Below are 45378 nucleotides of genomic sequence, written 5' to 3' on the forward strand. Positions count from 1 at the left end.
GGTTCCCGTCCGGGCGGGCAGGGTTCGATCTCGCTGCCGTCGACGGGGTTGACGGTGAGGAGGAGCTCGCCGGAGACGACCTGGACGACGCGGGCACGCGCGGGCGTGGACGCGGGTGCGGGCACGGCGCGGCCCTGGCGGGCCTCCTCGCCCTCGGTGTCGTGACCGTACTCCTCCGACCCAGGGTTGATCGGGTCCATGGTCCTTGCCCCCAAGAAGCGGTGTGCGGGCCCGCCGGGTGGGTCGCGTCCCTGTGCGGACGGCCAAAGTGCGGGCGACCGAACCCTAGACCGTGGCCGGGCGGCCGGGAACAGTCGGGGTGCTCCCGAGACCAAGACGTCACGGTCTTGTGAGGATTGGGCGCGACCGACTGGTTCGCACCCGCCGGTCCGCACCGGTGGTCCCCCCCGGGGGCGGGGCTCAGACCCGGGGCAGCGACTCCAGGGCGAGGCCGCCCTCGATGGCGAGGATGCGGTGCAGCCGGGTGGCGACGAGGAGGCGCTGCATCTGGGGCGGCACCCCGCGCAGGACCAGGCGCCGGCCGCAGCGGCCGGCCCTCCGGTGGGCGCCCATGATGACGCCGAGCCCGGTGGCGTCCCAGGAGTCGAGCCCTGTCAGGTCGAGCACCAGGTCGCCGACTCCGTCGTCGACGGCCGAGTGGAGGACCGTACGGGCGTCCGCCGCGCTGCGGACGTCGAGGCGGCCCCCGACGACCAGCTCGACGTGGTCGCCCCTGATGTGCATATGCGCTCCCCGAGAGTGCTCCGTCTTCGCAACAACTGACTGCCGCACCGGCAGAAGCGTTGCGCCTTGTCAGCGATCCGGTACCGAAATTCACCCCACGGAGTGAGGTGGGGTGGGCGGGCCGGGAACGGTGCTCGTTCCGCGGGCCCGCGTGTCCGTACGGGCGGGGCCCCGACAGCCCCGGTCCGCTCAGTACGTGTAGTAGCCCTGCCCGCTCTTGCGGCCGATGTCACCCGCGTCCACCATCCGGCGCATCAGCTCCGGCGGCGCGAACTTCTCGTCCTGGGACTCGGTGTAGATGTTGCCGGCCGCGTTCACCAGGATGTCGATGCCGGTGAGGTCGGCGGTGGCGAGCGGGCCCATGGCGTGGCCGAAGCCGAGCTTGCAGGCGGTGTCGATGTCCTCGGCGGTGGCGACGCCCGACTCCTGGAGCTTGGCGGCCTCGACGACGAGGGCGGCGATGAGCCGGGTGGTGACGAAGCCGGCGACGTCGCGGTTGACGACGATGCAGGTCTTGCCGACGGACTCGGCGAACTCGCGGGCGGTGGCGAGGGTGGCGTCGCTGGTCTTGTAGCCGCGCACCAGCTCGCAGAGCTGCATCATCGGGACCGGGGAGAAGAAGTGCGTGCCGACGACGGCCTCGGGGCGTCCGGTCACCGCGGCGATCTTGGTGATCGGGATCGCGGAGGTGTTGGAGGCGAGGACGGCGCCGTCCTTGGCGACCTTGTCGAGCGAGCGGAAGATCTCGTGCTTGACGTCGAGGTCCTCGAAGACGGCCTCGACGATCACGTCGGCGTCCGCGACGGCTTCGAGCTCGGTGGTGGCGGTGATCCGCCCGAGCGCGGCCTCCGCGTCGGCGGCGTCCAGCTTCCCCTTGGCGACGAAGCGGTCGTACGACGCCTTGACGCCGTCGGTGCCGCGGGTCAGGGCGGCGTCGGTGACGTCACGCAGGACGACGTCCCAGCCCGCCTGTGCCGAGACCTGCGCGATCCCGGACCCCATGAGTCCGGCCCCGATGACGGCGAGCTTCCTGGCCACGATGTTCCACCCCTCCACGCCTGTTCACTTCTGGCTCTCCGGCGGAGATTAGCGGTCCGGGGCCGCCATGTGACCGCTAAGTAATGCGCGTCACGCCCTCTTTGACGGACGTCACACTCGCGACAGGCGGCGGGCGGCGATCAAAATTCCGCAGAGGGAAGGGAGCACGCCCCGCCGAACTGGCGACGCGTATGCGAAGACCTCCGGTCACTCGGTGCGGGGCGACACGTGCGGTCGATCGAAGAGCGCTCAGGAGCGGCAGCACATCCCACCACCGGGGCGCCCGTGGGGAGGAACCTCCCGAAGGCAGACCGTCACACACCACTGACCAGGTCCGGGGTGATGGCGGTCGCGCACGCGCCCCGGCCCGCAACCTCACACCCGGCGAGCGCGGCTCCGCGCCCGTGGGATGTCGAAGGTGACGAACGATCGAAGAACCGCGCCCCGGCCACATGGAGTGTGCCGAATGTCCGATCGGCGTCCGAATGCGCTTCATCGCGTCCCGCAGGACGTCTTGCCGGCCCGGTCGCGCGAGGGCCCGCCCACCGTTGTGCACGGCGGACGGGCCCTCCGTCCCTCAGGCCGGACCGGGATCGAAGATCTCGTGTCCACCGACCCGTCGCCAGATGACGTGCGGCTCACCCGCGCGGATTTCATCCGCGTACTGCCAGGTCGCACGCCCGTCGGGCGCCCAGGTCATCTCCATGACAGGACGCGCGCCTGCAGGAAGGGGCACTCCCTGGACGGGCTTGACCCGGAGGCCGGGCCGAAACCGCCCGCTGGCCACATCCGGTACGAACTTGTCCCGGACTGCCTCCTGAAACCGCGCCTTCTCCTCCGGAAGGAGCTTCTTGAAGTCGCGGTCGAAGCGAGCGGTCGTTTCGAAAGTCGGCAATAGGGCCTCCCAGAGCTCGGGGTCAGTTCTCCTTGCCGAGGTGCGCGAACATCTCATCCACGTCCTCGTGACGGGTCGTACGACCGGCCGCGACATCCTCGCTCGCTTCCCGCTCGCCCGCCTGCCACCGCTCCGTCCAGAACCACGCCTGGTCGGTGCGGATCTTCCTCAGTCCGTGGACCTCGACAACGCCGGTGTCGCTGATCTCGAACTCAAGCTCGTCACCTGGGGAGACTCCCAGCGCCTCGCGAACCCCCGCAGGCAACGTCAGCTGCCCCTTGTCGCGCACGCTGGCGTGAAATGTGGCCGCAGCCATGGGTGACCTCCCTCGTACTTCCCGTGCCTTCTACGCCTTCCAGACTACTCAGAGCTTCAAGAAAATGCGACTCTCCGAGCTTCCGACTTTCTTACACTCCACCATCGATTGAGGGGCACCCCGGCGCTCCCGCGCTCAGGTCAGGGTGTTGGGCAGATGGGGGCCGAGGTAGCCGACGTACACTAGGCCGGACCGGGGGCCGTCCTCGTAGAAGTGCAGTCGGGGTGCGACGGTGTTGCCCGAACCGATCTTCAGGTGCGCCTGCATGAAAACCACGCTGTCCGGGTGCACCTCCTTCGGTACCGGCAGCATCCGCTTCCGCGACAGCTTCTCGTCACGGGCGACGGCATCCGACTCGCGCATCGCCACCTTCGCCGCCGGGAACGGATGGCTCCGGGATCGCTCTCCCTTGCACCAGCTGAGGAAGTCACCGCCCGCACTCTCTTCGGCCGACGCCTCAGCGAAGTGGTTGAGGGCAAGGAGCCCGTCCCAGGCCACGTAGAGCCAGTTGTCCACGGACTGGCTGTCGAGATCGCGGGTGACCTTCACCTTGCCGGTGAACCGGAGGAAAGGAAGTTCGTCGAATCGGTGGAGGAGGTCGGCGAACGTCTCGGGATAGGCGATGCCCGGCGCCTCGGGGACGGCGTATGCGGCTTCGTACTGCCCTGCATCGGCCAACCTGTCCTGAAGGAAACGGACCTGCCTCTGGACAGACTGGAACTGGTCGTACAGCTCCTCGTGCTCGCCCCTGAGCTGGTCCCTCGCGAGGTCGGCCGTACCGAGGGCGGCGTTGAGATCGCTGATCTTCTTCGCCTGCACCGCCTCGGTCACCTCGGCCTCGTCGAGCATCGTCTGCAGTGTCGAGTTCTCGCCCTTCAGCTTCTCGACGTCCGAGCCGTGCGTCTGCGGGCGCGGCCGGGTGCGCAGAACGGGGAGGGACTCCAGCGCGTCCGGCAACGGCTGGCGCAGAGCCTGCTGCTGGGGAAGTGCTGCAAGGATCTTCGCCGCCCGGTGGACGCCTGCCTCGATCGTCCTGCGGGACATCACGGGGTGTCGTTGCGCATCGGGTTTCCAGGCGGGATCCATGCCCGGAAGGTACGTACGGATGCCGCCGCCGAATACGGGGTGGAACTCCAGAGCGTCGTTAAAGGCGATCAGGGCCTCGGGCGCGAGGACGTACAGCGTGGCGAGGCCGGGAAGGAACTTGAACGCCTGTTCCACGGTCGTCTCGGCCCAGCTGTCCGCATCCGTGTTGTGGGGCACACTGGCGACGACGACCGGCAGCCGCCGCTCGGTGTCGCACAGTTCCTCGATGACCTCCGGCACATCCTCCGGCTCGATGAACGTCGACTTGGCCCTCACCTCCGCAAGGCCGTCCCGGGCGTCGATCGCTTCCAGGAGGAGGCGTGCGATGCCGGGCGTGTTCGCGGCCATGGGGAACTTCCCCGGCACGGAAGGGCGGTTCTCGATGTCGACCTGGATCCAGGTGCGGCGCTGGTCGTCCCGCGGATCGGCCCGGACGACGAGGGTGGACTGCCAGGTCCCGATCTCCGGCGTCGGTGTCTCACGCATCCGCCAACGCGTGTAAGCGCCGTACCGACCGGAGGAAGACTCCTGGTCCAGGGTCACATGGGGCGCGATGTCGTTGCGGCCCTCCGCGAGCGCCGACGTGTCGTAGCGCTTCCCCTCAAGCCAGGTGTACAGCTGACGCTCGGCATGGGCGGACGTGGTGACGAAATCCTGCCGGGTCGATATCACCATGCGGTAACCGCGAGGCTCCATGGATGATCCTTTCGAAGTGGCCGATCGACGCTGATCGGCCACCTGGACGGTGCTGAACTGACCTGTGGATCGCGACGGCGCACGCGATCCGCTCCACCTGGGACGGGAAGACCACCGGCCTCGACGCGGCTGGGTAGCTGGGTGCGCACGAGCGTAGTGAGTTTCTTGCGCCCAGGGCCGTGCCTTCGACAAGAACGACACAATGCGGCCGGACCGTCCCCGACCGCTCTCGACCGTGACGGTCGGCACACGCGTGTTCCGGAGCGCGGGCGGCTGACTACGCTGGCGCCATGGTCAATCTGACGCGCATCTACACCCGTACCGGCGACAAGGGCACCACGGCGCTCGGCGACATGAGCCGGACCGCCAAGACGGATCTGCGGATCTCGGCCTACGCCGACGCCAACGAGGCGAACGCCGTGATCGGTACGGCGATCGCCCTCGGGCAGCTCGACGAGGAGGTCGTGAAGGTCCTGGTCCGCGTCCAGAACGACCTCTTCGACGTCGGCGCGGACCTCTCCACCCCGGTCGTGGAGGACCCGGCGTACCCGCCGCTGCGGGTCGAGCAGTCCTACGTCGACAAGCTGGAGGCCGACTGCGACCGCTTCCTGGCGGAGCTGGAGAAGCTGCGCTCCTTCATCCTGCCGGGCGGCACGCCCGGGGCGGCGCTGCTGCACCAGGCGTGCACGGTGGTCCGGCGGGCGGAGCGCTCCACCTGGGCGGCCCTGGAGGCGCACGGCGAGACGATGAACGCGCTGACCGCCACGTACCTCAACCGGCTCTCAGACCTGCTCTTCATCCTTGCGCGCACGGCCAACAAGGAGGTCGGGGACGTCCTGTGGGTGCCGGGCGGGGACCGCTGAGGCCTGCTCGGGGGCCTTCTCCGGAGCCTTCCCGGGCGCTTTCTTCGGCCAGATCGCGTAGCTGAGCGCGATCAGGCCGTGGATGCCGGCCGCCCGCCAGGCGACGAGGATCCAGCTCCGCAGGCCGTCGGTGTTCCCGTCGTCGCCGACGTACCGGGCCGCCAGGAGCAGCAGGCCCGAGGCGACGGCGGCGGCGGTCACCGAACCGAGCCAGACCGCGCCCTCGTGGCGGGCGCGGGCCATGCCGTACCGCGGGGGCTTCACGGGCGGCGGGGCGCCGCCGAAGCGGTGGGCGGCGTGGCCGTCGAGCCACTTCACGGTGCGGTGGCCGTGGCCGACGGTGTAGCCGATGTACAGGGCGGCGAGGCCGTGCTTCCAGCTGGGGTCGGCGCCGTTCTTGAGGTCGATCGCGGTGACGACGAGGAGCAGGACCTCCAGGAGCGGCTCGCACAGGAGCAGGGCCAGGCCCGTCCGGGGCATCTTCAGCAGGTAGCGGACGGCGAGGCCGGCGGCCAGCAGGACCCAGAAGCCGACCTCGCAGACGACGATCAGCGTGACGATCACGAGGGTTCCCCTTTCGGTTCCCCCTCAGCGTCCCGCCGGTCCGGGCCGGTTTCGTCGTCGCGGGTGACGAAACCCGTCTACATCCTTCGACGGAGGGGCGGATCGGCCCGGACGAGGAGGCCCGGGCGGGTGCGGCCGTGTTGGATGAGTACGTGACGCTCCCCCGCCCGCTGAGGCTCCCCCGTCCGGCGAGGATCCCCCGCCCGGCGAGGATCCCCCGCCCGGTGAGGATCCCCCGTCCGCACCGCTTCGACCTCCTCATGGGCTTCCTCGGGTTCTCCTGCGGACTGCTCCTGTGGTCCTTCGGGCTCCACACGACGGGCGACCGCCTCTTCGACCAGCGGTGGGCGACGCTGATCCCGCTCGCGGTGACGGCCTCGGCGGAGGCCGTGCGCCGGACGATGCCGCAGACGGCGATCACCGCCGGCACGCTCGCGCTCGTCGGCGACCAGTTCACCCACGGGAACCTGGTCACCGTCCTGATGTTCACGGACGTGGTCTACGCGGCCGTCGTGTACGGGAACCCCGCCACCGCCCGCCGGGTCCCCTACACGACCGGGCTGGTCACGGTGGCGGTGACGGTCGGCTTCCTCGTCTGGTGGCAGAACGCGATCGCCCTGCTCGTCGGGGTCGTCACGGGCATGATCTCCTTCATGCCCGCGATGACCGGCGCCGTCGTGCGCAACCACCGGGAGGCGGCGGACGCCGCGCGGCTGCGGGCCGAACAGACCGCGCTGCTCGCCGAGATGGACCGCACGCAGGCCGTGGTCGCCGAGCGGGCGCGGATGGCGCGCGAGCTGCACGACATGGTGGCGAACCACCTCTCGGCGATCGCGATCCACTCCACGGCGGCGCTCTCCCTCGACGAACCGGCCACCACCCGGCAGGCGCTCACCGTGATCCGGGAGAACAGCGTGGCGGGCCTGTCGGAGATGCGGCGGCTCATCGGCATCCTGCGGGACGGCAGCGGGGACGCCGAGCCGGCCGCCGCCCCCACGCTCGCCGGCCTGGACGCCCTGGTCGACCAGGCGCGGGCGAACGCCCGGCCGAGCGGTCTCGTCCTCGTCCTGGAGGACACCCGGGAGAGCGCGGCGGGACTGCCCGCGCCGGTGGAGCTGGCGGCGTACCGGATCGTGCAGGAGTCGCTGACGAACGCGCTGAAGCACGCGGCGCCCGGCGACGTCCGGGTGGCCCTCGCCCGGGACCGGCGCGCCCTCGCGGTCGAGGTGACCAGCCCGTACGGGGAGCGGCCGGGGCCGACCGCACCCGGCTCGGGGGCGGGTCTGGTGGGGATGCGGGAGCGGACGGCCCTGCTCGGCGGGGTCTTCGAGGCGGGTCCGGTGACGGACGGCGGGGGACGGAAACGGTGGCGGGTGCGGGCGGAGCTGCCCGTGGACCCGAGCGACGAGGAGCGGGCATGACGGTGCGGGTGGTGGTCGCCGAGGACCAGAGCGCGGTGCGGGCGGGCCTGGTGCTGATCCTGGGCAGCGCGCCGGACGTGGAGGTCGTCGGGGAGGCGGCCGACGGGGAGCGGGCGGTGGAGCTGGCGCGCGAGCTGCGTCCCGACCTGGTCCTGATGGACGTGCAGATGCCCCGGATGGACGGGGTGACGGCGACCGGGATCGTGGTGTCGGAGGGCCTCGCGGACGTGCTCGTGCTGACCACCTTCGACCTGGACGCGTACGTCTTCGGGGCGCTGCGGGCGGGGGCGGCGGGCTTCCTCCTGAAGAACGCGGAGGCCCGGGAGCTGATCGAGGCGGTACGGACGGTGGCGCGCGGCGAGGGGCTGATCGCCCCGGCGGTGACGCGACGGCTGATCGCGGAGTTCGCCGCGTCCGGGCGGCCCTCCCCGTCGTCGCGGGGGACGGACCCCGCCGTCCTGGACGCGCTGACGCCCCGGGAGCGGGAGGTGCTCTCGGCGCTCGGCGGGGGGCTGTCGAACGCGGAGATCGCGGTACGGCTCGACATGGCGGAGGCGACGGTGAAGACGCACGTCAGCAAGGTACTGGGGAAGCTGGAGCTGCGGAGCCGGGTCCAAGCGGCCGTTCTCGCAAGGGAGTTGGGGGTGTAGGGGAGGGTACCGACTTTGGTCTGGACCTCTTGACGATTGGTCCAGACCTTCCTACGCTCGCGGGGCGCGCGCATCTCCACGGACCACCCCCACCCCGTCCGCAACTTGAGGAGCACCGTTGAGCACTCAAGCACCGACGCGCAGAGCAGGGTTCAGACACCGGGCCGCTGCCGGTCTGACCGCCCTCGTCCTGCCCCTGGCCGCCATGGTCGGCCTCGCCACCCCCGCCGAAGCGGCCACCTCGGCCACGGCCACCTACACCAAGACCCAGGACTGGGGCTCCGGCTTCGGCGCCAACTGGACCGTCAAGAACACCGGCACCACCACCCTGACCTCCTGGACCGTCGAGTGGGACTACCCCGCCGGCACCTCGGTCACCTCCGCGTGGGACGCCTCCGTCACCAGCTCCGGCACCCACTGGACCGCCAAGAACGTCGGCTGGAACGGCACCCTCGCCCCCGGCGCCTCCGTCTCCTTCGGCTACAACGGCGCGGGTCCCGGCGCGCCCACCGGCTGTAAGATCAACGGCGCTCCGTGCGACGGCTCCACCCAGCCGGGCGACAACCCGCCCTCCGCCCCCGGCACCCCGGTCGCCTCGAACGTCACGAACACCTCGGCCAAGCTCACCTGGACCGCGGCCACCGACGACAAGGGCGTCAAGAACTACGACGTGCTGCGCGACGGCACGAAGGTCACCACCACCACGGCCCTCACCTACACGGACACGGGCCTGACCGCCGGCACCGACTACGGCTACACGGTCGTCGCCCGCGACACCATCGACCAGACCGGCCCCGCCGCCGGACCCGTCGCGGTGCGCACCACCGGCGGCCCGGACGTCCCGCCGCCGCCGAACGCGGTCAAGCTGGGCTACTTCACCAACTGGGGCGTCTACGGGCGCAACTACCACGTGAAGAACATCGTGACCTCGGGCTCCGCGTCCAAGATCACGCACATCAACTACGCCTTCGGCAACGTCCAGGGCGGCAAGTGCACCATCGGCGACTCCTACGCCGACTACGACAAGGCCTACACCGCCGACCAGTCGGTCGACGGCGTCGCCGACACCTGGGACCAGCCGCTGCGCGGCAACTTCAATCAGCTGCGCAAGCTGAAGAAGGCGTACCCGAACATCAAGGTCCTCTGGTCCTTCGGCGGCTGGACCTGGTCCGGCGGCTTCGGCCAGGCCGTGCAGAACCCGACCGCCTTCGCCCAGTCCTGCTACGACCTGGTCGAGGACCCGCGCTGGGCCGACGTCTTCGACGGCATCGACCTGGACTGGGAGTACCCCAACGCCTGCGGGACACCAGCGGCCCGGCCTCCTTCAAGAACATGATGCAGGCCATGCGCGCCAAGTTCGGCGCCAACAACCTGGTGACCGCGGCCGTCACGGCCGACGGCTCCGCCGGCGGCAAGATCGACGCCGCCGACTACGCCGGCGCCGCCCCGTACTACGACTGGCTCAACGTCATGACGTACGACTTCTTCGGCGCCTGGGACGCCAAGGGCCCGACCGCCCCGCACTCCCCGCTGACCTCGTACGCCGGCATCCCGCAGGCGGGCTTCAACTCCGCCGACGCGATCGCCAAGTTCAAGGCGAAGGGCGTCCCGGCCAAGAAGCTGCTGCTCGGCATCGGCTTCTACGGACGCGGCTGGACCGGCGTCACCCAGTCCGCCCCCGGCGGCACGGCGACGGGCGCGGCGCCCGGCACGTACGAGGCGGGCATCGAGGACTACAAGGTCCTCAAGAACACCTGCCCGTCCACCGGCACCGTCGCCGGCACGGCCTACGCCCACTGCGGCACCAACTGGTGGAGCTACGACACCCCGGCCACGGTCACGTCCAAGATGGGCTGGGCCAAGGGCCAGGGCCTGGGCGGAGCCTTCTTCTGGGAGTTCAGCGGTGACACCACCAACGGCGAGCTGGTCGGCGCGATCAACAGCGGCCTGAGCTAGCCCGTACGACGACGAAGGGCGGGGGACGGCGCAGCACGCCGTCCCCCGCCCCTCTCGTCCTAGGCCACGTTGACCCTCTGCCCGGGAGGCGCCGCCTCCAGCCAGGCCATGAAGCCCGTCCGGGCGTCCTCGCTCATCGCGAGCTCCAGGCGGACGCCCTCGTACATACAGGGCTGGATCACCGCGTCCGAGAGCAGCGCGAGCTCCTCCTCGCCCTCCGGGGTCCGGCGCTCCAGGGCCACGATGGAGGAGCGCTCCAGGACCCGGCGCGGACGGGGCGCGTACGAGAAGACGCGGAACCAGGCGATCTCGTCACCGCTGTAGCGGGCGACGCCGTACACCCAGCCCTTGCCGGCCGGATCCGGCTCGTCGGGAACGTTCCAGCGCAGCGAACAGTCGAACGTCCCGCCGGCCTTCTGGATCAGTCTCCGGCGCAATCCGAAGACGAAGAGCCCGATCACCACCAGTGCGACGACCAGGCCGCACACGAGCAGAGCGAGGAACATCTTCACCGACCTCCTCGCTGCGTCCCGTAGCCGGGCCAGCCGGCAGAACCGAATACAACCTGCACCTGCATCGCCTCAGCCGCGGCACGGTCTGGAAAATTCCAGCCGTGCCGCGGCTGAGGGCACTACTCCGCGCGGACCGTCAGCGGACCGCTACCGCGCGCAGCCGGACATCGGCGCGCCGCTCGGCGGCGGCGTCGGAGTCCGACTTCGCGCGCTCCAGCGCGCGCTCGGCGCGCTGGGCGTCGATCTCGTCCGCCAGCTCGCAGACCTCCGCGAGCAGGGACAGCTTGTCGTCGGCGAACGAGATGAATCCACCGTGGACGGCGGCGACGACGGTCGCGCCCTCGCTCGTACGGATGGTCACCGGGCCCGACTCCAGCACACCGAGCAGCGGCTGGTGGCCGGGCATGACGCCGATGTCGCCGGAGGTGGTACGCGCGATGACCAGGGTGGCCTCGCCGGACCAGACACTCCGGTCCGCGGCGACCAGCTCGACGTGCAGCTCAGCAGCCAAGGGTGGCTCCTCGGGTCACCACCCGGCGGTCGTGCCGGGTGTTGGGGTCAATTCTAGGGGGCGTGGAGAGGGGGGCGGGACGGATCCCGCCCCCCTCGGGCGAGCACGGGGCTCAGGAGACGCCGAGCTCCTTGGCGTTCTTCTTGAGGTCCTCGACGCCACCGCACATGAAGAAGGCCTGCTCGGGGAAGTGGTCGTACTCCCCGTCGCAGATCGCGTTGAACGCGGCGATCGACTCGTCGAGCGGAACGTCCGAACCGTCCACACCGGTGAACTGCTTGGCGGCGTGGGTGTTCTGCGACAGGAAGCGCTCGACGCGGCGCGCGCGGTGGACGACGAGCTTGTCCTCCTCGCTGAGCTCGTCGATGCCGAGGATCGCGATGATGTCCTGGAGGTCCTTGTACTTCTGCAGGATTCCCTTGACGCGCGTGGCGGCGTCGTAGTGGTCCTGCGCGATGTAGCGCGGGTCCAGGATCCGGGACGTGGAGTCCAGCGGGTCCACGGCCGGGTAGATGCCCTTCTCGGAGATCGGACGGGAGAGAACCGTCGTCGCGTCGAGGTGGGCGAAGGTGGTGGCCGGAGCCGGGTCGGTCAGGTCGTCCGCGGGGACGTAGATCGCCTGCATCGAGGTGATCGAGTGACCGCGGGTCGAGGTGATGCGCTCCTGGAGGAGACCCATCTCGTCGGCCAGGTTCGGCTGGTAGCCCACCGCGGAGGGCATGCGGCCGAGCAGGGTCGACACCTCGGAACCGGCCTGGGTGAAGCGGAAGATGTTGTCGATGAAGAACAGCACGTCCTGCTTCTGCACATCGCGGAAGTACTCCGCCATGGTCAGACCGGCGAGGGCCACGCGCAGACGGGTGCCCGGGGGCTCGTCCATCTGGCCGAAGACCAGCGCGGTCTTGTCGAGAACGCCGGCCTCCTCCATCTCGACCATGAGGTCGTTGCCCTCACGGGTGCGCTCGCCGACGCCCGCGAAGACCGAGACGCCGTCGTGCAGCTTGGCCACACGGACGATCATCTCCTGGATCAGAACGGTCTTGCCGACACCGGCACCACCGAACAGACCGATCTTTCCACCCTTGACGTACGGGGTGAGGAGGTCGACGACCTTCAGGCCGGTCTCGAACATCTCGGTCTTGGACTCGAGCTGGTCGAAGGCCGGGGCCTTGCGGTGGATCGTCCAGCGCGGCGCGTCGGCCACGGTGGAGGCGTCGGCGTTCAGCACCTCGCCGAGCGTGTTGAACACACGGCCCTTGGTGACGTCGCCGACGGGCACCGTGATGCCCGTGCCGGTGTCGGTCACCGGGGCCTGGCGGACCAGGCCGTCGGTGGGCTGCATCGAGATGGTGCGGACGACGCCGTCACCGAGGTGCTGGGCGACCTCGAGGGTCAGCGTCTTGGTCGCACCCTCCACGGCCGGGTCCGGAACCTCGACGTTCAGCGCGTTGTAGATCTCCGGCATCGCGTCGACGGGGAACTCCACGTCGACGACCGGGCCGATGACCCGGGCGACGCGGCCCGTGGCGGCGGCCGTCTCAACAGTGGTCGTCATTACTTGTCACTCCCCGCGGTCGCGTCGGCCAGGGCTGCGGTGCCACCGACGATCTCGCTGATTTCCTGGGTGATTTCGGCCTGGCGGGCCGCGTTGGCAAGTCGGGAGAGGTTGTTGATCAAGTCTCCCGCGTTGTCGGTCGCCGACTTCATCGCGCGGCGCGTGGCGGCGTGCTTGGAGGCAGCCGACTGGAGCAGCGCGTTGTAGATCCGGCTTTCGACGTACCGGGGCAGCAGGGCGTCGAGGACGTCCTCCGCCGACGGCTCGAAGTCGTACAGCGGACGGAGCGTGCCCGTGTCGCCGGCCTCCTTCGCCACCTCGTCGAGGCTGAGGGGCAGCAGCCGGGCCTCGACCGCCGTCTGCGTCATCATCGAGACGAACTCGGTGTAGACGATGTGGAGCTCGTCCACACCACCCTCGGCCGTGTCCTTCTCGATCGCCTCGATCAGCGGCGCCGCGATCGTCTTGGCGTCGCCGTACGACGGCTGGTCCGTGAACCCGGTCCACGAGCCGGCCAGCTTCCGCTCACGGAAGTTGTAGTGCGCGATGCCACGGCGGCCGACGACGTAGATCGTGACCTCGCGGCCCTCGCCCTCCAGCTTCGCCGTGAGCCTCTCCGCCGCCTTGATGGCGTTGGAGTTGAAGGCACCGGCCAGGCCGCGGTCGCTCGAGAGGAGCAGGACCGCGGCGCGGACGGGGTTCTCCGCCTCGGTGGTCAGCGGGTGCTTGTCGTTCGCACCCGTGGCCACCGCCGTGACCGCGCGCGTCAGCTCGGTCGCGTACGGAGTCGACGCCTGCACCTTGCGCTGCGCCTTGACGACACGCGAGGCGGCGATCATCTCCATCGCCTTGGTGATCTTCTTCGTCGCGGTGACGGATTTGATGCGACGCTTGTAGACCCGGAGCTGCGCTCCCATGAGTCAGGTCCCTTCCGTCGTCACTTCGAGACGTTGACGGCGGCAGGAGCGTCCTCGCCCAGCAGCTTGCCGTCAGAGGTCTCGAACTGCTTCTTGAACTCCGCGATCGCGTCGGCGACGGACTGCAGCGTGTCGTCCGACATCTTGCCGCCCTCACGGATGGAGGTCATGAGGCCCGAGTGGTTCTGGCGCAGGTACGCCAGGAGCTCGGCCTCGAAGCGGCGGATGTCGGCGACCGGGACGTCGTCCATCTTGCCGGTGGTGCCGGCCCAGACGGAGACGACCTGGTTCTCGGTGGGCATCGGCTGGTACTGAGCCTGCTTGAGCAGCTCGACCATGCGCTGTCCACGCTCCAGCTGCGCCTTGGAGGCCGCGTCCAGGTCGGAACCGAAGGCGGCGAACGCCTCCAGCTCACGGAACTGGGCGAGGTCCACGCGGAGGCGGCCGGAGATCTGCTTCATCGCCTTGTGCTGGGCGGAGCCACCGACACGCGAGACCGAGATACCGACGTTCAGGGCCGGACGCTGGCCGGCGTTGAACAGGTCGGACTCCAGGAAGCACTGGCCGTCGGTGATGGAGATGACGTTGGTCGGGATGAACGCCGACACGTCGTTCGCCTTGGTCTCGACGATCGGGAGACCGGTCATCGAACCGGCACCCAGCTCGTCCGAGAGCTTCGCGCAGCGCTCCAGGAGACGCGAGTGCAGGTAGAAGACGTCACCCGGGTAGGCCTCACGGCCCGGCGGGCGGCGCAGCAGCAGGGACACGGCGCGGTAGGCGTCGGCCTGCTTCGACAGGTCGTCGAAGACGATCAGGACGTGCTTGCCCTGGTACATCCAGTGCTGGCCGATGGCGGAACCGGTGTACGGCGCCAGGTACTTGAAGCCGGCCGGGTCGGACGCCGGGGCGGCGACGATCGTCGTGTACTCGAGCGCACCGGCCTCTTCCAGGGCGCCGCGAACGGACGCGATGGTCGAGCCCTTCTGGCCGACGGCGACGTAGATGCAGCGGACCTGCTTGTTCACGTCGCCCGAGCGCCAGTTGTCACGCTGGTTGATGATCGTGTCGACGCACAGCGCGGTCTTGCCGGTCTGACGGTCGCCGATAATCAGCTGACGCTGGCCGCGGCCGACCGGCGTCATGGCGTCGACGGCCTTGTAGCCGGTCTCCATCGGCTCGTGCACCGACTTACGGGCCATGACGCCCGGGGCCTGCAGTTCGAGGGCGCGGCGGCCCTCGGTCGCGATCTCGCCGAGACCGTCGATCGGGTTGCCGAGCGGGTCGACAACGCGGCCGAGGTATCCCTCGCCGACACCGACGGAGAGGACCTCGCCGGTGCGCTGCACCGACTGTCCCTCCTCGATGCCGCTGAACTCGCCGAGGACGATCGCGCCGATCTCGCGCTCTTCGAGGTTCAGCGCGAGACCGAGGGTCCCGTCCTCGAACTTCAGCAGCTCGTTCGCCATGGCCGAGGGAAGACCCTCGACCTTCGCGATACCGTCACCGGCCAGGCTGACCGTGCCGACCTCCTCGCGCGAGGCCGCGTCCGGCTGGTACGACTGGACGAAGTTCTCCAGTGCGTCCCGGATCTCCTCCGGCCGGATCGTGAGCTCCGCCATCTGGGTTCCCTGCTCTCCTTGTTGGGCCCGAAGTTTCTTAAGGGGTCTGGGGGCCGACCCCCAGGAATCTTCTGCAATCTCTGCACGGCCCAACCGGGCCGCTGGTGATGCTGTGATGCTTTTCTGCTGTGGTGACCGCTGCGGTGACGCGTCAGCCGGCCAGTCGACGGGTCGCCTCGTCGAGGCGCTCCGCGATCGAACCGTTGATGACCTCGTCGCCGACCTGCACGGTGATCCCGCCGAGGACCGAGGGGTCCACGTCCAGGTTCAGGTGCATCGCGCGGCCGTACAGCTTGGCCAGGGCGGCACCGAGGCGCTGCTTCTGCCCGTCCGACAGCGGCACCGCCGAGGTGACGACCGCGACCATCCGGTCCCGGCGCGCCGCGGCGAGCTTGGACAGGGACTCGAGTCCCGCTTCCAGGCTACGTCCCCGGGGCTGGGTCACCAGACGGACGACCAGACGCTCGGTGGTCGCGTGGGCCTTGCCGCCCAGCAGGCTGCGGAGCAGCGCGCCCTTGGCGGTGGCCGTGGCGGCCTTGTCCGTCAGCGCCGAGCGGAGCTCGTTGCTGGAGGACACGATCCGGCCGAAGCGGAACAGCTCGTCCTCGACACCGTCCAGTGCGCCCGCCTTCTGCGCCGCGGTGAGGTCTGCGGTGTTCGCCAGCTCCTCGGTCGCGTCGGCCAGGTCGCGCGAGCGCGACCAGCGGGAGCGGACCATGCCGGAGACCAGGTCGGCGGTCTCGCCGCCCACCTGACCGGTCAGGAGTCGCTGCGCGAGTGCGGCCTTGGCCTCACCCGACTGGGCGGGGTCGGTCAGGACCCGGCGCAGCGACACCTCGCGGTCGAGCAGCACGGTGACGGCGGCGAGCTCGTCCGCGAGCTTCGTCGCGTCGACCGGGGTGTTGTCGGTCAGCGCGTCGAGGGACTCGCGTGCGGCGGCCAGTGCCTCACGGCTCGCTCCGTTCATCGGACGGCCTCGGCCTTCTCCTCGAGCTCGTCGAGGAAGCGGTCGATCGTGCGGCTCTGGCGGGCGGTGTCCTCGAGGGACTCGCCGACCAGCTTGCCGGCCAGGTCGGTGGCGAGCTTGCCCACGTCCTGACGCAGCGACGCCGACGCGGCCTTGCGGTCCGCCTCGATCTGCGTGTGGCCGGCCGCGATGATCTCCTCGCGCTGGCGCTGGCCTTCCGCCTTCATCTCCTGGATGATCGCGGTGCCCTGCTCCGTCGCCTCCTGGCGAAGACGCGCGGCCTCGTGGCGGGCCTCGGCGAGCTGGGCCTTGTACTGCTCCAGCACGCTCTGAGCCTCGATCTGGGCCGACTCGGCCTTCTCGATGCCACCCTCGATGGCCTCGCGGCGCTCGTCCAGAACCTTGTTGATGTTCGGGAGGAGCTTCTTGGCGAGGAAACCGAAGACGATGACGAAGGCGATCAGGCCGATGACGAGCTCGTCGAGATGCGGGATGAGCGGAGGCTGCTCCTCCGCCGCTGCCGCAAGAAGCAGAGCGTTCACATCAGTGCCTTCCGTAAAAGTTGGGCTGTCGGTCCGGCTTACTTGTAGACGAAGCCCATGACGATGCCGATGAGGGCGAGCGCCTCACAGAAGGCGAAACCCATGATCTGGTTGGTGCGGATCAGGCCGGCAGCCTCGGGCTGGCGGGCGAGGGCCTGGGTGCCGTTACCGAAGATGATGCCGACGCCGACGCCGGGGCCGATGGCCGCGAGGCCGTAGCCGATGGAGGCGACGTTTCCGTTGACGGCGGCGAGAGTCTCGAGAGCGGACATGCCGGTTCTTCCTTCTCTTTCAAGGACCCGGTGGGGGTTGGCCACCGGACGACTGTTGGTTGGGGGTGTGCTGCCGGGTCAGGGCCGGACTCAGTGGTGCTCGGAGAGCGCGCCCTGGACGTAGCTGCAGGCCAGGAGCACGAAGACGTACGCCTGGACGGCCTGGATGAAGAGCTCGAAGGCGGTCATCACGAGGACCATCACGAACGAGGCGCCGGCGTAGACGAAGCCCAGGCCGTTCATGAGGTACCAGGTGGCGAGCGAGAACATCACGATGAGCAGGTGACCGGCGAACATGTTCGCGAACAGTCGGACCGCGTGCGTGAAGGGCCGGATGAGCAGGTTCGAGAAGAACTCGAGGACGACCACGAGCGGCAGGATGGCGCCGAGCGACTTGTCGTAACCGACGATGTTCTTCCAGCCGCCCACGAAGCCGTGCTTCTTGAAGGTGAGCGAGATCCACATGAAGTACACGATCAGCGCGAGACCGGCCGGGAAGGCGATCAGCGAGGTGACCGGGAACTGGGCGAGCGGAACGATCGACCAGAGGTTCATGATCCAGACGAAGAAGAACAGCGACACCATGAAGGGGACGTACTTCTCGCCGTCCTTCTTGCCGATGATCTCGTAGACGATGCCGCGGCGCACGAAGTCGTAACCGGCCTCGCCGACCATCTGGAGCTTGCCGGGGATCAGCTTGGGCTTGTTGAAGGCGGCCCAGAAGAACCCGACGACCACGATCGAACCCAGGATCGCGAGCAGCATCGGCTTGGTGAAGTCGAAACCGCCCACGGAGAAGATGGGCTCGTACATGAACGTGTGCAGGCCCGGCGCCGGGAAGCCACATCCGGTGAAGATGTGGCAATCCGGGTCGAAGGCAAGCGTCTGGTCAGCACTCACCGCGGGCTCCTTCAGCGTGGCGCATAGGTACGGCAACCTCGTTGTGTCGGCGCGGCACGCAGCCGCGGGTCGGCACTGGACTGGTCTTACGGATAAGGGGGCGGCGGTCAGGCATCGAGCCTCGCGCTGGGACAGGCGTCTCGGATGCCCGCGCCCGCAGTGCCGCAGTTGGCACCGGACGATAGCAGGAAGCCGAAGGCGGCTTTATCCCGGCCCTACCCTTCACGACTTCGAACCCGACTTCTCGGGCTCGACATACATGATCTTGGCCTTCATGTAGGCCCTGGCCTGTGCCCCGACCCACACGACGGTCGTCGCGAGCAGGGTGAAGGCGAAGGCCTTGAAGTCGAACAGCGTGGTGTCCTTGAACAGGAACAGGAACGTGAAGAGCAGCAGCAGCTGAGCCACGTACAGCAAGAGGCCCATCGCCTGGAACAGGTGCGGCAGCGACTTCGCGGTCCGCTGCAGGACCACCAGCCCGATGCCCATGAAGAGGACCACGACCAGCGTGCCGGCGACGGCGCCGAGCGCACCCTTGCCACCGGCGACCACCCCGCTGACGACCGTGGCGATGACGCCGACGGCAGCGGTGGGTACGGCGGCGTGCAGCAGGATGCGTGCGTCGTTGGACGGCATGGCGGTGTCTCCGCTTGATGGAGGGGGCGATGGTGTCGTCATGGACGAGCGTAATCCCGGTCCGAGGTGGGTCTCGGGGCCAACGGACCGTCGCACTACGGTCTTTCGGCACTGTCGCCGGGTCTCGTGAACGGTATCACAAACTATTTGAATAGGTCTTTACCCATAAGGTGTGCCAGTTGTCACACATGAGAGTTACACCGCGCGTGTGTGCACGACAGCGGGGCACCTTGTCTGGTAATGCCCGCCGCCGCGGCTTTCGTCAACTCGGCGTTCCGGCCTTCCGCCGGTCGGTGAAGCGCGCGCGGTTGCCGATGGCGGTGGCGCCGTTGATCCCGGCGGGCACCGGGACCCGCTCCTCCTCGGCCGCGGCCGGCTCCAGGGCCGCCTCCGCGGCGGGGGCCGGCCCGCGGCGCCGGTAGCGGGGCGGCACGACGGACTCGGCCCAGCGGGGCGCGCGCGGCGTGAACCGCGGCATCAGGAGCAGCACCAGGCCGATCGCGCTGAGCGCGACGACCCCGAGGACGATCCACATCGAGGTCGAGTGGACCGAGTACGCCAGCGTCCCGAAGGCGATCAGGGCCGACCAGAAGTACATGATCAGCACCGCGCGGCTGTGCGAGTGCCCGATCTCCAGGAGCCGGTGGTGCAGGTGGCCGCGGTCGGCCGCGAACGGCGACTGGCCCTTCCAGGTGCGGCGCACGATCGCCAGGACCAGGTCCGCCATCGGGATCGCGATGATCGTCAGCGGCAGCACGAGCGGGATGAAGACCGGCAGGGCGGCGTGGGTGGCCTCGCGGGTCGAGCCCTCGAAGAGCTTCAGCACGTCGGGGTCGACCTGGCCGGTGATCGAGATGGCGGAGGCCGCCAGGATCAGGCCGATCAGCATCGAGCCCGAGTCGCCCATGAAGATCCGCGCCGGGTGCATGTTGTGCGGCAGGAAGCCCAGGCACATGCCCATGAGGATGGCGGTGAAGAGGGTCGCGGGGGCGGCGGCCTCGATCGTGTAGCCGTACCAGAGGCGGTAGCCGTACAGGAAGAAGGCGGTGGCGGCGATGCAGACCATGCCGGCGGCGAGGCCGTCGAGGCCGTCGACGAAGTTCACCGCGTTGATGGTGAGCACCACCAGGGCGACCGTGAGGAGCGTGCCCTGCCCGGGGGTCAGGGAGACGACGCCGACGCCGGGGATCGGCAGCCACAGGATCGTCAGACCCTGGGCGACCATCACGCCCGCCGAGATCATCTGCGCGCCCAGCTTGATGAGCGCGTCCAGCTCGAACTTGTCGTCCAGGACGCCGATCAGCCAGATCAGCGCCGCGCCGGAGAGCAGCGCCCGGGGCTCGTTGGACAGCTCGAAGACGCTGCTCAGGTTCTGCAGGTGGGCGGCGACGAGCAGGCCCGCGCACAGCCCGAAGAACATGGCGATGCCACCGAGCCGCGGAGTCGGTTCTCGGTGTACGTCGCGGGCGCGGATCTCCGGCATCGCCCCGGTCGCGATGGCGAACTTGCGCACCGGTCCGGTGAGCAGGTAGGTCACCGCGGCCGTGACGCAGAGCGTCAGCAGGTAATCACGCACGGGCTGCCCCACAGGAATCGCTGGCCATCTCAGCCCCACACCCTAGCCGTGCCGTCCATGTGCTGGGAGACACGCGGGCCGCCCGGACGGTTGCGCCGGGGGCCAGATCAGTGTGCGTACGGCGGAAATCGGCCGGTCAGCGCGCGTACTTCCGCCCGCACCCGGGCCGTCTCCGCGGGGTCGTCGCGGAGCGCGGCGGTGAACAGACCGGCGATCCTGGCCATTTCGGTGGCGCCCATGCCCTGGGTGGTGACGGCGGCCGTGCCGAGCCGGATCCCGCGCCCCTCCCCGTGCGGGAGCGCGCAGGTGTCGAGCACGACGCCGGCGGCGGCGAGCCGGGTGCGGGCGGTGCGCCCGTCGACGCCGAGGGGGGCGGGGTCGGCGGTGATGAGGTGGGTGTCGGTGCCGCCGGTGGTCAGCGCGAAGCCCTCGGCGGCGAGGGCGGCGGCGAGGACGCGGGCGTGCTCGACCACCCGGTGGGCGTACGCGGTGAACGCGGGCGTCTCCGCCTCGCCGAAGGCCACCGCCTTCGCCGCGATCGTGTGCATCTGGGCGCCGCCCTGGCTGAACGGGAACACCGCCCGGTCGATCCGTCCCGCGAGCTCCTCCCCGCACAGGACCATTCCGCCGCGCGGGCCGCGCAGCACCTTGTGGGTGGTGGCGCAGACGACGTCGGCGTACGGGACGGGGTTGGGGGCCGCTCCCCCGGCGACCAGGCCGATGGGGTGGGCCGCGTCGGCGATGAGGTAGGCGCCGGTCTCGTCGGCGATCTCGCGGAAGACCGCGTAGTCGGGGTGGCGGGGGTAGGAGATGGAGCCGCAGACGATCGCCTTGGGGCGGTGGTGGCGGGCGAGGGCGGCGACCTGTTCGTAGTCGACGAGGCCGGTCTCGGCGTCGACGCCGTACGGGACGAAGTCGAACCAGCGGCCGGAGAAGTTGGCGGGCGAACCGTGGGTGAGGTGCCCGCCGTGCTCCAGCCCCATGGCCAGGACCGTGTCACCGGGCCTGAGAAGGGCCGCGTACGCCGCCAGGACGGCCGAGGAGCCGGAGTGGGCCTGCACGTTCGCGTGGTCGGCTCCGAAGAGCGCGGTGGCCCGTTCCACGGCGATCCGCTCGACGGCGTCGGCGTACTCGCAGCCGCCGTGGTGCCGGGCGCCGGGATAGCCCTCGGCGTACTTGTTGGCGAGCGGGGAGCCGAGGGCGGCGAGGACGGCGGGCGAGGTGAAGTTCTCCGCCGCGATCAGCTGGAGGCTGTCGGCCTGCCGCCGCTCCTCGCCGAACAGCACGTCGGCGACCTCCGGGTCCTGCCGGCGCAGGACGTCGAGCTCGTCGTCGGGGGGCGCGGTGACCGGCATGGCTGACTCCGGGCGTGGAGGGATGTCAGCACCAATGTAGGTACGGGCCGCCGGACGCGCGCGCCGAGGACCCGGCGCCGCGCCGTCACCCCGGTCAGCGCCGTCACCCCGGTCAGCGCCGCGCCGTCACCCCGGTCAGCGCCGTCACCACGGGGTCCAGGGCCTGGTTGATCTCGTCGCCGATCGAGCGGAAGAACGTGATGGGGGCGCCGTACGGGTCGTTGACCTCGTCCGCGTCCGGGGACGGGGCCAGGAGCCACCCGCGTAGAGCCGCGGCGGCGCGGACCAGGGCCCGTGCGCGTTCGACCATGCCCTCGTCGCGCGGGTCCGGGAGCGTGGCCGGGTCGATGGCGCGGACCAGGCGGGTGAACTCCTTCAGGGTGAAGGTGCGCAGGCCCGCCGAGTGGCCCATCGAGATGACCTGCGCCCGGTGGTCGCGGGTCGCCGTCAGGACGAGGTCCGCGCGGATGACGTGCTCGTCGAGGAGCTCGCGGCCCACGAAGCCGGTGTGGTCCGCGCCGAAGTCGGCGAGGACCAGCTCCGCGTTGGCCTCCATCGGGGCGCCCTCGTGGCCCCAGGTGCCCGCGCTCTCCACGATCAGGCCGCCGCCGAGGGGGTCCCCGAGCCGGTCGCACAGGGCGTGGCGGGTCAGCCGCTCGGTGATCGGCGAGCGGCAGACGTTGCCGGTGCTGACGTGGAGGATGCGGAAGGTGTCGCTGTCGTCGTGCCCCGCTATGCCACGCCCCTCAGGGGCGGTCAACTGGCCACCTCGAGGTCGGGTACGACCTTCCGGAGCTCCTCCGCGGAGAGCGCTCCCTGCCGCAGCAGCACCGGCACCGGTCCGGTCACGTCGACGATGGACGAGGGCACGTTGCCGGGCGTCGGGCCGCCGTCGAGGTACACGGAGACGGAGTCGCCGAGCATGTTCTGCGCGGCGTCGCAGTCCTCCGGCGACGGGTGGCCGGTGAGGTTGGCCGAGGAGACGGCCATCGGGCCGACCTCGGTGAGCAGCTCGATCGCGACCGGGTGCAGCGGCATCCGGACGGCGACGGTGCCCCGGGTGTCGCCGAGGTCCCACTGGAGGGACGGCTGGTGCCGGGCGACCAGGGTCAGCGCGCCGGGCCAGAAGGCGTCGACGAGCTCCCAGGCCTGCTCGGAGAAGTCGGTGACCAGGCCGTGCAGGGTGTTCGGGGAGCCGATGAGCACGGGCGTGGGCATGTTGCGGCCGCGCCCCTTGGCGGCCAGCAGGTCCGCCACGGCCTCGCTGCTGAAGGCGTCCGCCCCGATCCCGTACACGGTGTCGGTGGGCAGCACGACCAGCTCGCCCCGGCGGACGGCGGACGCGGCCTCGCGCAGGCCCGTCAGTCGGTCGGTCGCCTCGTTGCAGTCGTATCGCCGTGCCATCAGTTCCCGGCCTCCTCGTACGCGTGGTTCGTCATGGCGGTCGCGCCGTTCACGGCGTCGCCTTGCGGGCGGTCGCGAAGCGCGGCCGGTTGTTCAGGTCGGGGTGGTCGGCGGCGTCCGCCCAGCCGGCCTCCTCGTTGAAGATCCACGGCACCTGGCCGCCCTGGGTGTCCGCGTGCTCGATGACGACGAGGCCGCCGGGGCGGAGCAGACGGTGGGCGGTGCGCTCGATGCCGCGGATGGTGTCGAGGCCGTCCTCGCCGGAGAAGAGGGCCATCTCGGGATCGTGGTCGCGGGCCTCGGGCGCCACGTACTCCCACTCGGTGAGCGGGATGTACGGCGGGTTGGAGATGACCAGGTCGACCTGGCCGTCCAGCTCGGGCAGGGCGCTCAGCGCGTCGCCCTGGTGGACGGTGACGCGGGAGCCCTCGGCGTTCTTCCGGGTCCAGACGAGGGCGTCGTCGGAGAGCTCGACGGCGTGCACGCGGGAGCGCGGCACCTCCTGGGCCATGGCGAGGGCGATGGCCCCGGAGCCGGTGCACAGGTCGACGATGAGCGGTTCGACGACGTCCATGGCGCGCACGGCGTCTATGGCCCAGCCGACGACCGACTCGGTCTCCGGCCGGGGCACGAAGACGCCGGGCCCCACCTGGAGCTCCAGGTAGCGGAAGAACGCCCGCCCGGTGATGTGCTGGAGGGGTTCGCGGGCCTCGCGGCGGGCGACCGTCTCCCAGTAGCGGGCGTCGAAGTCGGCGTCCTTGACGTTGTGCAGCTCCCCCCGCTTGACGCCGTGCACGAACGCGGCGAGCTCCTCGGCGTCGAAGCGCGGGGAGGGGACGCCGGCGTCGGCCAGCCGCTGGGTGGCCTGGGCCACCTCGGCAAGCAGCAGACTGCGGGGACCTGGGGGTCGCCCCCCAGAAAGTGACTGCACGCTGGTCCTCCGTGGTGCGGGGTGGGGCTTGAGGAGGCCCGTAGGGCCCGGTGCGGGGCCTCACGGGCCGTACGGCCTTTGTGCGGGCGCCTTACGCGGCGGCGAGCTTCGCCGCCGAGTCGGCGTCGACGCACGCCTGGATCATCGTGTCGAGGTCGCCGTCGAGCACCTGGTCCAGGTTGTACGCCTTGAAGCCGACGCGGTGGTCCGAGATGCGGTTCTCCGGGAAGTTGTACGTCCGGATCTTCTCGGAGCGGTCGACGGTGCGGACCTGGCTGCGGCGGGCGTCGGCGGCCTTGGACTCGGCCTCCTCCTGCGCGGCGGCGAGGAGCCGGGAGCGCAGGATGCGCATGGCCTGCTCCTTGTTCTGGAGCTGGCTCTTCTCGTTCTGGCAGGAGGCGACGATGCCGGTCGGCAGGTGGGTGATGCGGACGGCGGAGTCGGTGGTGTTGACCGACTGGCCGCCGGGGCCGGACGAGCGGTAGACGTCGATGCGCAGGTCGTTGGCGTGGACCTCGACCTCGACCTCCTCGGCCTCGGGCGTGACGAGCACGCCGGCGGCGGAGGTGTGGATGCGGCCGGCGGACTCGGTCGCGGGGACGCGCTGCACGCGGTGCACCCCGCCCTCGTACTTGAGCCGGGCCCAGACGCCCTGGCCGGGCTCGGTGGCGCCGTTGCCGCCCTTGGTCTTCACGGCGACCTGGACGTCCTTGTAGCCGCCCAGCTCGGACTCGGTGGCGTCGATGATCTCGGTCTTCCAGCCGACGCGCTCGGCGTACCGGAGGTACATGCGGAGCAGGTCGCCGGCGAAGAGCGCGGACTCGTCGCCGCCGGCGCCGGCCTTGATCTCCAGGATGACGTCCTTGTCGTCGCTGGGGTCGCGCGGGACGAGGAGCAGGCGGAGCCTGTCGGTCAGCCCCTCCCGGTCCTTCTCCAGCTGCTTGACCTCGGCGGCGAAGTCGGGGTCGTCGTGCGCCAGCTCGCGGGCGGTCTCGATGTCGTCACCGGTCTGCTTCCAGGAGCGGTAGGTGGCGACGATCGGGGTCAGCTCGGCGTAGCGCTTGTTGAGCTTGCGCGCGTTCGCCTGGTCGGCGTGGACCGAGGGGTCCGCCAGCTTCGTCTCGAGGTCGGCGTGCTCGCCGACCAGTTCCTCGACCGCCTCGAACATTCGGGGGCTCCTGGTTTTCGTCAGTTGCTACGGGGACGCCAAAGCGCCGGTCCCGGCCACCCGCGCGGGGCGACCGTGGACCGGCGCAGGGGCTCGCTACTTGTTGGCGGAGCCGGCGGCCTTGCCGAAGCGGGCCTCGAAGCGGGCGACGCGGCCGCCGGTGTCGAGGATCTTCTGCTTGCCCGTGTAGAACGGGTGGCACTCGGAGCAGACCTCGGCACGGATGGTGCCGTCGGTGAGGGTGCTACGGGTGGTGAACGACGCGCCACAGGTGCAGCTGACCTGGGTCTCGACGTACTCGGGGTGGATCTCGCGCTTCAAGGTGTCTCCTATGTTCCGGGAGGGCACCGGGTCGCTACCGCGGGTTGCGGCATGCGTGAACCGGGGCCGACGTACCAGTCTGCCAGGACCGGCCGCATCTCCCCAAACCGGGGTCGGGCCGGAGGTATTCCCGGGCTACCTCACGACGCCCTCGGCCGCTCCGGTGGCGGTGCCCTTCGTCGCGGCGGCGGGAACGGGCAGATCGGCCCTGAGCGCCTTCCAGACCTGCCCGGACTGCTGCTCCAGGGGGACGACGCGGTTGGGGTCGATCCGGTCGTACGCGACGGGCAGGGTGACCATGTGGACGTTCTGGGCGCCGATGCCGGAGAGGCCCTTGGCGAAGCCCGCCAGTTCCTGGACCGAGTCGAGTTCGGAGTCGGGGGTGATGGCCTTGGTGGCGGCGTCGGCGAGGCCGAGGAGCCTGCTCGGGTTCGTCAGGACGCCGACGTCCTTGACCTGCTCGACGAAGGCCTTCATGAAGGCCTGCTGGAGCTGGATGCGGCCGAGGTCGCTGCCGTCGCCGACGCTCTTGCGGGTGCGGACGAGGCCGAGGGACTGCTCGCCGTCGAGGGTGTGGGGGCCCGGTGCGAGGTCGAGGTGGCTCTTGTCGTCCCTGATGCGCTCGGTGGTGGTGATCTCGACGCCGCCGAGCTCGTCGATGAGCTTCTTGAAGCCGGTGAAGTCGACCTCGACGTAGTGGTCCATGCGGATGCCGGACATCGCCTCGACGGTCTTCACGGCGCAGGCGGGGCCGCCGACCTCGTACGCCGTGTTGAACATGGCGCGGCGCCGGCCGGGGACGTCGGTGCCGTGCGCGTCGGTGCAGTCCGGCCGCTCTATGAGGGTGTCGCGGGGTATGGAGACGACGCTCGCCCGCTTGTGGCCCTCGTGGACGTGGACGACCATCGCGGTGTCGGAGCGGGCGCCGCCCTCGTCCTTGCCGTAGGCGTCGTTGTCGCCGGAGCGCGAGTCGGAGCCGAGGACGAGGATGTCCAGGGAGCCGTCGTCGACGTCGACGGGGCGCTGGGGGCCGAGCTGGGCGTTGATGTCGACGCTCTCGATGTTGGCGTCGAGCTTCTGGTAGTAGGCGTAGGCGAGCCCGGCGCCGCCGAGGACGAGGACCGCGAGGATCCCCGTGACGAGGATCGGTGCCCTGCGGCGCCGGCCGCCGTCCGTACGGCCGCTGTTCGTCTTCTCGGTCATCGCCCCAACCCCCGGCCTTCGGCCCTAGATTCACCTCCTGTGACGGCGGGGCGACCGAAAGGGTTGCACGCGGAATCCGCCGGGTTCGGGCGTCCGGGCGGGGAGAAACACCGCGCCCACCGTGCGGACACGGTGGGCGTGGTGGTCGGCGCAGCTCACGGCGGGGGCGCGGGCCGGAGCCCGGTCCGCCGTGTGACGTGGATCTCGTGGACCGCGTCAGTCGTTGTTGTTCGCTCCGGGGGTGGTCTTCTGGATCTGGAGGAGGAACTCGCCGTTCGACTTCGTCTGCTTCATCTTGTCGAGGAGCAGTTCGATCGCCTGCTGCTGGTCGAGCGCGTGCAGCACGCGGCGGAGCTTCCAGGTGACGGCGAGCTCGTCGCTGCCGAGGAGGATCTCCTCCTTGCGCGTGCCCGAGGCGTCGACGTCGACGGCCGGGAAGATGCGCTTGTCGGCGAGCTTCCGGTCGAGCTTGAGCTCCATGTTGCCGGTGCCCTTGAACTCCTCGAAGATCACCTCGTCCATGCGCGAGCCGGTGTCGACGAGCGCGGTGGCCAGGATGGTCAGCGAGCCGCCGTCCTCGATGTTGCGCGCGGCGCCGAAGAAGCGCTTCGGCGGGTAGAGCGCGGTCGAGTCGACACCACCGGACAGGATGCGGCCGGAGGCCGGGGCGGCGAGGTTGTACGCGCGGCCCAGGCGGGTGATCGAGTCGAGCAGGACGACCACGTCGTGACCCAGCTCCACGAGGCGCTTGGCGCGCTCGATGGCCAGCTCGGCGACGGTGGTGTGGTCCTCGGCCGGACGGTCGAAGGTCGAGGAGATGACCTCGCCCTTGACCGACCGCTGCATGTCGGTGACCTCTTCCGGACGCTCGTCGACCAGGACGACCATCAGGTGGCACTCGGGGTTGTTGACCGTGATCGCGTTGGCGATGGCCTGCATGATCATGGTCTTGCCGGTCTTCGGCGGGGCCACGATCAGACCGCGCTGGCCCTTGCCGATCGGTGCGACGAGGTCGATGATCCGCGTGGTCAGCACGCCCGGGTCGGTCTCCAGGCGGAGCCGGTCCTGCGGGTAGAGCGGGGTCAGCTTGTTGAACTCCGGGCGGCCGCGGCCGGAGTCGGCGGCCATGCCGTTCGCGGAGTCCAGGCGGACCAGCGCGTTGAACTTCTCGCGGCGCTCGCCCTCCTTCGGCTGGCGCACGGCACCGGTGACGTGGTCGCCCTTGCGCAGGCCGTTCTTGCGGACCTGGGCGAGGGAGACGTACACGTCGTTCGGACCGGGCAGGTAACCGGAGGTCCGGATGAACGCGTAGTTGTCGAGGATGTCGAGGATGCCCGCGACGGGGATCAGGACGTCGTCGTCCGCGACCTGCGGCTCGCCGGCCTGGAAGTCGTCGCGGCCACGGCGCCCGCGGCGGTCGCGGTAGCGGCCGCGACGGCCCCGGCGGCCGCCGGCCTCGTCGTCGTAGTCGTCCTGCGGACCGGCCTGCTGGCCGCCCTGCTGACCCTGGCCGCCGCCCTGACCCTGCCCCTGGCCCTGGCCCTGGCGCTCCTTGCGCTGGCCGCCCTGGCCGCCGCCCTGCTGGTCGTCGCCCTTGCGGTCGCGCTGGCGGTCACGGCGGTCGCGCTGGCGGTCACCGCGCTCGCCGCGGTCCCGGCGGCCGCGGCCCTCGGCGCCCTCGGCGCCGTCGGTGCGGGTGTCGGTCTGCGTCTCGGCCCTGACCTCGCGGGTCTCGGTACGGGCTTCCGTACGGGCCTCGGTCTTGACGGCCTGGGCGCTCTCGGCCCCGCCCTCCGGCGAACCGGCGGGGGCGGTGGCCCGGCGGCGGCGGCGCTCGCCGGCCGGCTGCTCGTCGCCGGCGCCCTGCTCCGACGGAGTCTTGGGCGAGGGCTGGCCCGGGATGTCGATCTGCTGCTGGGCGGCCTTCTCGGCCTTCTCCGCCTTGGGGGCGGGGGCCTCGGCGGCCGGCTCGGCGGCGGTCTCGCCCGTACGGGCCTTGGAGGTGGCGCGGCGCTTCGGCTTGGTGTCGGCGGCGTCGGCGGTCTTGGCGGGGGCGGCGGAGCCGCCTCCGGCCTGCGCCTCCTTGATGACCTCGATCAGCTGGCTCTTGCGCATCCGCGCGGTGCCCCTGATGCCGAGGCCGGACGCGACCTGCTGCAGCTCGGCCAGGACCATGCCCTCGAGGCCGGTGCCGGAGCGGCGGCGCCGTGCGGTGCCGCCGGTGGCAGCACCTGCGGCGGGCGCGGCGTTGTCGACACTGCTGTCGGCAGTCACGCCCATCAGATCGGTGGTGTCGCTCACGAAGGGTCCTTCCCTGGAGCGGACGTCGGCCATCTGGCTCGGCGACCGGTTGTGCTGTCCGGCAGGGTCCTGGTGTGTGGACCGAGTCCGGGGCGGTGGTCCCGCCGGGTGCGGCGGAAGAGAGGAAACGTGCTGTGGGTCCGGCCCGAGGCCCCCTGCTCGGCCCTCACGAGAGAAGAGCGAGGGGTGTCGTGCCGGTTCCGGAGCGTGCTCGAAACTGCTCAGGCGGGCTGCTCAGGCAGTTGGGGAGGCTCCCGGAAGAATGGGTGGTCCCTGAGGGGACACTCCGCACCGCTCCACAAGGAGGTCGGGTGCAGACTTGAGATTAACACTACCGGCTCCAACAAACATTCCCCCTCTCCCTCACCGGCAATCTCCCGACCGGGACGCCGCCCGGCGCCCCGGCCCCGTCACCTAGGGCGCCAGCGGCAGGACGCTCGCGCCGGGGGCGTCGAGGTCGAGCCGGTTCGCGGCCCATCCGTCGCCCGCGAGCAGGGCGACCTTGTCGGCGGTCCCCCGCTCCGCGAGGGCGAGCACCGTGGGGCCCGCGCCGGAGATGACCGCGGGGACGCCGTCCGCCCGCAGCCGGTTGACCAGGGCGACGCTCTCGGGCATCGCGGGGGCGCGGTACTCCTGGTGCAGCCGGTCCTCGGTGGCCGCGAGCAGCAGCTCGGGGCGGCGGGTCAGGGCCTCGACGAGGAGGGCGGCGCGGCCCGCGTTGGCGGCGGCGTCCACGTGCGGGACGGTGCGCGGCAGGAGGCCGCGCGCGGTCTCGGTCAGTACGGGCTTCCCGGGGACGAAAACCACCGGAACGATGGAATCGGAGGGGTCCATCCTGATCGCCCGCGCGGCGCCGGACTCGCTCCAGGCGAGCGTGAATCCGCCGAGGAGACAGGCGGCGACGTTGTCGGGGTGGCCCTCGATCTCGGTGGCCAGCTCCAGGAGGGCGGCCTCGTCGAGCCGGGTGTCGCCGCCTATGGTCACGGCGCGGGCGGCGACGATGCCGGCGCAGATGGCGGCGGAGGAGGAGCCGAGACCGCGGCCGTGCGGGATGCGGTTGGCGCAGACGACCTCCAGGCCGCGCGGCTGTCCGCCGAGCAGGTCGAAGGCCGTGCGCAGGGAGCGTACGAGCAGGTGGCTCTCGTCGCGCGGGAGCGTCTCGGCGCCCTCTCCGGCGATGTCGACGTGCAGCCCGGAGTCGGCGACCCGGACGACCACGTCGTCGTAGAGCCCCAGCGACAGGCCGAAGGCGTCGAAGCCCGGGCCGAGATTGGCGCTGGTGGCGGGGACGCGCACTCGTACGGCGGCGGCGCGGAACGCTGGACCGGCCATCGCTCGTTGACTCTCCTTGATTGCGACAACGGGTGTTTCAACGGGTATTTCAAGAGAAGTACACCGGGACCCGGCGGGCCGTTTCGGCCACGGGGGCGACAACGGCAACGACACCGCGCATATGCGTCGGGGCGGGTCGGTACAGCCTATCGAAGGAAGGTTCTGTGGCGACATAGGGCGCACAGGAGGCGCACGATGCGTGTCGCGGGCCAACCTGTGCCCCTCTGGGCGTTCCTGATCCGGTTTCGATCAGTGGTCCTCCCCGTACAGGGGACGGTTCGGCGGGGACCGCGTCCCCCGCCCGTCCCCCGTACGGAGGAGAAGGATCAGGCCAGGCCGAGGCGCTCGGCGGCGGCGACGGCGTCGACCGGGACGGTGACGGGCTGCGGCGCGCCGGCGACGGCCCAGTCGGGGTCCTTGAGGCCGTTGCCGGTGACGGTGCAGACGATCCGCTGGCCGGGGTCGACCTTGCCCTGCTCGGCGGCCTTCAGCAGACCGGCGACCGAGGCGGCCGAGGCGGGCTCGACGAAGACGCCCTCCTGTGCGGCCAACAGGCGGTAGGCGCGCAGGATCTCACGGTCCGTCACCTCGTCGATGAAGCCGCCCGACTCGTCGCGCGCGGCGATCGCGTAGTCCCACGAGGCCGGGTTGCCGATGCGGATCGCGGTGGCGATCGTCGACGGGTCCTTGACGACCTCGCCGCGTACGAGCGGGGCGGAGCCGGAGGCCTGGAAGCCCCACATGCGCGGGCGGCGGGTGGCGAGGCCGTCCTCGGCGTACTCGCGGTACCCCTTCCAGTACGCGGTGATGTTGCCCGCGTTGCCGACCGGGAGGACGTGGATGTCGGGGGCGTCGCCCAGCATGTCCACGATCTCGAACGCGGCGGTCTTCTGGCCCTCGATGCGGACCGGGTTGACCGAATTGACCAGCGCCACCGGGTAGTTGTCGGAGAGGCGGCGGGCCAGGGTGAGGCAGTCGTCGAAGTTGCCGTCGACCTGGAGGATCTTCGCGCCGTGCACGAGGGCCTGGCCCATCTTGCCGAGCGCGATCTTGCCCTGGGGCACGAGGACGGCGGACACCATGCCGGCGCGGACCGCGTAGGCGGCGGCGGAGGCGGAGGTGTTGCCGGTGGAGGCGCAGATGACGGCCTGCGCGCCCTCCTCCTTGGCCCGGGTGATGGCCATGGTCATGCCCCGGTCCTTGAAGGAGCCGGTGGGGTTGGCGCCCTCGACCTTGAGGTGCACCTCGCAGCCCGTGCGCTCGGAGAGGACCTGAGCCGGAACGAGCGGCGTACCGCCCTCACGGAGCGTGACGACCGGCGTCGTGTCCGTGACCGGAAGGCGGTCCCGGTACTCCTCGATGATGCCGCGCCACTGGTGGGTGCCCTTGCTGGTCATGGGTCCTTACTCCCCTTCAACACGCATGATGCTGGCGACACCGCGCACGGTGTCGAGCTTGCGCAGCGCCTCGACGGTCCCGGAGAGGGCGGCGTCGGGCGCGCGGTGGGTGACGACGACGAGGGACGCCTCGCCGCCTCCGTCCGGTCGGCCGTGCTGGCGCACGGTGTCGATCGAGACGCCGTGCTCGGCGAAGACCGTCGCGACCTGGGCGAGGACGCCCGGCTTGTCGGCCACGTCGAGACTGATGTGGTACCGCGTGACGACCTCGCCCATGGAGCTGACGGGCAGCTGGGTGTACGCGGACTCCCCGGGGCCGTTGGCCTCGTTGAGCTTGTTGCGGCACACGGCGACGAGGTCGCCGAGCACGGCCGAGGCGGTCGGCGAGCCGCCGGCGCCGGGGCCGTAGAACATGAGCCGCCCGGCGGCCTCCGCCTCGACGAAGACCGCGTTGTACGCCTCGCGGACGGAGGCCAGCGGGTGGCTGAGCGGGATCATCGCGGGGTGCACGCGCGCGGTGACGGACCCGCCGTCGGCGGCCCGCTCGCAGATGGCGAGCAGCTTGATGGTGCAGCCCATCTGCTTGGCGGAGGCGAAGTCGGCGGCGGTGACCTCGGTCATGCCCTCGCGGTAGACGTCGTCGAGGCGCACGCGCGTGTGGAAGGCGATCCCGGCGAGGATGGCGGCCTTGGCGGCGGCGTCGAAGCCCTCGACGTCGGCGGTCGGGTCGGCCTCGGCGTACCCGAGGGCGGTGGCCTCGTCGAGCGCCTCGGAGTAGCCGGCGCCGGAGGTGTCCATCTTGTCGAGGATGAAGTTCGTCGTGCCGTTGACGATGCCCATCACCCGGTTGATCTTGTCGCCGGCGAGGGACTCGCGCAGCGGCCGGACGAGCGGGATGGCGCCGGCGACGGCGGCCTCGTAGTACAGGTCCTGCCCGTGCCGCGCGGCGGCCTCGTAGAGGGCCGCGCCGTCCTGGGCGAGCAGCGCCTTGTTGGCGGAGACGACGGAGGCGCCGTGCTCGAAGGCGGCGGTGATGAGGGTGCGGGCCGGCTCGACGCCGCCGATGACCTCGACGACGACGTCGATGTCCCCCCGTTTGACCAGGGCGGTGGCGTCGGTGGTGACCAGCTCCGGGGCGATGCCCTCGCGGACCTTGTCGGGCCGGCGGACCGCCACGCCGGCGAGCTCGACCGGGGCGCCGATGCGCGCGGCGAGGTCGTCGGCGTGCGTCGTCATGATGCGCGCCACCTCTGAGCCGACCACTCCACAGCCCAGCAGCGCCACCTTCAGCGGACGCGTACGCATCATCCGACCTCGTTTCTCGTACTACTTCGTATTTCTACGTTCGTGTCTCTACGGTCCCTACGGTGAGGACCAGTCTCACTCACCGGACGGGGGTTTCCGCCCTTTGTCCGGATCGTGAGACATCGATTCCATCACCCGACTATTTCATCATCCGACGTCCAGACGCAGGAGATCTTCCTCCGTCTCGCGGCGGACGATGACGCGCGCCTCGCCGTCGCGGACGGCGACGACGGGCGGGCGGAGCGCGTGGTTGTAGTTGCTGGCCATGGAGCGGCAGTACGCGCCGGTGGCCGGGACGGCGAGGAGGTCGCCGGGGGCCAGGTCGGAGGGCAGGAAGGCGTCCCGCACGACGATGTCGCCGCTCTCGCAGTGCTTGCCGACGACGCGGGAGAGCATCGGCTCGGCGTCGCTGGTCCGCGAGACGAGGCTGACGCTGTACTCGGCGTCGTACAGGGCGGTGCGGATGTTGTCCGACATGCCGCCGTCGACGCTCACGTACGTCCGCAGCCCGTCGAGGGGCTTGATCGTGCCGACCCGGTAGAGGGTGAAGGCGGTGGGCCCGACGATGGCCCGCCCGGGCTCGACGGAGATGCGGGGGGTCCGCAGCCCGGCGGCCTCGCACTCCCGCGTGACGATCTCGTTCAGCGCCTTGGCGATCTCGTGCGGCTCGCGCGGGTCGTCCTCGGAGGTGTACGCGATGCCGAGGCCGCCGCCGAGGTCGATCTCGGGCAGCTCGACGCCGTGCTCGTCGCGCACCTCGGTGAGGAGCTGGACGACGCGGCGGGCGGAGACCTCGAAGCCGGCCATGTCGAAGATCTGCGAGCCGATGTGCGAGTGGATGCCGACGAGTTCGAGCCCGTCGAGCTCGAGCGCCCGGCGCACGGCCTCGGCGGCCTGCCCGCCGGCGAGCGCGATGCCGAACTTCTGGTCCTCGTGGGCGGTGGCGATGAACTCGTGGGTGTGGGCCTCGACGCCGACGGTCACCCGGATCTGCACGCGCTGCCGCTTGCCGAGGGACTGCGCGACGTGGGCGACGCGGACGATCTCCTGGAAGGAGTCGAGCACGATCCGCCCGACGCCGGCGCTCACCGCCTTCTCGATCTCCTCCTCGCTCTTGTTGTTGCCGTGGAAGGCGATGCGCTCGGCGGGCATGCCGGCGGAGAGGGCGGTGGTGAGCTCGCCGCCGGAGCACACGTCGAGGTTCAGCCCCTCCTCCTCCAGCCACCGCACGACGGCGCGGGAGAGGAAGGCCTTGCCGGCGTAGAAGACGTCGGCGTCCGGGCCGAAGGCCTCGGCCCAGGCGCGGCAGCGGGCGCGGAAGTCGTCCTCGTCGAGGAAGTAGGCGGGGGTCCCGAACTCCTCGGCGAGGTCGGTCACCTTGATCCCCCCGACGGTGGCGACCCCGTGCTCGTCCCGCCCGACGGTCCGGGACCACACCTTGGGGTCGAGGACGTTGAGGTCGGTGGGCGGGGCGGAGTAGTGGCCCTCGGGGAGGACGTCGGCGTGGCGGGGCCCTGCGGGGTGGGCGGAACGGCTCATGTCTGCGTCTGCTCTTTCAGATCCGATCGGGTGCGCTGATGCCGAGCACGGAGAGGCCACCGGCGAGCACCGTCCCGGCGGCTTCGGCGAGCGCGAGCCGGGAACGGTGGGCGGCCGAGGGTTTCTCGTCGCCGAGCGGCAGCACGGTGTGCTGGAACACGAGCAAGGCGTCGGCGACGGCTTCGAGGTGCCGGGCGACCCGGTCGGGGGCGCGGTGGCGGGCGGCGGCGAGGAGCGCGGGGGGGTGGTCGCGGAGGGCGCCGAGGAGCGGGGCGGCTTCGTTGGGGTCCCCGGAGCCACCGGGGTCGCCGAGGTCCCCGGGTTCGGGGGAGAACCCGAGCTGCCGTGCGTTGACGAGCAGCCGGCGGGTGCGGGAGTACGCGTACCGGACGCGGAAGAGGGGGTTGCGCTCGTGCGGGACGAGGAGGGGGGCGGGGTCGAGGGGCCGGTCGTGGGGCGCGGCCCGCAGGAAGGCCCACCGGAGGACGTCGCTCCCGAAGGAGGGGTCGCACTCCCCGGGACGCACGTGGAGCCGCTCGCCGTACCGCCCGACCTCGACGTCGGCCCCCTGGGAGCGCAGCAGCCGGGCGAGGACCTCGGTCACGACGGCGTCGCGGGGCGCGGCCGTATCGGCGAGCGGGACGACGGTCCCGGCGAGCTCGGTGCCGTGCCCGTACGACGTCCCGGCGGCCAGGACCTCCCGTACGAGATCGGCGTCGGCGTCGGCGTCCGCGCGCAGGGTGAAGTTCAGGAACCCGGGCCCGGTGATGTCGACGGCCCGCAGCCCGGCGACGTCACGGAGCCGCTCCTCCAGGATCCCGGCGACGTCGAGGGCGGTGCGCCCGGCGGGCCGGGCGAGGGTGAGCGCGATGTTGCTGGCGTACTCCCCCACGCCCCCGGGCCGGGCCCGCTCGACCTTCGCCCGCGGGGGGACGTCGACCCGCAGAGCACCGTCGTCGACCGCGCGGCGTACGGCGCGCAGCACGGTGAGGGAGAGGTCCGCGGGGGTCACGGGTCAAGCCTAGGGGAGGAGGGGGGGCCCGACGCGAACCGGTTTCGCCATGCGGGCAACGGGGTACGGGCGGGCCTCGCGGCCCAGGGGGAGATCAGTCGGCGAGGGGGTCGCCGCAGCCTTCGACGGCGCCGTCGAGAAGACCGCGGGGAAGTCCGTCCGGAAGCCCCTCGGGAAGGCCGTCCGGGAGGCCTTCCCGAAGGCCGTCCGGGGACCCGTCGGCCACGGCCGGCTTCGGCCCGAGGACCGCGGCCGGTTCCTCTCCGCCGTCCTGCCCGGCCACGTCGGGGCGCTCCCGCCGCTCGCGGCGCATCAGCTGCCGCACGACACGGACGAGCTCGGTGGGCTCGAAGGGCTTGGAGAGGAAGGCGTCGACCCCGGCGGGGGCGGCCCCGCCGGCGACCTCGTCGCAGGCGCTGATGATGGCCACCGGCAGATGCCGGGTCCGCGGATCGGCCCGCAGCCGCTCGGCCGTCCTGATCCCGTCGAGGCGGGGCATGACGACGTCGAGGGTGACGACATCGGGCCGAACCCGGTGCACGACATCCAGACACTCGGCACCATCAGCCGCGGTCACGACCTCGAACCCCTCGAGTTCGAGATTGACCCTGATCAACTGCCGGATCACCTTGTTGTCGTCGACAACGAGCACCCGGCCGGAGGCGCCTGACACACGAACGAGAGTAGGCCGCCCCCGACGACCACGTCCGGCTTTTCCCCACTTCTGACCCGTGCGGGGGACACACCCCCTCGTGACACCCCGGAAATACCTGTTCACAGGCACGCCCCGGGAGCTGGTAGGGTTCTACCCGTCGCCGCCGAACGCGGGGGACGCCCCCGTAGCTCAGGGGATAGAGCAACGGCCTCCGGAGCCGTGTGCGCAGGTTCGAATCCTGCCGGGGGCACTTCGCAGAAGTGCCACACAGACCCCGTGATCAGCGGAAACGCTGAGCGCGGGGTCTTGTTGTGTGGGTGGGTAGGGGTGACGGGGCCCGTGGGCGGGGTCATCCGTTGATCTCGTGGAGCAGGGCGCCGTTTTCGTCGTTGAGTTCCAGGGCGTGAGGAAGCCCCAAGTCGCTGAGGAGGCGGCTGAGGTCGACGCGTCGTGGTGGTCGCGCGGGACGCCGCGGACGTTGTTGCCCGTGTCGGTCCAGGGGCGGTCGAGCGTCGGGCCTTCGTCGGAGGTGTCCATGCCCGGAGTGTGCGGCAGGCGCCCGGTCGGGGGCACTCGTATTCCCTTGAGGTGTTTTCGGTGCCGCGGTTCGTCGGGGTGTGTTCTTCGGTTCGTGCCCGATCCGTCTGCATAAGGTCGTCGTCCCGGGCGAGACGGTCGGGACGTACTGCCTCGTGGGCGAGGGCACCGGTCTCTTCGCCGGTCGGTCGGCGGGGCTGTGGTGCGGCAGCACCGGAAGGGATTTCGGCCTTGACTCACGCCGACCTGCTCATCGAGACCCTGGCGAACGCCCGTGTCGTCCTCTTCGACTTCGACGGGCCCGTGTGCGACGTGTTCGCGGGACTGCCGGCGGCCACGGTCGCGCGGGAGCTGGTCTCGCTCCTCGCCGCCCGGGACGCGGCCGCGGGCGCGAAGGCCGCCCGGACGGACGACCCTGTCGAGGTCCTGCGCATCGCGCACGAAGCCGATTCCGAGCTCGGGCAGGAGATCGAGCAGGCCCTGACGGCCGCCGAGGTGCGGGCCGTCGCGCTGGTCGGGCAGCCGACCCCGGGAGCGGCGGAAGCGCTTCGGGCGGCGCGTGCGGCCGGCCGGGGAGTGGCGGTGGTGAGCGACAACTCCGCCGAGTGCGTACGGGCCTTCCTGGAGCTCCACGGCTTGCGGGAGTGCGTCACGGCGATCGTGGGCCGCCCCTCCGAGCAGCCGCACCTGATGAAGCCGAACCCGTTCCCGCTCATCACGGCGGCCGAGCAGATGCACATCGACGTCACGAGCTGCACCCTGATCGGCGACTCCCTCACCGACGTCCAGGCCGCTCATGCGGCCGGCGCGACGGTCATCGGCTACGCCGGCCGGTCCCGCGACGCAGGTCTCTTCGATGAGGCGCGGGCCGACGTCGTCATCGAGCACATGCAGGACGTCGCCGACGCGCTCACGGCGGAGTAGGCGTGCGGAGCGCCCTTGTACCGTGACCACGTGGACGAAGAACCCGTACTCATCGAGCTCACGCCGGACCAGGCCTTCGTCCTGTCCGATTGGCTGTACGAGGTGATGATGGAGTCCGGCAAACTGGACGCCATCGTGCCGGATCGCGCTGTCTGGTCCGGGATCTACGCGATCTCCGGAACTCTGGAGAAGAAGCTCGCGGGGATCTTCGCGCCCGACTACGAGGAGCGTCTCGCGGCCGCCCGCGGCCGTCTGACGGAGGCCATGGGCGGCGGCGAACAGTGACGCCCCGGGCGTGGCTTACACGGAGGCCCGGTAGAGGCTCAGGTGGCCGTCGGCGAAGAGCTGCACGTAGCCGCACGAGCAGCAGATCAGTCCGGTGGCCGACTCGTTCGCCCAGGCCAGGTTGAAGAACTCCATCCCGGTGCTGTTCAGCTTCACCTCGCGCTCGCGGAAGACGTCACCCTTGCAGACCAGGCAGCGGATCTTCTTCTCGCCCACCTGTGCGTGCACCGGCTTGGCCATGTTCCCCCCAGATGTTTCGGTCGTGCGTCTCGGTCGTGCGTTTGGGTCTTGAGGCGGTGGACATGCGCCTCGTCGTCTCCACTCTGGCACGACGACCCGGGCCGGACATTGCCCGTGACCGGCAGTCTTGACCCGTGCCCGGTGCCGGATCGGGCGGTGCTTCTACGATGCCTTGGCAGCGGCCCGGGCGGCCGGGGTCCTCGGAGTGCGGTGAGGTGGGTCGGAATGGGTCGATCGCGTGACGTCTGGCTGCGGCGCTTCCCCCTGGGCGCGGGAGCGCCGGGCGGAAGCGCCGCGGGGTGCGAGCTGGTGTGCTTCCCGCACGCGGGCGGCTCCGCCTCCTACTGGCGGCCCCTCGCCGCGGCGCTCTCCCCCGCCGTCGACGTGTCGGCCGTGCAGTACCCGGGGCGGCTGGACCGGCTGCACGAGGCGCCGGTGGAGGACCTCCACCGGCTGGCCGACCTGGTCGCGGAGGCGCTGGGCCCGCCGGGCGGCCGTCCCCGGGCGCTGCTCGGACACAGCATGGGGGCCTCGCTGGCGTACGAGGTCGCCGTGCGGCTCGCCCGGCTGCCCGGCGGCGAGCCGGACCTCCTCGTCGTGTCGGGGCGTCGCGCGCCCGCCGCCGCCGGGTGGCGGGCCCGGCACGTGCCGCTCACGGACGACGAACTCGTTTCGCGCGTACGCGGGTTGGGCGGGACGGAGGCCGCGGTGTTCGACGAACCCGACCTGCTGGAGCTGGTCCTGCCCGCCCTGCGCGGGGACTACCGCGCTCTCGCCTCGTACGAGGACACCGCGGGCCGGCCGCTCACCTGCCCCGTCGTCGCCCTGGCCGGTGACCGGGACTCCGAGGCGACCGCCGAGGAGGTCGAGGCCTGGGGCGGGCACACCTCGGGCGCCTTCCGGACGCACGTCTTCGAGGGCGGCCACTTCTTCCTCTCCGAGCACGCTCGGGAAGTGGCCGAACTGGTTCGCGGCCTGCTGCCGACCCGCGCCGGCTGAGCACGGACACGCCTGGGCCCGGGCCGGGCGGCGCGTTGTCGTCGGTCGGTGGTCGGTGGTCGGAAGCCGGTGGCCGGTGGCCGGTGGCCGGTGGCCGGTGGCCGGTGGCCGGAGCCGAGCGCGTCAGGCGGCGGGCTTCCGGAACTGTTCGATCAGGGCCGCGTAGCTGCTGTCGGCGTGGCCGTCGGTCGCCGCGCGGTCGGTGAGCGCCTTGAAGAAGCGGGGCAGTTCGGCGTTGACACCGAGCTTCTCGCTCTCCTCGGCGAGGTGGCCCAGGGCGTCCCGGTGCACCGTCACGGTGGCGTCGTCGGCCGGGTAGACGCCCTCGTCGATCTGGGGGGCGTACGCGGTCACGTATTCGGTGACCACCTTGATCATCGTGTTGGCCAGCGGGGCGAAGGCGGTGGCCCTGACCTTCGCGGTGCCGAGCAGGGCGGCGCCCTGGAGGAAGCCGTTCAGGACGCCCCACATGATGCCGAGGAGCGACATGTCGTAGAGCGCCGACAGGCCGGGGTCGGTGTCCAGGTACGTGGTGCCCGCCGCGCCCAGCGCGCGCAGCGTCGCCTCGTGCTCCTCGAAGGCCTCCTTCGGGCCGCTGTGGAGCAGTACGGCCGCGTCGGTGGCGATGTCCGCCGGGATCGCCATGATGGCGCCGTCGAGGTAGCGGGCCCCCAGGCCCGCCGCCCACTCGGCGGTCTCGCGGGCCTGCGCCGAGGTGCCCGTCGTCAGGTTCGCCACGACCTTGCCCCCGAGCGAGCCGGCCGACGGGCCGAGCAGCTCGCGCACGGCGGCGTAGTCGGTGACGCAGACGACGACCAGCGGGCTCGCCGCGATCGCGTCCCCGACCGAACCGGCGCGGACGGCGCCCTCGGCGACCAGCCGGTCGGCCTTGGCGGCCGTGCGGTTCCACACGGTGGTGGGGTGGCCCGCCTCCAGGAAGGCGGCCGCCAGGGCCCGGCCCATCAGGCCCAGCCCGATGACCGTCACTGGAGCCTGGGCCCCGTTGGTGTTCGGCATTGCGTACTCCCGTTCCGGTTCACCCTGTGGTGCGCATGGTGTGCGTGATCCACGCGGCTTGCGTGGCCGCGCGGTTCGCGTAGTCGCGCGGTTCTCGTGGCCGCGTCGCGGCGGCGGTCCGCCCGTCACCCGCACCCTCGCACCCCCGGAAAGCCGGCCGACAGTGGCGGAAGTGCCGACCTTCGCAAAATTCCTGCCGTAGCCTCGCCTCCATGAATCCCGGGTCCGTCGCCATCGCTCTGGTCAACGACACCGACATGCAGGTCTGCGAGGTCTACGAGACGGCCATCGCCTACGCGGTCTTCGGCGATCCCCAGCCGGACCTCGCCGATCCCTGGTACGACCTGCGGGTGTGCTCCGTGTCCCCCTCGGCCTCCGCGGAGCCGGCGCGGGGCTTCTCCGTCCGTACCACCCACGGGGTCGAGGACCTCGTCACCGCCGACACCGTGATCGTGCCCTCGGTGCCGGACGCCGTCGTCAACCACGGGGCCTCCCTGCCGGGCGAGTTCGTCGACGCCCTGCGGCGCGCCCACGCCTCCGGCGCCCGTGTGGTCTCGCTGTGCACCGGGGCCTACGCGCTCGCGGAGGCCGGGCTCCTCGACGGCCGCCGGGCCGCCGCGCACTGGATGAACACCGCCGACCTGGCGGCCCGTTACCCCGGAGTGGAGGTCGACGACAGCGTCCTGTACGTCGACGAGGGCCGGGTGCTCACCAGCGCCGGCATGACGGCCGGCCTCGACCTGTGCCTGCACATCGTCCGCAGCGACCTGGGCGCCCACGTGGCCAACCAGCTCGCCCGCCGTCTGGTGGTCTCCGGTCACCGGCCCGGCGGGCAGGCCCAGTTCGTGGTCCTCTCCGTCCCGGTCACCGACGACGACGGCCTCGCGCCCGTCCTGGACTGGGCCGCCCGCCACCTGGACGAGCCCCTCACCGTAGACGACATGGCCGGGCGGGCCGGGATGAGCACCCGCACCTTCTTCCGGCGCCTCCGGGCCGCCACCGGGATGACCCCGCTCAAGTGGCTGCTCCACCAGCGGCTGACGCACGCGCGGACGCTGCTGGAGACGACCGACCTGCCGGTCGAGCGGATCGGCGAGTTCAGCGGCCTCGGTACGGCGGCCAACCTGCGCCGCCACTTCACCCTGCACGTGGGGGTGACGCCCACGGACTACCGCCAGTCCTTCGGGGCGGCGCCGGCCCGGGCCGGGCGTCCACGGCCGGCCGTGGACGCCGGCGCACCCCCGGTGCGTCCCGTCAGCTGATGTCGGCGCCGTACACGTGGTCGACGGCGAGGGTGATGAGGACCCGGCGGTCGGACACCATCACCGCCCGGTACTCGTCCCAGTCGGGGTGCTCGCCCGCGGCGGCCCGGTAGTAGTCCACCAGGGCCTCGACCTCGGGCCCGTGCGGGTCGGTCCCCGGGCCGGTGAGCGTGGCGACGCCCTCGGCGGTGGCCCAGGACATGCCGTCGGGGCCGGTGACCTCCAGGGCGGCCCGGGGGTCACGGCGCAGGTTCGCCGTCTTGGCCGTCCCGGCGGTGGTCGACACGCGGATGACGCCCGCCGACTCGTCGTAGGAGGGCTGGACGGGGGAGAGCTGCGGACGCCCGTCCGCCTTGATGGTCGCGAGGACGCCGAGCCGGCTCTCGGCGAGCAACGCCCTGGGATCGAAGGATGAGGCAGTCATGGCCCGATCATCGCCCGCCCCGTGGAGCGGAAGTCAAGTGAACCTCCCCCCGAACAGCGGTACTCGGCCGGACGGGTGCCGGGCCGGCCGGCACCGGGGCCCGTTCCCCTCATGGACGACATCGCGCCACGTATGGAGCGGTACGGGGGGCTCCGGGCGCCGTTCTTCGCGCCGGAGCGGTCGGCGGGCGCGCGCCGGGTAATGGACGACGGCCGCTCGCGCGGGTGACGGCGGTCCGGCCGGGGCGGTGGGGAGGAAGCGGCGTCCGGGCCGGGGGCGGCGGGGCCGCGGGGCGGGTACGCAGGGCAACTGCCTTGCTCCGCAGCGTACATGGCGCAAAGAGAGCGGAAGGCGGTGCTCCCGCGGGGTGGGTATCGGCGGTACGGCCTTGTTGTCCGTCCTGTGGTGCACACTTGCTGCCTGGTACAGCGCTCACGGGGGAAGGCGGCCTGGCAATGCTGACGGGGATCGAGGAGGTCGACTGGGCCTCGCTGGGGCATGCGTACGGCCCCGCGGACGACGTGCCGGAGCTGCTCCGCGGACTCGCCTCCGCCGATCCCGCGGAGCGGGAGACGGCCCTCGACGCCATGTACGGGGCGGTGCACCACCAGGGCGACGTCTACGACTCGACGCTCGCCTGCATCCCCTTCCTCCTCGAACTCGTCGCCGATCCCGGGGTCCAGGACCGGGGCTGCATCGTCGAACTCCTCACCAGCATCGGGGGGATCGAGCTCGACGACGACGAGGAGATGGGCGAACACCCCTGCGAGGACGGGGGGTTCGTCCCCGCCGCCAACTACGCCATGGCCGCCGCCGCCATCGCCGCCGGCGCCGGCGTCTTCCTCGGGCTCGTCTCGGACCCCGATCCCGAGGTGCGGCTCGCCGCGCCGTGGGCGCTCGCCTCGCTGCACCCCGAGCCCGCCCGGGTGCTGACCCTGCTGCGGGAGCGGCTCACCGTCGAGCGGGACACCGAGGTGCGGCTCGCCCTGGTGGCCGCCGTCGGGCAGATCGCCCTGCGGCACGCGTCGCTGCGCGCCGAGACCGTCGACTGGCTCGGCTGGCTCGCCCGCGCCGCCCAGGACCCGGGGCTCCGGCTCGCGGCCCTCGCGCAGCGGGCGCGCTGCGCGCCGGGCGAGATCCCCGACGACGTCGTGCCGTGGGTGACGGCCCTGCTGGAGGAGATCAGGACCGCGTCCGTCCCCGGGGCGGGGCCCGACACGCCCCGGGGCGCCGCCCCGACGCTCATCGGGCAGGTGCGGGAGCTCCTGGAGGAGCACGCGGCCGGACGGCCCGCCCCCTGGACCGAGGAGCTGCTGCGGACGCTGCACACCGCGCTCGACGACCGCGTCGACGACCGGATCGCGCTGGTCCTCGCCCAGCTCCGCAGCCCCGACTGGGGGCAGCGCTCGGACGCGATCTGGCTGTGCGGAGGTCTGATACGGGTCTGGCGCGGGCGGTACGAGGAGGTCGTCCGGCTCGTCGGCGACCAGCTCCAAGATCCCGAGCCCCGGCTCCGGGAGGCCGCCGCCTCCCTCCTGGAGCGGCTCTTCGAGCTGGGCGCGCCCGCCGCCGACGCGCTCGCGGCGCGCCTGGCCTCGGCTCCCCCGGGGCCGGCCGGCGGGTGCGGCTCCGCCGGGCGGTCCGGGCGGGACGGGGCGCTGATCGCCCTGGCGCGCGCCGGGGACGTCCGCGCGGTGCCGCTGCTCGCCCGCGCCCTGGAGGAGGGCGAGGTGCGGCGGGAGCTGCTGTACGCCACGGACGGCCTCGGGCCCTCCGCCGCGATGCTCGCCCCCGCGCTCCGGCGCCGGCTGGCCCGGGTCGAGCTGGACGAGCTGCTGTACGACCGGGCGGCCCCGCTGCTCTACGCCCTGGCCGCCGTCCGGGGCGCCCAGGCCCTTCCCGAGGTGCTGCGGGTGCTGCGCGGCGCGCCCGCGAACCGGCGCGACCGGGTGCGGGAGGCCGCCCTGCGCGCCCTCGCGGCCTTCGGGCCCGCCGCCCGGGAGGCCGTACCGGACCTGCGGGGGCTCCTGGCCGACGAGTCGGCCGCCGTCTCCACGGCGGCGGCGCGCGCCCTGTGGGCGGCCGGGGAGGACCCGGCGGAGGTGCTGCCGGTCCTGGAGCGGTGGCTGCGGCCGGGTCTGCCGGACGCGGACCGGTGCGCGGCCGCCCGGGCCCTCGGCGAGATCGGGCGCTCGGCGGCCGCTGCGGCCCCGGCCCTGCGGCCCGCCCTCGTCTCGCGGGACCTGTGGGTGCGGGTCCACGCCGCCGCGGCCCTGTGGCGGACGACCGGCGAGACGGAGGAGGCCCTTCCGGTGCTGCTCGCCGCCTGGGAGGAGGACCGGCACGCGCGCGTGGACATCGCGGAGTGCCTGGCGGAGATGGGCCCGGCCGCCTCGGCGGCCCAGCTGGTCGTCCTCACCGAGCTGACCCGCAGACGCCGCCACAACGCCCGCGAGGGCGCCTCGGGCACGCACGATGTCCACCTCGACGAGAAGCTCCTCACCCTGTGCCGGGCCGCCCTCGCCCGGATGGAGCGGGGAGCGTACTGAGTACTGAGGGACGCGGTGAGGGGCTCCTGCCGGTGGTCCCTCCGGCAGACCGGGAGACAAAAAGGACTTCGGTCCGCATAAGGTCTACGGGGAGAAGGACAGCCCCGTCGACCGCCCGGGTCGACCGACCGAGGAGCGGGTGGCCAGGTGGGAGCGCGCGGAGTGCACGTCGCCGTCGGCGTCCTGTGCGCCCTGTCCGCCCCCGTGCTCGCCGGGTGCGGCTCCGCCGGTACGGGCGGCCTGGAAAGCGCCGGGCCCACGCGCCCCGCCGTGGGGCCCGTACGGCTCTGGCCCGATCTGCCGCCCGCCACGAACCCGCCGATCGACTACGGCGAGTCCGACATCCAGCGCGTCCCCGGGATCCGGGTCACCGGCGACGACGTCCGCTCGGTCGACGCGGTGGAGGTCGTGCGGGCCGAGGTGCGCGCCCGCCCCGACGCGCGCAACGGCGCGGACGGGCTCTACGAGGAGACCGCCCGGGCCGTCGGGGCGTGCGTGAGCGAGCCGGCATCCTGTCCCGTCATGCGGCCGTACTACCGCGACCTCACCGGCGACGGCCGGGACGAGCTGATCGTCGGGATCCGGATGCCCGAGCAGCAGGTCGCCGTGCGGGTCTACCGCGCCGAGAAGGGCGGGCTCACCCGGATCATGTCCACCGTCGACCAGGTCATCAGCGTGGAGCTGGCCGGCCGCGACCTGATCATGCGGGTCGGGTCGGCCGGCATCCCCGGGTACGAGTACCGCACCGCCTGGTCCTGGGACGAGCGGCAGGGCAGCATGCTGCCCACCCGGGACGAGATCGTCCGGGCGGGCCGCCCCGGCGGCCGGCCCCCGGGCGCCCGGCCCTCCGGAACGGGACCTTCCGGGACCGCGCCCTCAGGCGCCGAACCCGCAGGCGCCGAGCCCTCCCCCGCACCCCCGTCGACGCCCTCCCCCGCACCCCCTCCAACACTCCCGCCCCCTTCGGAGGAGAGCCCGTGAG

General features: G+C 71.5%; 44 protein-coding genes, 1 tRNA gene and 1 pseudogene. 11 read left to right on the forward strand and 35 right to left on the reverse strand.

All coding sequences use genetic code 11. From position 1 onward, the window contains the following. The 6 genes from ADL08_RS30175 to ADL08_RS30200 all read right to left on the reverse strand — a co-directional run. A partial coding sequence (locus ADL08_RS30175; protein ID WP_159048511.1) for a hypothetical protein occupies positions 1-200 on the reverse strand: 200 nt, incomplete at its 3' end. Positions 201-420: 220 nt separating this feature from the next. Then, the gene (locus ADL08_RS30180) at positions 421-744 is read right to left on the reverse strand and encodes an STAS domain-containing protein (protein WP_030210572.1); all 324 of its coding nucleotides are present in this window, start codon (positions 742-744) and stop codon (positions 421-423) included. 189 nt (positions 745-933) lie between these two features. After that, complete coding sequence (locus ADL08_RS30185) at positions 934-1782, reverse strand: 3-hydroxyacyl-CoA dehydrogenase family protein (protein WP_053648644.1); 849 nt, start codon at positions 1780-1782, stop codon at positions 934-936. 577 nt (positions 1783-2359) lie between these two features. Beyond that, positions 2360-2677, reverse strand: a complete 318-nt coding sequence (locus ADL08_RS30190; RefSeq protein ID WP_199837117.1) for a hypothetical protein — start codon at positions 2675-2677, stop codon at positions 2360-2362. A 22-nt stretch (positions 2678-2699) separates the two neighbouring features. Further along, positions 2700-2993, reverse strand: a complete 294-nt coding sequence (locus ADL08_RS30195; protein WP_078968056.1) for an AbrB/MazE/SpoVT family DNA-binding domain-containing protein — start codon at positions 2991-2993, stop codon at positions 2700-2702. 135 nt (positions 2994-3128) lie between these two features. Continuing rightward, positions 3129-4775: a hypothetical protein gene (locus tag ADL08_RS30200; RefSeq protein WP_234352316.1), complete on the reverse strand. Its 1647-nt coding sequence runs from the start codon at positions 4773-4775 to the stop codon at positions 3129-3131. Positions 4776-5065: 290 nt separating this feature from the next. On the opposite strand from ADL08_RS30200, the gene ADL08_RS30205 reads away from it, so the two are divergent. Then, on the forward strand, positions 5066-5638 hold the full coding sequence (locus ADL08_RS30205) for a cob(I)yrinic acid a,c-diamide adenosyltransferase (protein WP_053648586.1): 573 nt from the start codon (positions 5066-5068) through the stop codon (positions 5636-5638). Here ADL08_RS30205 and ADL08_RS30210 read toward each other — a convergent pair. Then, positions 5558-6202, reverse strand: a complete 645-nt coding sequence (locus tag ADL08_RS30210; RefSeq protein WP_053648588.1) for a hypothetical protein — start codon at positions 6200-6202, stop codon at positions 5558-5560. The two genes, ADL08_RS30205 and ADL08_RS30210, sit on opposite strands and share 81 nt — an antisense overlap. A gap of 224 nt (positions 6203-6426) precedes the next feature. Between ADL08_RS30210 and ADL08_RS30215 the strand changes: the two genes are divergently transcribed. From ADL08_RS30215 to ADL08_RS30225, 3 genes and pseudogenes are all read left to right on the forward strand, one after another. After that, positions 6427-7623 carry a sensor histidine kinase gene (locus tag ADL08_RS30215; RefSeq protein WP_420709571.1) on the forward strand — a complete coding sequence of 399 codons (1197 nt, stop codon included), beginning with the start codon at positions 6427-6429 and terminating at the stop codon, positions 7621-7623. Beyond that, on the forward strand, positions 7620-8273 hold the full coding sequence (locus ADL08_RS30220; protein ID WP_053648590.1) for a response regulator: 654 nt from the start codon (positions 7620-7622) through the stop codon (positions 8271-8273). The genes ADL08_RS30215 and ADL08_RS30220 overlap by 4 nt, the downstream gene beginning before the upstream one ends. 205 nt (positions 8274-8478) lie before the next feature. Then, positions 8479-10229: pseudogene (locus ADL08_RS30225) on the forward strand (glycosyl hydrolase family 18 protein). Between the two features lie 59 nt (positions 10230-10288). Here ADL08_RS30225 and ADL08_RS30230 read toward each other — a convergent pair. The 25 genes from ADL08_RS30230 to ADL08_RS38530 form a co-directional block, all read right to left on the reverse strand. Then, complete coding sequence (locus ADL08_RS30230; protein ID WP_053648655.1) at positions 10289-10735, reverse strand: DUF2550 domain-containing protein; 447 nt, start codon at positions 10733-10735, stop codon at positions 10289-10291. Positions 10736-10877: 142 nt separating this feature from the next. Beyond that, on the reverse strand, positions 10878-11252 hold the full coding sequence (locus ADL08_RS30235) for a F0F1 ATP synthase subunit epsilon (protein ID WP_053648591.1): 375 nt from the start codon (positions 11250-11252) through the stop codon (positions 10878-10880). A 112-nt stretch (positions 11253-11364) separates the two neighbouring features. Continuing rightward, the gene (gene atpD / locus ADL08_RS30240) at positions 11365-12807 is read right to left on the reverse strand and encodes a F0F1 ATP synthase subunit beta (RefSeq protein WP_053648593.1); all 1443 of its coding nucleotides are present in this window, start codon (positions 12805-12807) and stop codon (positions 11365-11367) included. Then, entirely contained in the window at positions 12807-13724 is a 918-nt protein-coding gene (locus ADL08_RS30245) for a F0F1 ATP synthase subunit gamma (protein ID WP_053648595.1), read from the reverse strand. The genes atpD and ADL08_RS30245 overlap by 1 nt, the downstream gene beginning before the upstream one ends. A gap of 20 nt (positions 13725-13744) precedes the next feature. Further along, positions 13745-15343 (reverse strand): F0F1 ATP synthase subunit alpha, encoded by a 1599-nt coding sequence (gene atpA, locus ADL08_RS30250; protein WP_053648598.1) that lies wholly within the window; start codon positions 15341-15343, stop codon positions 13745-13747. Positions 15344-15494: 151 nt separating this feature from the next. Then, the gene (locus tag ADL08_RS30255; RefSeq protein WP_053648600.1) at positions 15495-16310 is read right to left on the reverse strand and encodes a F0F1 ATP synthase subunit delta; all 816 of its coding nucleotides are present in this window, start codon (positions 16308-16310) and stop codon (positions 15495-15497) included. After that, on the reverse strand, positions 16307-16852 hold the full coding sequence (locus tag ADL08_RS30260) for a F0F1 ATP synthase subunit B (protein ID WP_053648602.1): 546 nt from the start codon (positions 16850-16852) through the stop codon (positions 16307-16309). The genes ADL08_RS30255 and ADL08_RS30260 overlap by 4 nt, the downstream gene beginning before the upstream one ends. Before the next feature lie 38 nt (positions 16853-16890). Next, entirely contained in the window at positions 16891-17124 is a 234-nt protein-coding gene (gene atpE / locus ADL08_RS30265; RefSeq protein WP_010474382.1) for an ATP synthase F0 subunit C, read from the reverse strand. A 90-nt stretch (positions 17125-17214) separates the two neighbouring features. Further along, entirely contained in the window at positions 17215-18024 is an 810-nt protein-coding gene (gene atpB / locus ADL08_RS30270; RefSeq protein ID WP_053648604.1) for a F0F1 ATP synthase subunit A, read from the reverse strand. 222 nt (positions 18025-18246) lie between these two features. Next, on the reverse strand, positions 18247-18660 hold the full coding sequence (locus tag ADL08_RS30275) for a hypothetical protein (RefSeq protein WP_053648605.1): 414 nt from the start codon (positions 18658-18660) through the stop codon (positions 18247-18249). A 262-nt stretch (positions 18661-18922) separates the two neighbouring features. Next, positions 18923-20236, reverse strand: coding sequence for an MraY family glycosyltransferase (locus tag ADL08_RS30280; RefSeq protein WP_053648658.1), 1314 nt, complete (start codon positions 20234-20236; stop codon positions 18923-18925). Positions 20237-20343: 107 nt separating this feature from the next. After that, positions 20344-21591, reverse strand: coding sequence for a serine hydroxymethyltransferase (glyA, locus tag ADL08_RS30285; RefSeq protein ID WP_053648606.1), 1248 nt, complete (start codon positions 21589-21591; stop codon positions 20344-20346). A 112-nt stretch (positions 21592-21703) separates the two neighbouring features. Continuing rightward, positions 21704-22351 carry a low molecular weight phosphatase family protein gene (locus tag ADL08_RS30290; protein WP_053648608.1) on the reverse strand — a complete coding sequence of 216 codons (648 nt, stop codon included), beginning with the start codon at positions 22349-22351 and terminating at the stop codon, positions 21704-21706. Next, on the reverse strand, positions 22348-22995 hold the full coding sequence (locus tag ADL08_RS30295) for an L-threonylcarbamoyladenylate synthase (protein ID WP_053648610.1): 648 nt from the start codon (positions 22993-22995) through the stop codon (positions 22348-22350). The genes ADL08_RS30290 and ADL08_RS30295 overlap by 4 nt, the downstream gene beginning before the upstream one ends. Positions 22996-23044: 49 nt before the next feature. Next, positions 23045-23926 (reverse strand): peptide chain release factor N(5)-glutamine methyltransferase, encoded by an 882-nt coding sequence (gene prmC / locus ADL08_RS30300; RefSeq protein WP_199837118.1) that lies wholly within the window; start codon positions 23924-23926, stop codon positions 23045-23047. 91 nt (positions 23927-24017) lie between these two features. Further along, positions 24018-25094: a peptide chain release factor 1 gene (prfA, locus tag ADL08_RS30305; RefSeq protein WP_053648614.1), complete on the reverse strand. Its 1077-nt coding sequence runs from the start codon at positions 25092-25094 to the stop codon at positions 24018-24020. 96 nt (positions 25095-25190) lie between these two features. After that, a complete protein-coding gene (gene rpmE / locus ADL08_RS30310; RefSeq protein WP_030218896.1) occupies positions 25191-25415 on the reverse strand; it encodes a 50S ribosomal protein L31 in 225 nt (74 codons plus the stop codon). A 135-nt stretch (positions 25416-25550) separates the two neighbouring features. Continuing rightward, positions 25551-26618, reverse strand: a complete 1068-nt coding sequence (locus tag ADL08_RS30315) for an LCP family protein (RefSeq protein WP_053648616.1) — start codon at positions 26616-26618, stop codon at positions 25551-25553. Positions 26619-26834: 216 nt separating this feature from the next. Continuing rightward, on the reverse strand, positions 26835-28919 hold the full coding sequence (gene rho, locus ADL08_RS30320; RefSeq protein WP_420709572.1) for a transcription termination factor Rho: 2085 nt from the start codon (positions 28917-28919) through the stop codon (positions 26835-26837). A gap of 414 nt (positions 28920-29333) precedes the next feature. Next, entirely contained in the window at positions 29334-30251 is a 918-nt protein-coding gene (thrB, locus tag ADL08_RS30325) for a homoserine kinase (protein WP_053648620.1), read from the reverse strand. 326 nt (positions 30252-30577) lie between these two features. After that, positions 30578-31648, reverse strand: coding sequence for a threonine synthase (thrC, locus tag ADL08_RS30330; protein ID WP_053648623.1), 1071 nt, complete (start codon positions 31646-31648; stop codon positions 30578-30580). Between the two features lie 6 nt (positions 31649-31654). After that, positions 31655-32956 carry a homoserine dehydrogenase gene (locus tag ADL08_RS30335; RefSeq protein WP_199837119.1) on the reverse strand — a complete coding sequence of 434 codons (1302 nt, stop codon included), beginning with the start codon at positions 32954-32956 and terminating at the stop codon, positions 31655-31657. A gap of 144 nt (positions 32957-33100) precedes the next feature. Further along, entirely contained in the window at positions 33101-34492 is a 1392-nt protein-coding gene (lysA, locus tag ADL08_RS30340) for a diaminopimelate decarboxylase (protein ID WP_053648625.1), read from the reverse strand. Between the two features lie 16 nt (positions 34493-34508). Continuing rightward, entirely contained in the window at positions 34509-35504 is a 996-nt protein-coding gene (gene nrtL, locus ADL08_RS30345) for an ArgS-related anticodon-binding protein NrtL (protein ID WP_053648626.1), read from the reverse strand. 94 nt (positions 35505-35598) lie between these two features. After that, entirely contained in the window at positions 35599-36177 is a 579-nt protein-coding gene (locus ADL08_RS38530) for a response regulator (RefSeq protein WP_234352317.1), read from the reverse strand. 160 nt (positions 36178-36337) lie between these two features. On the opposite strand from ADL08_RS38530, the gene ADL08_RS30355 reads away from it, so the two are divergent. From ADL08_RS30355 to ADL08_RS30365, 3 genes are all read left to right on the forward strand, one after another. After that, positions 36338-36409 (forward strand) — tRNA-Arg (locus ADL08_RS30355). Between the two features lie 518 nt (positions 36410-36927). After that, on the forward strand, positions 36928-37620 hold the full coding sequence (locus ADL08_RS30360) for an HAD-IA family hydrolase (protein ID WP_053648629.1): 693 nt from the start codon (positions 36928-36930) through the stop codon (positions 37618-37620). A gap of 30 nt (positions 37621-37650) precedes the next feature. After that, the gene (locus ADL08_RS30365; protein ID WP_053648661.1) at positions 37651-37905 is read left to right on the forward strand and encodes a hypothetical protein; all 255 of its coding nucleotides are present in this window, start codon (positions 37651-37653) and stop codon (positions 37903-37905) included. Positions 37906-37920: 15 nt separating this feature from the next. Here the strand turns inward: ADL08_RS30365 and ADL08_RS30370 are convergent, their stop codons facing one another. After that, a complete protein-coding gene (locus tag ADL08_RS30370) occupies positions 37921-38145 on the reverse strand; it encodes a hypothetical protein (RefSeq protein ID WP_053648631.1) in 225 nt (74 codons plus the stop codon). Between the two features lie 225 nt (positions 38146-38370). Between ADL08_RS30370 and ADL08_RS30375 the strand changes: the two genes are divergently transcribed. Continuing rightward, a complete protein-coding gene (locus tag ADL08_RS30375) occupies positions 38371-39144 on the forward strand; it encodes a thioesterase II family protein (RefSeq protein ID WP_053648633.1) in 774 nt (257 codons plus the stop codon). Between the two features lie 123 nt (positions 39145-39267). Here the strand turns inward: ADL08_RS30375 and ADL08_RS30380 are convergent, their stop codons facing one another. Continuing rightward, positions 39268-40161 (reverse strand): NAD(P)-dependent oxidoreductase, encoded by an 894-nt coding sequence (locus ADL08_RS30380; RefSeq protein WP_053648635.1) that lies wholly within the window; start codon positions 40159-40161, stop codon positions 39268-39270. 212 nt (positions 40162-40373) lie between these two features. On the opposite strand from ADL08_RS30380, the gene ADL08_RS30385 reads away from it, so the two are divergent. Beyond that, positions 40374-41423: a GlxA family transcriptional regulator gene (locus ADL08_RS30385; RefSeq protein ID WP_053648637.1), complete on the forward strand. Its 1050-nt coding sequence runs from the start codon at positions 40374-40376 to the stop codon at positions 41421-41423. Here the strand turns inward: ADL08_RS30385 and ADL08_RS30390 are convergent. Continuing rightward, a complete protein-coding gene (locus tag ADL08_RS30390; protein WP_053648639.1) occupies positions 41416-41847 on the reverse strand; it encodes a PPOX class F420-dependent oxidoreductase in 432 nt (143 codons plus the stop codon). The genes ADL08_RS30385 and ADL08_RS30390 overlap by 8 nt on opposite strands. A 455-nt stretch (positions 41848-42302) precedes the next feature. On the opposite strand from ADL08_RS30390, the gene ADL08_RS30395 reads away from it, so the two are divergent. Continuing rightward, positions 42303-44396: a HEAT repeat domain-containing protein gene (locus ADL08_RS30395; protein WP_053648640.1), complete on the forward strand. Its 2094-nt coding sequence runs from the start codon at positions 42303-42305 to the stop codon at positions 44394-44396. A gap of 147 nt (positions 44397-44543) precedes the next feature. Next, positions 44544-45377: a hypothetical protein gene (locus tag ADL08_RS30400; RefSeq protein WP_053648642.1), complete on the forward strand. Its 834-nt coding sequence runs from the start codon at positions 44544-44546 to the stop codon at positions 45375-45377. Position 45378 lies beyond the last annotated feature (1 nt).

Source organism: Streptomyces sp. NRRL F-6492 (assembly GCF_001280125.1).
Classification (GTDB): domain Bacteria; phylum Actinomycetota; class Actinomycetes; order Streptomycetales; family Streptomycetaceae; genus Streptomyces.

Bases quoted from the DNA above. Each gene is read 5' to 3' on its own strand.
- ADL08_RS30180 (WP_030210572.1), bottom strand. From the start codon at position 744: ATGCACATCAGGGGCGACCACGTCGAGCTGGTCGTCGGGGGCCGCCTC.
- ADL08_RS30195 (WP_078968056.1), bottom strand. From the start codon at position 2,993: ATGGCTGCGGCCACATTTCACGCCAGCGTGCGCGACAAGGGGCAGCTG.
- ADL08_RS30200 (WP_234352316.1), bottom strand. From the start codon at position 4,775: ATGGAGCCTCGCGGTTACCGCATGGTGATATCGACCCGGCAGGATTTC.
- ADL08_RS30205 (WP_053648586.1), top strand. From the start codon at position 5,066: ATGGTCAATCTGACGCGCATCTACACCCGTACCGGCGACAAGGGCACC.
- ADL08_RS30220 (WP_053648590.1), top strand. From the start codon at position 7,620: ATGACGGTGCGGGTGGTGGTCGCCGAGGACCAGAGCGCGGTGCGGGCG.
- ADL08_RS30230 (WP_053648655.1), bottom strand. From the start codon at position 10,735: ATGTTCCTCGCTCTGCTCGTGTGCGGCCTGGTCGTCGCACTGGTGGTG.
- atpD (WP_053648593.1), bottom strand. From the start codon at position 12,807: ATGACGACCACTGTTGAGACGGCCGCCGCCACGGGCCGCGTCGCCCGG.
- ADL08_RS30245 (WP_053648595.1), bottom strand. From the start codon at position 13,724: ATGGGAGCGCAGCTCCGGGTCTACAAGCGTCGCATCAAATCCGTCACC.
- atpA (WP_053648598.1), bottom strand. From the start codon at position 15,343: ATGGCGGAGCTCACGATCCGGCCGGAGGAGATCCGGGACGCACTGGAG.
- ADL08_RS30255 (WP_053648600.1), bottom strand. From the start codon at position 16,310: ATGAACGGAGCGAGCCGTGAGGCACTGGCCGCCGCACGCGAGTCCCTC.
- atpE (WP_010474382.1), bottom strand. From the start codon at position 17,124: ATGTCCGCTCTCGAGACTCTCGCCGCCGTCAACGGAAACGTCGCCTCC.
- ADL08_RS30275 (WP_053648605.1), bottom strand. From the start codon at position 18,660: ATGCCGTCCAACGACGCACGCATCCTGCTGCACGCCGCCGTACCCACC.
- glyA (WP_053648606.1), bottom strand. From the start codon at position 21,591: ATGCCGGTCACCGCGCCCCCCGACGACGAGCTCGACGTCCTGCGCCGG.
- ADL08_RS30295 (WP_053648610.1), bottom strand. From the start codon at position 22,995: ATGGCACGGCGATACGACTGCAACGAGGCGACCGACCGACTGACGGGC.
- prfA (WP_053648614.1), bottom strand. From the start codon at position 25,094: ATGTTCGAGGCGGTCGAGGAACTGGTCGGCGAGCACGCCGACCTCGAG.
- ADL08_RS30315 (WP_053648616.1), bottom strand. From the start codon at position 26,618: ATGACCGAGAAGACGAACAGCGGCCGTACGGACGGCGGCCGGCGCCGC.
- thrB (WP_053648620.1), bottom strand. From the start codon at position 30,251: ATGGCCGGTCCAGCGTTCCGCGCCGCCGCCGTACGAGTGCGCGTCCCC.
- thrC (WP_053648623.1), bottom strand. From the start codon at position 31,648: ATGACCAGCAAGGGCACCCACCAGTGGCGCGGCATCATCGAGGAGTAC.
- ADL08_RS30335 (WP_199837119.1), bottom strand. From the start codon at position 32,956: ATGATGCGTACGCGTCCGCTGAAGGTGGCGCTGCTGGGCTGTGGAGTG.
- lysA (WP_053648625.1), bottom strand. From the start codon at position 34,492: ATGAGCCGTTCCGCCCACCCCGCAGGGCCCCGCCACGCCGACGTCCTC.
- ADL08_RS30370 (WP_053648631.1), bottom strand. From the start codon at position 38,145: ATGGCCAAGCCGGTGCACGCACAGGTGGGCGAGAAGAAGATCCGCTGC.
- ADL08_RS30375 (WP_053648633.1), top strand. From the start codon at position 38,371: ATGGGTCGATCGCGTGACGTCTGGCTGCGGCGCTTCCCCCTGGGCGCG.
- ADL08_RS30380 (WP_053648635.1), bottom strand. From the start codon at position 40,161: ATGCCGAACACCAACGGGGCCCAGGCTCCAGTGACGGTCATCGGGCTG.
- ADL08_RS30385 (WP_053648637.1), top strand. From the start codon at position 40,374: ATGAATCCCGGGTCCGTCGCCATCGCTCTGGTCAACGACACCGACATG.
- ADL08_RS30390 (WP_053648639.1), bottom strand. From the start codon at position 41,847: ATGACTGCCTCATCCTTCGATCCCAGGGCGTTGCTCGCCGAGAGCCGG.
- ADL08_RS30395 (WP_053648640.1), top strand. From the start codon at position 42,303: ATGCTGACGGGGATCGAGGAGGTCGACTGGGCCTCGCTGGGGCATGCG.